This is a genomic window from Kineosporia mesophila (assembly GCF_021129235.1).
GTDB classification, from domain to species: domain Bacteria; phylum Actinomycetota; class Actinomycetes; order Actinomycetales; family Kineosporiaceae; genus Kineosporia; species Kineosporia mesophila.
The window spans coordinates 1-57671 of record NZ_JAJOMA010000024.1 but is presented as its reverse complement, the minus strand read 5'-3'; the positions used below and the strand labels follow the sequence as shown (position 1 = coordinate 57671).

General features: G+C 68.8%; 58 protein-coding genes (1 of these 58 running past the window's edge). 12 read left to right on the top strand and 46 right to left on the bottom strand.

What is annotated here, in order from left to right; genetic code table 11:
- The 10 genes from LR393_RS27365 to LR393_RS27325 form a co-directional block, all read right to left on the bottom strand.
- A protein-coding gene (locus tag LR393_RS27365; protein WP_231487769.1) for a DUF2637 domain-containing protein crosses the window boundary here: on the bottom strand, positions 1-903 show its 5' portion. It extends 369 nt beyond the left edge of the window; 903 of the gene's 1272 nt are visible here — the first part of the coding sequence; its start codon is at positions 901-903; the stop codon falls past the left edge of the window.
- Positions 904-1080: 177 nt separating this feature from the next.
- Complete coding sequence (locus LR393_RS27360) at positions 1081-1257, bottom strand: hypothetical protein (RefSeq protein ID WP_231487768.1); 177 nt, start codon at positions 1255-1257, stop codon at positions 1081-1083.
- A gap of 43 nt (positions 1258-1300) precedes the next feature.
- The gene (locus LR393_RS35815) at positions 1301-1432 is read right to left on the bottom strand and encodes a hypothetical protein (protein ID WP_269327976.1); all 132 of its coding nucleotides are present in this window, start codon (positions 1430-1432) and stop codon (positions 1301-1303) included.
- A gap of 85 nt (positions 1433-1517) precedes the next feature.
- The gene (locus LR393_RS27355) at positions 1518-1712 is read right to left on the bottom strand and encodes a hypothetical protein (protein WP_231487767.1); all 195 of its coding nucleotides are present in this window, start codon (positions 1710-1712) and stop codon (positions 1518-1520) included.
- A gap of 75 nt (positions 1713-1787) precedes the next feature.
- The gene (locus LR393_RS27350; protein ID WP_231487766.1) at positions 1788-2057 is read right to left on the bottom strand and encodes a hypothetical protein; all 270 of its coding nucleotides are present in this window, start codon (positions 2055-2057) and stop codon (positions 1788-1790) included.
- Between the two features lie 91 nt (positions 2058-2148).
- The gene (locus LR393_RS27345; RefSeq protein WP_407937364.1) at positions 2149-2604 is read right to left on the bottom strand and encodes a transcriptional regulator; all 456 of its coding nucleotides are present in this window, start codon (positions 2602-2604) and stop codon (positions 2149-2151) included.
- Between the two features lie 86 nt (positions 2605-2690).
- Positions 2691-3731 carry an NUDIX domain-containing protein gene (locus LR393_RS27340; RefSeq protein WP_231487764.1) on the bottom strand — a complete coding sequence of 347 codons (1041 nt, stop codon included), beginning with the start codon at positions 3729-3731 and terminating at the stop codon, positions 2691-2693.
- A 2-nt stretch (positions 3732-3733) separates the two neighbouring features.
- A complete protein-coding gene (locus tag LR393_RS27335) occupies positions 3734-4216 on the bottom strand; it encodes an RRQRL motif-containing zinc-binding protein (protein WP_231487763.1) in 483 nt (160 codons plus the stop codon).
- Complete coding sequence (locus LR393_RS27330) at positions 4216-4449, bottom strand: hypothetical protein (protein WP_231487762.1); 234 nt, start codon at positions 4447-4449, stop codon at positions 4216-4218. Before LR393_RS27330 ends, LR393_RS27335 begins: the two co-directional genes overlap by 1 nt.
- A complete protein-coding gene (locus tag LR393_RS27325; RefSeq protein WP_231487761.1) occupies positions 4446-4688 on the bottom strand; it encodes a DUF6284 family protein in 243 nt (80 codons plus the stop codon). The genes LR393_RS27330 and LR393_RS27325 overlap by 4 nt, the downstream gene beginning before the upstream one ends.
- Positions 4689-4829: 141 nt before the next feature.
- Here LR393_RS27325 and LR393_RS27320 point away from each other — a divergent pair, with 141 nt between their 5' ends.
- The 3 genes from LR393_RS27320 (at position 4830) to LR393_RS27310 (ending at position 6582) form a co-directional block, all read left to right on the top strand.
- A complete protein-coding gene (locus tag LR393_RS27320) occupies positions 4830-5174 on the top strand; it encodes a GntR family transcriptional regulator (protein WP_231487760.1) in 345 nt (114 codons plus the stop codon).
- 180 nt (positions 5175-5354) lie between these two features.
- Positions 5355-6131 (top strand): hypothetical protein, encoded by a 777-nt coding sequence (locus LR393_RS27315; protein WP_231487759.1) that lies wholly within the window; start codon positions 5355-5357, stop codon positions 6129-6131.
- Positions 6132-6183: 52 nt separating this feature from the next.
- Entirely contained in the window at positions 6184-6582 is a 399-nt protein-coding gene (locus tag LR393_RS27310; protein WP_231487758.1) for a hypothetical protein, read from the top strand.
- 677 nt (positions 6583-7259) lie between these two features.
- On the opposite strand, the gene LR393_RS27305 is transcribed toward LR393_RS27310, so the two are convergent.
- The 5 genes from LR393_RS27305 to LR393_RS27285 all read right to left on the bottom strand — a co-directional run bounded on the left by LR393_RS27305 (position 7260) and on the right by LR393_RS27285 (position 13333).
- Entirely contained in the window at positions 7260-7781 is a 522-nt protein-coding gene (locus LR393_RS27305; protein ID WP_231487757.1) for a hypothetical protein, read from the bottom strand.
- Between the two features lie 26 nt (positions 7782-7807).
- On the bottom strand, positions 7808-8326 hold the full coding sequence (locus LR393_RS27300) for a HEPN domain-containing protein (protein ID WP_231487756.1): 519 nt from the start codon (positions 8324-8326) through the stop codon (positions 7808-7810).
- The gene (locus tag LR393_RS27295; protein ID WP_231487755.1) at positions 8323-9591 is read right to left on the bottom strand and encodes a DUF262 domain-containing protein; all 1269 of its coding nucleotides are present in this window, start codon (positions 9589-9591) and stop codon (positions 8323-8325) included. The genes LR393_RS27300 and LR393_RS27295 overlap by 4 nt, the downstream gene beginning before the upstream one ends.
- 352 nt (positions 9592-9943) lie before the next feature.
- A complete protein-coding gene (locus tag LR393_RS27290; protein ID WP_231487754.1) occupies positions 9944-10699 on the bottom strand; it encodes an isocitrate lyase/PEP mutase family protein in 756 nt (251 codons plus the stop codon).
- Positions 10700-10759: 60 nt separating this feature from the next.
- Complete coding sequence (locus tag LR393_RS27285; protein WP_231487753.1) at positions 10760-13333, bottom strand: sensor domain-containing diguanylate cyclase; 2574 nt, start codon at positions 13331-13333, stop codon at positions 10760-10762.
- Positions 13334-13484: 151 nt separating this feature from the next.
- Here LR393_RS27285 and LR393_RS27280 point away from each other — a divergent pair, with 151 nt between their 5' ends.
- The 5 genes from LR393_RS27280 (at position 13485) to LR393_RS27260 (ending at position 20681) form a co-directional block, all read left to right on the top strand.
- A complete protein-coding gene (locus tag LR393_RS27280; protein WP_231487752.1) occupies positions 13485-14666 on the top strand; it encodes an NAD(P)/FAD-dependent oxidoreductase in 1182 nt (393 codons plus the stop codon).
- A gap of 79 nt (positions 14667-14745) precedes the next feature.
- Positions 14746-16278, top strand: a complete 1533-nt coding sequence (gene amaB / locus LR393_RS27275; protein WP_231487751.1) for an L-piperidine-6-carboxylate dehydrogenase — start codon at positions 14746-14748, stop codon at positions 16276-16278.
- A gap of 36 nt (positions 16279-16314) precedes the next feature.
- Entirely contained in the window at positions 16315-17784 is a 1470-nt protein-coding gene (hglS, locus tag LR393_RS27270) for a 2-oxoadipate dioxygenase/decarboxylase (protein WP_231487750.1), read from the top strand.
- An 84-nt stretch (positions 17785-17868) separates the two neighbouring features.
- Positions 17869-18669: a hypothetical protein gene (locus tag LR393_RS27265; protein ID WP_231487749.1), complete on the top strand. Its 801-nt coding sequence runs from the start codon at positions 17869-17871 to the stop codon at positions 18667-18669.
- A complete protein-coding gene (locus tag LR393_RS27260; RefSeq protein ID WP_231487748.1) occupies positions 18666-20681 on the top strand; it encodes a hypothetical protein in 2016 nt (671 codons plus the stop codon). The genes LR393_RS27265 and LR393_RS27260 overlap by 4 nt, the downstream gene beginning before the upstream one ends.
- A 341-nt stretch (positions 20682-21022) precedes the next feature.
- Here LR393_RS27260 and LR393_RS27255 read toward each other — a convergent pair whose 3' ends face one another.
- From LR393_RS27255 to dusB, 8 genes are all read right to left on the bottom strand, one after another.
- Positions 21023-21331, bottom strand: coding sequence for a hypothetical protein (locus tag LR393_RS27255; protein WP_231487747.1), 309 nt, complete (start codon positions 21329-21331; stop codon positions 21023-21025).
- Positions 21328-23286 (bottom strand): glycosyltransferase family 2 protein, encoded by a 1959-nt coding sequence (locus LR393_RS27250; RefSeq protein WP_231487746.1) that lies wholly within the window; start codon positions 23284-23286, stop codon positions 21328-21330. Before LR393_RS27250 ends, LR393_RS27255 begins: the two co-directional genes overlap by 4 nt.
- 90 nt (positions 23287-23376) lie before the next feature.
- The gene (locus tag LR393_RS27245; RefSeq protein ID WP_231487745.1) at positions 23377-24021 is read right to left on the bottom strand and encodes a MarR family winged helix-turn-helix transcriptional regulator; all 645 of its coding nucleotides are present in this window, start codon (positions 24019-24021) and stop codon (positions 23377-23379) included.
- Positions 24022-24047: 26 nt separating this feature from the next.
- Complete coding sequence (locus LR393_RS27240; protein WP_231487744.1) at positions 24048-24602, bottom strand: hypothetical protein; 555 nt, start codon at positions 24600-24602, stop codon at positions 24048-24050.
- A 19-nt stretch (positions 24603-24621) separates the two neighbouring features.
- Complete coding sequence (dnaG, locus tag LR393_RS36705) at positions 24622-26928, bottom strand: DNA primase (protein ID WP_231487743.1); 2307 nt, start codon at positions 26926-26928, stop codon at positions 24622-24624.
- 9 nt (positions 26929-26937) lie between these two features.
- Positions 26938-27282: a hypothetical protein gene (locus LR393_RS27230; protein ID WP_231487742.1), complete on the bottom strand. Its 345-nt coding sequence runs from the start codon at positions 27280-27282 to the stop codon at positions 26938-26940.
- A gap of 105 nt (positions 27283-27387) precedes the next feature.
- On the bottom strand, positions 27388-28632 hold the full coding sequence (locus tag LR393_RS27225; protein WP_231487741.1) for a deoxyguanosinetriphosphate triphosphohydrolase: 1245 nt from the start codon (positions 28630-28632) through the stop codon (positions 27388-27390).
- Between the two features lies 1 nt (position 28633).
- On the bottom strand, positions 28634-29836 hold the full coding sequence (dusB, locus tag LR393_RS27220) for a tRNA dihydrouridine synthase DusB (RefSeq protein WP_231487740.1): 1203 nt from the start codon (positions 29834-29836) through the stop codon (positions 28634-28636).
- A gap of 130 nt (positions 29837-29966) precedes the next feature.
- On the opposite strand from dusB, the gene LR393_RS27215 reads away from it, so the two are divergent.
- On the top strand, positions 29967-30398 hold the full coding sequence (locus LR393_RS27215; RefSeq protein ID WP_231487739.1) for an SRPBCC family protein: 432 nt from the start codon (positions 29967-29969) through the stop codon (positions 30396-30398).
- A gap of 61 nt (positions 30399-30459) precedes the next feature.
- Here LR393_RS27215 and LR393_RS27210 read toward each other — a convergent pair whose 3' ends face one another.
- From LR393_RS27210 to LR393_RS27170, 9 genes are all read right to left on the bottom strand, one after another.
- Entirely contained in the window at positions 30460-31167 is a 708-nt protein-coding gene (locus tag LR393_RS27210; RefSeq protein WP_231487738.1) for an HAD family hydrolase, read from the bottom strand.
- A gap of 162 nt (positions 31168-31329) precedes the next feature.
- Positions 31330-31944 carry a response regulator transcription factor gene (locus tag LR393_RS27205; protein WP_231487737.1) on the bottom strand — a complete coding sequence of 205 codons (615 nt, stop codon included), beginning with the start codon at positions 31942-31944 and terminating at the stop codon, positions 31330-31332.
- Positions 31941-33131, bottom strand: a complete 1191-nt coding sequence (locus tag LR393_RS27200; RefSeq protein ID WP_231487736.1) for a sensor histidine kinase — start codon at positions 33129-33131, stop codon at positions 31941-31943. Before LR393_RS27200 ends, LR393_RS27205 begins: the two co-directional genes overlap by 4 nt.
- Positions 33132-33196: 65 nt before the next feature.
- Positions 33197-33952: an ABC transporter permease gene (locus tag LR393_RS27195; RefSeq protein WP_231487735.1), complete on the bottom strand. Its 756-nt coding sequence runs from the start codon at positions 33950-33952 to the stop codon at positions 33197-33199.
- A 1-nt stretch (position 33953) separates the two neighbouring features.
- Complete coding sequence (locus LR393_RS27190) at positions 33954-34880, bottom strand: ABC transporter ATP-binding protein (RefSeq protein ID WP_231487734.1); 927 nt, start codon at positions 34878-34880, stop codon at positions 33954-33956.
- Positions 34881-34966: 86 nt separating this feature from the next.
- Complete coding sequence (locus LR393_RS27185; protein WP_231487733.1) at positions 34967-37162, bottom strand: hypothetical protein; 2196 nt, start codon at positions 37160-37162, stop codon at positions 34967-34969.
- A 77-nt stretch (positions 37163-37239) separates the two neighbouring features.
- A complete protein-coding gene (locus tag LR393_RS27180; RefSeq protein WP_231487732.1) occupies positions 37240-39375 on the bottom strand; it encodes a hypothetical protein in 2136 nt (711 codons plus the stop codon).
- An 85-nt stretch (positions 39376-39460) separates the two neighbouring features.
- Entirely contained in the window at positions 39461-40849 is a 1389-nt protein-coding gene (locus LR393_RS27175) for a glycine--tRNA ligase (protein ID WP_231487731.1), read from the bottom strand.
- Between the two features lie 103 nt (positions 40850-40952).
- The gene (locus LR393_RS27170) at positions 40953-41285 is read right to left on the bottom strand and encodes an antibiotic biosynthesis monooxygenase family protein (protein WP_231487730.1); all 333 of its coding nucleotides are present in this window, start codon (positions 41283-41285) and stop codon (positions 40953-40955) included.
- 117 nt (positions 41286-41402) lie between these two features.
- Between LR393_RS27170 and LR393_RS27165 the strand changes: the two genes are divergently transcribed.
- Positions 41403-41795 carry a Fur family transcriptional regulator gene (locus LR393_RS27165; protein ID WP_231487729.1) on the top strand — a complete coding sequence of 131 codons (393 nt, stop codon included), beginning with the start codon at positions 41403-41405 and terminating at the stop codon, positions 41793-41795.
- Between the two features lie 57 nt (positions 41796-41852).
- On the opposite strand, the gene rpmG is transcribed toward LR393_RS27165, so the two are convergent.
- From rpmG to leuA, 4 genes are all read right to left on the bottom strand, one after another.
- Positions 41853-42020, bottom strand: coding sequence for a 50S ribosomal protein L33 (rpmG, locus tag LR393_RS27160; protein WP_231487728.1), 168 nt, complete (start codon positions 42018-42020; stop codon positions 41853-41855).
- A gap of 68 nt (positions 42021-42088) precedes the next feature.
- Complete coding sequence (locus tag LR393_RS27155; protein ID WP_231487727.1) at positions 42089-42913, bottom strand: isoprenyl transferase; 825 nt, start codon at positions 42911-42913, stop codon at positions 42089-42091.
- Positions 42914-43342: 429 nt separating this feature from the next.
- Complete coding sequence (gene recO, locus LR393_RS27150; RefSeq protein WP_231487726.1) at positions 43343-44212, bottom strand: DNA repair protein RecO; 870 nt, start codon at positions 44210-44212, stop codon at positions 43343-43345.
- Positions 44213-44215: 3 nt separating this feature from the next.
- Positions 44216-45949, bottom strand: a complete 1734-nt coding sequence (gene leuA, locus LR393_RS27145; protein ID WP_231487725.1) for a 2-isopropylmalate synthase — start codon at positions 45947-45949, stop codon at positions 44216-44218.
- A gap of 239 nt (positions 45950-46188) precedes the next feature.
- Here leuA and LR393_RS27140 point away from each other — a divergent pair, with 239 nt between their 5' ends.
- Positions 46189-46773 (top strand): VanZ family protein, encoded by a 585-nt coding sequence (locus LR393_RS27140; protein ID WP_231487724.1) that lies wholly within the window; start codon positions 46189-46191, stop codon positions 46771-46773.
- Here the strand turns inward: LR393_RS27140 and LR393_RS27135 are convergent.
- The 10 genes from LR393_RS27135 to hrcA form a co-directional block, all read right to left on the bottom strand.
- Entirely contained in the window at positions 46724-47998 is a 1275-nt protein-coding gene (locus tag LR393_RS27135; protein ID WP_231487723.1) for an MFS transporter, read from the bottom strand. The two genes, LR393_RS27140 and LR393_RS27135, sit on opposite strands and share 50 nt — an antisense overlap.
- Entirely contained in the window at positions 47999-48910 is a 912-nt protein-coding gene (gene era / locus LR393_RS27130; RefSeq protein WP_231487722.1) for a GTPase Era, read from the bottom strand.
- The gene (locus LR393_RS27125) at positions 48907-49317 is read right to left on the bottom strand and encodes a ribosomal protein bL12 (RefSeq protein WP_231487721.1); all 411 of its coding nucleotides are present in this window, start codon (positions 49315-49317) and stop codon (positions 48907-48909) included. The genes era and LR393_RS27125 overlap by 4 nt, the downstream gene beginning before the upstream one ends.
- A complete protein-coding gene (locus LR393_RS27120) occupies positions 49314-50594 on the bottom strand; it encodes a hemolysin family protein (protein WP_231487720.1) in 1281 nt (426 codons plus the stop codon). Before LR393_RS27120 ends, LR393_RS27125 begins: the two co-directional genes overlap by 4 nt.
- A gap of 9 nt (positions 50595-50603) precedes the next feature.
- Positions 50604-51065, bottom strand: a complete 462-nt coding sequence (gene ybeY / locus LR393_RS27115; protein WP_231487719.1) for an rRNA maturation RNase YbeY — start codon at positions 51063-51065, stop codon at positions 50604-50606.
- 80 nt (positions 51066-51145) lie between these two features.
- Entirely contained in the window at positions 51146-52240 is a 1095-nt protein-coding gene (locus tag LR393_RS27110) for a PhoH family protein (RefSeq protein WP_231487717.1), read from the bottom strand.
- Between the two features lie 116 nt (positions 52241-52356).
- Positions 52357-52692 (bottom strand): histidine triad nucleotide-binding protein, encoded by a 336-nt coding sequence (locus tag LR393_RS27105; RefSeq protein WP_231487715.1) that lies wholly within the window; start codon positions 52690-52692, stop codon positions 52357-52359.
- Between the two features lie 17 nt (positions 52693-52709).
- Positions 52710-53456 carry a 16S rRNA (uracil(1498)-N(3))-methyltransferase gene (locus LR393_RS27100; RefSeq protein WP_231487713.1) on the bottom strand — a complete coding sequence of 249 codons (747 nt, stop codon included), beginning with the start codon at positions 53454-53456 and terminating at the stop codon, positions 52710-52712.
- A 55-nt stretch (positions 53457-53511) separates the two neighbouring features.
- Positions 53512-54633 (bottom strand): molecular chaperone DnaJ, encoded by a 1122-nt coding sequence (gene dnaJ, locus LR393_RS27095; protein ID WP_231487710.1) that lies wholly within the window; start codon positions 54631-54633, stop codon positions 53512-53514.
- Positions 54634-54747: 114 nt separating this feature from the next.
- Positions 54748-55767, bottom strand: coding sequence for a heat-inducible transcriptional repressor HrcA (gene hrcA, locus LR393_RS27090; RefSeq protein WP_231487709.1), 1020 nt, complete (start codon positions 55765-55767; stop codon positions 54748-54750).
- A gap of 277 nt (positions 55768-56044) precedes the next feature.
- Between hrcA and LR393_RS27085 the strand changes: the two genes are divergently transcribed.
- Positions 56045-56854 carry a DUF3097 family protein gene (locus tag LR393_RS27085; protein WP_231487708.1) on the top strand — a complete coding sequence of 270 codons (810 nt, stop codon included), beginning with the start codon at positions 56045-56047 and terminating at the stop codon, positions 56852-56854.
- Positions 56855-57671: the final 817 nt, after the last annotated feature.

The window sequence follows — 57671 nt, the reverse complement described above, 5'->3', positions numbered from 1 at the left end:
GGGGTGACGCTCGCGCAGCTCGTTCAGGATCACCGCGTGCTCGGTGCGGGACTCGGCCTCGTCCGGACCGTCTGGCTCCTGCACGCTGGTGCCCGGCTCGCCACCGACCAGCAGGGTCGGGGCCGGGTGAAGGATGTTCTGGACCACGGCGCGCAGGATGGTGTCCGGGGTCAGGTCACCGTTCTGGTCAGCCTCGTTCCAGCCGACGGCGACCAGCACCGCGGCAGGAGCAAGACTGCCGGCGCGTAGCTGCCGGTTCACGACGCGCCGCACCCGGCGGGCGTCCTTGCGGGCGTTCGCCTTACGCGGCAGAGACAGGGACAACGCCTCCCGAGCCGCCGCAGCCGTTCCCACGCCGATGCGGGCCTGCGTCGCATCGGCCACGCCGGTACGGGCCATCAGCAGCCGGGTCCGGGCCGACTCGATCGGCGCCGACAGCCACAGCGCCGACGCAATGCCCGTGCCCTGGCCGTGGGCGGCCTTCCACTGCCCGAGAACCTGCTTACCGGTCAGCTCGACCAGTACCGCCCACACCGCCGGCGCCGTGATGTGCCAGGGCACCTCACCCAGCTCGGCCGCGGCCAGGGCGTTCAAGACCAGCGTCCCGGCCACGCCGCAGTGCGCGGTCAGGCGCCAGCCGTTCATCGGCCGGCCGATCTTCGCGCCGGCCACGTATTGCAGCGAGGCACCCAGGATCAGCAGGTCGACCAGCAGCGGGAACCCCGCCGCCAGGAACGACCCGAACGTCGGCTCCGCCGCCGTGTACAGGCTCTGGTACGACAGGACCGCGCCGATGACCGCGACCGGCACCAGCACGATCCGCGCCCACACCCCCAGCCGCTGAGCCTGCCGGGCCAGCGTCGCCGCGGCCTCGGAACCCGCGTCCTGCGTGGCGTTCTCCATGATCAGTCCTTCCCTTACATCGTGCGGTTGAGGGGACGGTGCGGACCGGGGTCTGTGCCGTAGGCTGAGCGGGCCCTGTTGCTGTGAGAGTGGCGGAGCACCCGGCCGGTCAGGTGGTTGCACACCTGACCGGCCACCCTGCTGTTCAGCCGACCGAGGCCGGTGACGCGGGCGGAGCTACGTCCACTTGGCGCCCCAGGTCTTGCCCTGGCGCTTCAGGTGCTCGGTGACGTTCCCGCGAACCTCGGCCAGCTCGGCCGGGCTGAAGGTGGCAAGGATTTTGTCCAGGTTGCCTGACCGCTCGGCGGACTTGAGGATGGCGTAGCTCGCGGCCTGAGCATCGGGATTGTCCATAACGGGGCTCGCTTTCAGTTGAAATGGGCTGGCTGCGTGCTGGTTACCTGCCCTGAGCCGGGCCGTTACTGGAGTTGTGCTGCACCTGGTTGTGGACATTCGCGAGGTGCGTGGCCTCGGCGCCGGAGTGGTTGTTGAACTGCACGTCCGGGCAAGCGGAGCAGTTGATACCCATGCTGGTCTCCATTTCGGTTGTGAGAGTGGCTATTTCTGTGGTTCTCCGGTCCGGGGTGGTTGCACACCCGCGGGCGGAGCTGGCGTCAGGAGCGGCGGCGCTTCTTGCCGCTGGTGCGGACAGTGGTGGAGAACTTGTCGGACGTGCCGTTGATGGTCACCGTGCCGCTGACACCCCGCAGAACGGTGGTGAAACCGGTTCCTTTCACGGTGATGTCGGCGTTCTCGTCCTCGTCGCCGGTGTCATCGACGCGCTTTCCGTTGATCCAGATGTCGGCCATGTGCTTCCTCCGTGATGCGTTGGGGGCGGGCAGTGCTGATCGGGTGCTGATCGGGGGGCGGTTGGGGGGTGAGGTCTAGCGGCCAAATCGGCGCGGGAGGCGGTGGATCGGGTGATCGCTCTTGACCTGACTGTTGATCAGGACATCGCGCGTCTGCTTGCAGGTCGGGCACCAGAACTGCATCGGGAGGTCGGTGTCGACGATGATCACGTGGCGGCACTCCAGCAGGGCGCGGAACGTTTCCTTGGCCATCAGCGCCGGCCCCCGAGCTTGCGGTCGTCCGCGCCGCAGCACGGGCACACCGCCGGGTTGCTCGGGCGGCACGCGCAGTTGCAGCTGAGGCACAGTCCGCCCTGATGGGTGCACCGGCAGCGGCCACATCCGCGCGGCGTGGTCTTGGTCTTCTTCCCGAAAGCCATGACGGGTCTCCTTCTGCTCAGAGGGACATGAGGAGTGCGGCGATGAAAAGCCAGCCGATGTGCCAGGACTGGTCCAGGGCGTAGGCGCCGGTGCCAATCGTCGGGTTGTCGTCGTGGCCGGGGCGGGGTGCTCCCAAGCGGTAGAACTTGCTCTTGCCCGGGATCAGGTCGGCCAGGGCGGCCAGGGTGTGTCGGCGGTCGGCCCAGTAGTGCGATGCCGCGTCCACGGCCATGCCCAGGGCGACGGCCGGCAGGGTGAGGCTCAGGCCCGTCACCTGCACGACGGCCAGAACGGCCATGGCCTTGGTGAGGGTGAGCCAGAAGACGTGGTTGGCGCAGGCGGTGTGTCCGGCGCGGCCGGGCTTGCCCTTGGTGGCGGCGTCGTGGTCGCTCTGGACCCAGTGGTCACCGACCTGATGGGCGGCGTACAGGGCGCAGAACAGCGCGGCGAAGGTGGCGGGATCGGTCATGATGGGGGTGCCCTTCCTCTGGATTGCTGGTGGGTGGGGTGCCCTGCCGGGCTGGGAGCTGTAGGAGGCGGTCAGCCCGGCAGGTGCGGCTACTGCAGGAAGTCGCTCAGGAACTCGACGTGGGCGGGGAACACGGCCCCGGCGAACCGTGCGCGCAGGTCAGTGACCATGTCGGCGTAGGAGTTGGCGCGGATCCACTCCGCCCGGCGGGCGTCGTCCGAGCCCGTCACCTCCGGCAGCCCGTGGCCCAGACCGTTCAGGTTCAGGTGGGTCCGCGAGATCACGGTGACCGCCCAGGCCTCGTCACTGGCCCGCGGGTCCGGCACCAGCCGGGGCGCGAACGGAGTGAACGCATCGGCCGGCAGACCCAGCCCGGTCTCTTCGGCCAGTTCCCGGGATGCGGCCTGCACCGGCGTCTCGCCGGCCTCGATACCGCCACCGGGCACGGCCCACCCGTGACCGTCGCCGCGCCAGATCAGCAGCAGCCACCGTTGCCCGTCGCCCAGGTCGGCCGTGACCAGCGCATCGGCCATCGCGGACTCACCCCAGCGACCCATCTCGTTACGGCCCCGGTGAATACCGGTCGAGGCACCCGGGATGCACGGGCGGCCGGCGACCACGGTGAACGGGATCAGAGCGTTCGCTTGCCGGGTCGGCCAGTCGATGTCGGCCGGGTCGTTCTCCGGGTCGGCCCACCCTTCGGCCACGCCGACGGCCAGTTCATCGGCCGTGAGGTCACGCTCGACCAGCGGAGTGCGCCATGAAGAGGTCACGTTCAGGGCCTGACCGGCGTACATGCCGTACCAGTTGAGGACGGACACGATCTCGTCCGGGGCGGAGTGCTCCTGCTCGGTGTGGGTGCGCTGCGTGCGGCACAACGCGGTCGGCAGCAGCCGGGCGGCTAGCCGGTAGCCCAGGTCCTCGTCCCCGTTGAGGTGGATGTGGATCCCGCGGTAACCGCAGTCCGCGGTGATGACCTTGGCCGGGTCCCAGCCCGGCAGGCTCTGCGCCTCGTGCAGAGCCGACCACAGTGTGGCCAGGCGCGGGAGAATGTCGCCCTCGGCCTGCCACTCGGCGTCGCTGTACTGGCTCCGCCCCTCGCAGAATCCCTTGCCGTCGCCCTTGCACATGGTCAGGCCACCTTTCCGAATCGCTCGATCACGTTGGTGTTTTCGTTGGTGATGTCGTCGGCCGGGCCGAAGTGGCAGTCCACGCACTCACCCAGCCGGGACGGGATCCGGTACCCGGCGTCCCTCTCGCAGGTGGGGCAGATGCGCTGTGCCCGGTTCGCCGCGGCCAGGGCCCGACGCTTGGCCCGCGTCATCGGCCGCTTCGCCTTCGCCGTGGACACGTCGTACAGGTAGGCCACCCACCGACCCCGGGGCCGGGCCAACGCGGCCACCGGCTGATGACCGCCCGGCCGCAGGCCCATCGCCGAAAGCTGACGCATCGTGGCCAGACCGGCCGGCGCGAGACCGTAGCGGTAGGTCACCCACTCACCCGACCCGATCGGCATCGCCCGGTGATCGAGGGTCACCCCGACCGGGCCACCGATCCCGGCCACCGTGCGCGCCAGCGCCTCGGCAGCATCGGCGCCGATCTCCCGGGCCGACATCAGCACGCCACCCCGGTGTCATGCGCCAGCAGCAGGCCATCCGCGCGACCCCGATCCACCCCGTGCTGGATCCGCTCGTTCTCACAGTGCACCTGAACCACCCGCCACTGATCCGCCGGCGGAACCGACTCATCAGCCCCGCCACGATGGACAGCAGCACCCGTGATCGAGCCAACACTCACCAGCAGCAGCACAGCAACGGCAGCACGCTCACCCGACGTCCGGGCGCTCACGCCGCATCTCCCAGAAAGGCAGGAGCAGACGAGTTCGTGAGTGCACGCACCTCACGAAGGGCTTCCGCCTTCTCCGCTTCCGCACGACGCAGCAGGCAGCGGCCGAATTCCGTTGCCATGTCGTCAATTCGGGCGATAGCGATCTCAGCGTCGACTACGCGCAGCTCAGCAGCGGTCAGGGGCGCTTGAGCCTCGATCCGTTGCAGCTCCTGTGCGGTTGGACCGTCCTTAATATGCATCGGTTCCTCCGTCGTTGGTGGTGATGGCGGAAGCGGCGGACTTCGCACGCCCCGTGACCGGCTGATGTGAACTAGCATGCACTAGTACGCTCTAGGTTGCAAGAGGTCGTATTAGCTTGCGCTGACATGTAGACTTGGTGTATGAGCCTGGCTGCCAATGACCCGCGCCCGCCCTACGTTCAGGTCGCCGATGAGCTACGTAAGGACGTGGCCAGCAACGTCCTGCCGGCGGGAGAGCGACTGCCGTCTATCCGGGCGCTTGCCAATCGGTTCGCTGTGGCGCAGATGACGGTGCAGAACGCTTTGCGCTTGCTTCGCGAGGAGGGCGTGATCGAAACAACGCCTAACCGAGGAAGTTTCGTCACACGGAAACGGCCAGAAGCTGGGGGGGACGCGCTTACGGCCCTTGCGGAAGAAGTTCGATCGTTGCGAGAGGACTACCAACACCTTTCTTCGCGACTTCAGGCCCTCGAAGGCCGGGACTAGCTCGCTTACGTTGTGCCGGGAACATGATGAGAACAGTGCACTGAAAGCACACGTTCCGGGCAGTGACACTTTCTGGACACGTAGGTGACAAGTGGTGACAGGCAGGTTGTCACTGTCGCTAGTCACCCATGCTCGACACGATGGATACCTCGCTCGCATTGCCAAAGAAGGGGACGATACGTGAGTGACAATCGACCGCACTGGGCACAGCGAATTACCGTCGAGCGCAACATTCGCGGGTGGTCTCAGCAGGCCGCTATAAATGCAATGCGACTTCATTCGGATCGGGAACTACCGGATGATGCCAGTCTGCTTAGGCAATGGAAGAGGTGGGAGGCGGGAGAGACAATTCCTGGTGAGCGCTATCAGGCTCTTATTGCGTCGACCTTCGGAACCGTCACGCGTGCACTTTTTCCTCTCGCGGGTCATCGCAACGGAAATGCGGAAGTTGCCTCGGTTAGTGGCATGGAGACTCTGGAAATTGTCAATCGGATGCAGCGTTCCGATGTCGACAATGCCACCCTCGATGCCCTCCGGATAACGGTTGACCGGCTGTGTTCCGAGTACGCCTACCTGCCAGCGGAACAACTTCTAATGGAGGGGCGGAACTGGCTGAATCGTGTCGCCGCTCTCCAAACCCAGCGTCTTACCTTGACGCAGCATCGCGAGGTTTTGACCTTGGCCGGCTGGCTAGCCTTGCTTATCGGATGCGTTGAATACGATCTGGGGGACCGGCGAGTCTCGGAGGCAACCCGTAAATCGGCGCTTTCCCTTGGAGCCGAATCGGGCAACGCTCATATCTCTGGGTGGGCCTACGAAATGCGTGCCTGGGCGGCCCTAACCAGTGGGGACTATCGAGGTGTGGTTGCGGCGGCCAAGGCTGGCGGTGAAATTGCGGCTGACCAAAGCGTGGCTGTCCAGCTCTTCGGGCAGGAAGCCAAGGGCTCGTATCGGTGATCGCCGGCAAACGGAGGTTGCCCTAGACAAGGGTCGTAAGTTGTTAGAGAGAATGGATCATCCCGAAAACCTCGATAACCACTTTGTGGTCGATCCGGCAAAGTTTGATTTTTATGCCATGGATTGCTATCGAACACTCGGTGAAGACGCGCTAGCGGAATCGCTTGCCCATGAAGTGATTCGGGCGGGAACCGATTTTGATGGGACAGAACGCTCGCCAATGCGAATTTCCGAAGCCCGCATCACTCTTGGCGTGGCTGCGGCTCGACAGGGCGACTTGGATTCAGCTGTCGCGTACGGACAGCATGCTCTGATTGGCGAGAGGAAGTCGCTCCCCTCCTTGCTCATGGTGAGCCGTGACTTGGCCACGGTTGTCAATGAACGATACTCAGCGGAAACGGCGGGTCAGGAGTATTTGGACAACCTGCGATCGCTGGCAGCGCAGCGATAGCTACCGTACGAGGGTCCGCGACTCGGTTCGGGGCCCAGGGAGAATCTGGAAGATGATCTAGGTATGCATTCTCCGGCAGCCTCACACAGACCAACGCACGCCGACGGCTTGAACTGCCGCTTTTCGCTACCCCTGTTGCCCCTTGTATTGCTACCAGACTGGAGCGCAGGGTGCCTTAGGCCCAAGTCGTGTCCGCCCGGCCACGAGAATCGACCTCTTAGTCGGCGAGTGCGTCGGGGCGCCGCACATCATGAGCGTGAACTCGCGCCCGGCACGCCAAGCATTGGTGACAAGCGACACCGAAATGACGTTCAGCTGCGAAAACGGCTAGTTCATCGTCCTGGGGGTCTCGGGCCATTACTCCCAGGATATAGACAAAGTCGGAGCCTCCGAAACGAATATCTCTCGACTCATACAGCGCTGAGCGTGGCACCTATAACATCATCTAGCGATGATGTTATAGGTGCCAGCAGCTACCGTGCTCCCGGCCAGCAAGTACGGTGGCGGCCTCTGATCCGGAGGGGGCTGTTAGTGGGGCCACACATCATAAGCGCTGCCTCGCGTCCAGTGGCCACGCACGACATCCGCACCCCATTGATCTTGCAGCAATAGCTGACCCAAGGTCCTGGAAGCTTGAGCATGATTGCTGTATAGAATCTGGCGCTAACCTGTACCCCTCACTCGCCGAACCAATCTGGGTCAATTCTTTTCGTGGCTTCGATTAGTGCATCAAGGTGGCCACAGCGATCAAGGAATTCTTCCCAAAGCTTTCCACCCCGCAAGTCAACTTTTTCTGCGATTGCGACATAGCCGCGGATCTTTTCTATTGAAATATCTTCAGTTTCGCCGCCACGGCGCAGTATTAACGCCTGCGATGAGATAGGGTAAAACATCCACGTGGCATGAAGAAGTTGATTACGCCACTGCATGACCTTCCTGGCGTCAGTTATCCATTTCGAAATAGGATCCAGCAAGTCGAAATATCGCGAGTCTGGATTCTTCAGACGATTGATTAAAACCTGATTAGCAAGTTGGGCCAGACCTGAAAACTGCTGACGTTTCACTACGGTATAGCCGACCTCGCTAGAATCGGGAGAGACTAGAAGAGCCGTCAAATCCGCCATGTGTCGTTCGATGGAACCGGCAAGAATCGCCAGGCGGCCTATTTCCGATAGATGGATGTTTTCACTATCAGACATTTCCTATCTCATCCACAGACGGATTGTTAATCTACGAAACGTGCGTACATCCAGTCTTTTATGTCACTCACAAGCTCCATATAACTGGTGAGCTGCCCTCGACCTCCTGTGTAACTCTGCCCATGCGCCACCTTATTGCGTATCTCTAGTAGGTTTTTGAGCGTCGAGGTCCGTAGGCCATCAGACAAAAAGTTTTGAAACTCCGTCTTCCAGGGATCATCAAATCTTTTTATTAATCCCTTGAATTGCTCGGGGGTAAGATTAGGTGCTTTCCAGAACCAGGAACCGTAAAAATTTCGCGCGTGTCCTCCGAGTAGTTCGCGCATATATCCCGAAATAGTCAGAAATACAAGCTGTTCCAGAAACCCTGCCATGCGGATACAGAGGTAGAGATGCATGTCGGCCTGGATAGAGGGCGGTGTGATTGACAAATTCTGCTGAAAATCGGCAAAACTATCAGTCAAGTTTTCGTAAAGTAGATCCACCCGCTCTCGTGCATCCTGCCGCGTATTCGGCGGAGCCGTGGCGCTGGTATCAGCGGTCATTGCGCATCGCTAAAAGCCAGGTAGGCAACTTTGAGTCGCTGTAGGACCATATCCTTATGGGAAGTACTATCCGAGATTGCCTTCTTATAATCGTCGTCTTCCAGAAGGCTGCTATACGCTGCGCCAATGTCATCAATGGCTATAAGCGTCCCCCGCTCCATATTGAGCGATATAGCCGTGAGTAACGCATCTGTATGCGCTGCATTTACCTGCGAGCCGCCGCGAATCTTGAGTGCTCGCGGGCCAATCTGTTGAACAATTAAATTACAAGTGAGACCGAAGTAGTTCGCCGCCGAACGCACTTCCTCATCCAGTTCCACATGCTGAGCTAGATAAGAATTTAAGAACGTCGCCATTGGTGGCCGATAGAAATTGGGAGGAATGGCAGTATCCTTGCCGTTCTCCAGGAGGAACTCGCTTTTAGCGGCTTCTTCGTCCCACCCAAACTTTGATAGCCGTTCAGCAATTGGCCGTAGCGCAAAGTGTCGGAGAATTAGCTCATTATCTTTCAATCGACTATGCGGTTTAGGCGAGAACAGCTCACGCCAATCCGGCGAGTGGTTAAGCTCTCTAATCTCATTGATAACAACACCACTGTACAGGGCCACTCGGATTTCATGGCTTTGGAGATTGGTACCGCCACTGTTAATCCTCTCAAACAATGCATAGACGCCTGCCATATTGTGGTTTTTCGGCACGACGACAGTTGCTTGAATGAACGTGTTGCTGAAAAGATTTTTTTCTGTGGCGCCTAGGCCATCGTAGGTTAGCCTTTTGAACTTTTCACCGACCGCGGCGAGGCGAAAAACTCGCTCCTGTTCTCCTTGCCAATAGCGACCAGAATAGAATAGCTGAAGCGTGCGCAATCGCTGTTGGCCATCAAGCACGAGATAAGTTCTATCGGGACGTTCGACCAGGAAAATGCCTGGCACTGGATACCCTAAAAGAATGGATTCAATAAATCGATCCATTTGCTTTTTCGTCCATACAAATTTACGCTGGAAACCGGCCACTCCTTCCGAGGTCTCCACGGCAGGATCAAAGTTTGGTATAACAAAATTGCCATTATTGAGGCGCCTAATTAACCCGTCAACATCGAAGTCTGCACCAAAATATCTCAGCGCCTCTTGAGCAGAAATGGGGTCTTCATCTACTTCTCCCGCTTCGGGATCGTAAACCTTCTCGTCGTCAGATCCCTGCGCTGCCTCCGCCTCTAAAACACCTGGTTCTGTATCAGAGTCTGTGTCGTCGCTGTAGTCGCTCACACGGCAACTGTAGCCAGGTGATCGGCCTTACGGCGACACTATGGGAGTTGGGGTGCGTGTCTACGCCAGCACGCACGATTAATGCACGCGATTCAACGACGATCGACCGCAAACGACCACGGGCCGATCTACTAGACGGAGCCAAGGCGCTGAGGTCAGGGCTCATACGATAAGCCTCCACAGCCATCCACCAACATCGACGGTGTCTCGCAGGGTTACTGGTTCAAGTCCAGTGGGGGGAGCTTCACTGACAAGAGGGATCCCGCGAGGGTCCCTTTCGTCGTTTGGGGCCCCAAACCCAGACCGGGGAAGATCCGTGCGGATACGACGCACGGATCCTCCCCGATGACGGTCAGCCTCGCCAGGGGCCGATCATGGCCTTCATCGAGTCGGTCAGGGCCGACTGCAGCAGCGGGCCGTAGGTGATGCGCCCGACGCCGAGGCGGGCGAAGCGGGCCAGGTCGTGCTTGACCGGGTGGGCCGTGGAGTTGACCGGCACCGAAATGGCTTGCACAACAGCGGTGAGCAGCTCGTCGTTGTCCTGGATCTTCACCGGGTAGACGCTGTCGGCGCCGGCCTCGACGAGTGCCTTCAGACGCACGATCGCCTCGTCGGCCACCGCGGCGTGGTCGGCGGCGTGGGCGAACAGGTCGGTGCGGCCGTTGATCCACACGTTGACGCCGGCCTTGTCGGCGGCCGCGCGCAGGCCGGCGATGTAGTCGGCGTGCTCCTGGGTGGTGCGCACGCGCCCACCCTCGGAGTGCACGGTGTCCTCGATGTTCAGGCCCACGCCACCGGCGTCGAGCAGGCCCTCGATGAGGGCTTCGGGGCTCTGGCCGTAGCCGGACTCCAGATCGACCGAGACCGGGACGCCGACGGCGGCGATGATCGGGCGGACCGCGTCGATGACCTCGGCGAAGGTCTGCCCCTCCTGGTCGGACGCGCCGCGGGAGTCGGCGAGGGGGTGACTGCCGATGGTGAGCGCCTCGAACCCGGCGGCCACCGCGGTTCGGGCCGACCAGGCGTCCCACACGGTGGGGAGTACCAGGGGGCGACGGGCGTGCAGGGTGCCCAGCGTCTCGGCGCGGGCGGCAAGTGAGTCCTTCATGCGCACACCGTGCCCCCTCCATCCCGGCGTCGCGCGTCGAACACGCCGAACCGGCAAGGATCACCGGGCCCGCTCGTTGAACAGCACCGTGCCCTTACCCGCCCGTTTGGCCTCGTACATCGCCTGGTCGGCCGCGTGCAGCAGTTCGGGGCCGGTGTCCCCGTCGGTGGCGACGGCCACGCCGATGCTCGCGCCGACGCGGGCCCGGGTCCGGCTGAGGTCGAACTCCCGGGAGATGGAGGCGAGCACGCTGCGGCCGATGCGCATGGCGGTCTCGATGTCGGGCACGCCCGCGCAGAGCACGGCGAACTCGTCACCACCCAGCCGGGCGACCACGTCACTCGAGCGCACCGAGGCCGCGATCCGGTCGGCCACCTGCACCAGCAGCTCGTCGCCGGCCCCGTGGCCCTGGGAGTCGTTCACCGCCTTGAACCCGTCCAGGTCCAGATAGAGCATCGCCACGTAACCCTTTCGGCGTTCCCGGAGCTCCCGGTCCAGCTGACGATGCAGATGCAGACGGTTCGGCAGGCCGGTCAGGGAGTCGTGGGCGGCCTCGTGCTGGAGCTGCTCGGTGAGTTCCTTGCGGGCGGTGATGTCTTCGACCAGCACGATCAGGTACGCGTCACGGTCACCGTCGGGGCGCACGGCCGACATCGACAGACGGCCCCATTGATGGCCCCCGGCGGGGCGGCGCAGGCGGCGCTCGACGACCAGGGCGTCGCGGCGGCCGGTCATCATGTCGGCCAGGTTCGTCATCGACTCCTCCCAGTGCTCGTCGTCGCCCAGGAAGTCACCGATGCCGGCCGCGAGCATGTACTCCGCGCTCACCCCCGCGAATTCGCACAGGGCCTCGTTGACCCGCAGGAAGCGACCAGGATCGGCGGTCGACAGCGAGACGATCGCCATGCCCATCGGTGAGGTGTCGAAGGCCAGCCGGAACCGGTTCTCGCTCTCGGCCAGGTTCTCCCGGGCGCTCAGGACCGAGGTCAGGTCGGTGATCGCCCCGATGAAACCCCTGGGCGTGCCGTCGGACAGGAGCTGGATGGTGATCGTGAGATGCCCGGGGAAAGTGGATCCGTCCTGACGCAGGAAGGTGTGCTGCCCGCTGTAGGTGCCGTCCCGCGCGAGCGTTTCAGCGATCAGTTCCCGCTGATCGGAACCGCTCTCGTCCCGGCGCTCCAGATCGTCGGGGGCGTGCACGTCCCAGGCGTTCATCGTGCCGATCACCTCGTCGGCGCGGTAGCCGAACAGGTTCTCCGCGCCGACGTTGAAGAACGAGATGATGCCGTGCGGCCCGCTCGTCCCCATGATCGCCGTGCCGGTGACTGCGTCCAGCACGGCGGTCAGTTCGTCGTGCACCCGTTTCAGCTCGGCGGCGGCCGCCCGGGCCTGGGTGACGTCCTGAACGATGGTGAACACGTCACTCACCGTCCCGCCGGGCCGGCGTTCGGCCAGCGAGCGCAGCACCACGTCGCGCACCTCGTCGTCGGTCCGCACGATCCGGTACTCCAGGGTCGAGGCCTCGCCCCGTTCCGCCAGGGCCCCGACGTCGGCGGTGACTCGTTCCAGGTCGTCGGGATGGATGTGGGTCAGGTACTCCTCGGGGCTCGGCCGCGCCTTGTGCGGATCGGTGCCGAGCAGCAGGTGCAGCCCTTCGCTCCAGACGGTGCGGCCGGTCGTGGGGTTCCAGCGGGCCGATCCGATCCCCGCGATCCGCTCGGCCTTGTTCAGGTCCCCTGTGCGCTCGTGCACCAGCTGCATCGTCCGTTCCCGCAGGCGCCCGGCCATGGAGGTCACCATCGCGGTCAGGCACAGCACTCCCAGGGACAGCTGGAGAGCCATGAACCCTTCCGTCCCCGATTCCCGCGCCGCGATCTGCTCCGGGCCGTGGCCCGCACCGATCCCGGCCGCCGAGACGACCAGCACCAGGGCGGCCATCGTCCGCAGCGGACCGAGACGCAGCGCGCACCAGAGCAGCGGGAGCACCAGGATCGTCGCGCCGACCAGGTGCTGATGGGTGAGGAACACCAGCGACGCGGCGATCATCGTCACCACAATCTGAGCCAGCCATTCCAGGTTCGCCCGCCGGTTGCGCAGCAGCACGAGCAGTTCGTCGCGACTGACGCTCACCGCCAGGCAGGGTGAGACGACCATCAGGCCGAGCAGGTGATTACGGGCGAACTCGGACCACAGGCTCATGATCGTCCGGTCTCCGCTCGACCCGATCACGGCGAACACCACCGACGCGACGGCGCTTCCGGCGAGAACGCAGGCGAGCACGCGCACCGTGTCCATCAGCGACTCGTCCAGGGCGCTGCGAGGGCGTGTGCGCCGCAGCAGCAGGGCGATCATCAGGGTCTCGCACAGTCCCGCGATCAGCCCGGCGACGTTGACCGTGTTCAGCTCGTAGAGCAGCACGATCGGCGTCGACCCGGCCGCGAGGCCACCCACCATCCAGGGCCACAGCGGTCGGGAGCCGAAGACCAGGATCACCGCGCCGAACCCGGCCAGGGGCCACCAGACCGGTGCCCCCGCCGCCGGGTCGTAGAGCAGGTTGAGCCCGGCCCAGCCCAGGACGGCGGACGTCACGGCGGTCGCCATCAGGGTCAGGGAGCGAACGGCCAGCGTCGGCACCGCATCCCCCTGGATTCCCTGTCGTCGTCGTTCCGTGAGGAATCGGGGGCGGGCGGGGCGGGCCTGAGCGCTCGCGGGCGACTCACCCGGTCGGATCAGGCCCGGGCCACGCAGAGTGAAGCACCCATTGACGCTTTTCGTACCATTGCGCATGGCCACCACGACGTCCCGCGCGCCGCGTCCCGTTCCCCCCGCCCAGGCCGATGTGGTCGTGATCGGGGGCGGGGTGATGGGGCTGAGCACGGCCTATCACCTCGCCGCGGCCGGGGTGGAGAACGTGGTTCTGCTCGAGAGCGGTCAGCTGGGCAGCGGTTCCACCGGCAAGGCGGCCGGCGGGGTGCGGGCCCTGTTCTCCGACGAGGTCAACATCCGGCTCGGGCTACGGGGGCTGGAGACCCTGCGGCGGTTCGGGCAGGACTTCGGCCGGGACATCGACCTCGACATCAGCGGCTACCTCTTCCTTCTCGACAACGAGGCCGACCTGGCCGCGTTCGAGGCCGGGCTGGAACTGCAGAACGCGCTCGGCGTGCCCAGCCGGATGATCGACGTCGAGGAGGCCCGGCGCCTCTCCCCTCCGATCAGCACCGAAGGCCTGCGGGGTGCGCTCTTCTCCCCCGACGCCGGGCACTGCACGCCGGAGTCGGTTGTGGCCGGATACACCGGCGCGGCCCGGAAACTCGGCGTCACGATCCTCACCGGCACACCGGCGACGGGGATCTTCACCGAGGACGGCGAGATCCAGGCCGTGCTCAGCCCGGCCGGGCGGATCCGCACGAACACCGTGATCTGTGCCGCCGGAGCCTGGTCGGGCCGCATCGCCGACTGGGCCGGCGTGGACCTGCCGGTGCGTCCGCTGCGCCGCCAGATCGCCGTCACCACCGCGATTGCCGGCCTTCCGCCGGATCTTCCCTTCACCATCGACTTCGGCACCTCGTTCTACTTCCACCGGGAGGGGCCCGGGCTGCTGCTCGGCGGCACGGAGAAGGAGGACACCTGGGGCTTCGACCAGAGCCCGACGCAGGACTGGCTCGACGACCTGGCCTCGGCGATGGCCGCGCGGGTGCCCGGCCTGGGATCGGTGGGCATCCGGCGGGGCTGGGCCGGGCTCTACGAGATGACGCCCGACCACAACGCCCTGATCGGTGAGGCTCCCGGCCTGTCCCGCTTTCTCTACTGCACCGGTTTCTCCGGGCACGGCTTCCTGATGGGCCCGGCGGCGGGTGAGGTGATGCGCGACCTCTACCTCGGCGTGACCCCGTCCATTGACGTGAGTGGCCTTTCGGCAGAGCGTTTCACGAATGAGCGACTACGCCCCGAGCACAACGTGATCTGAGGAGTTCTAGAACTCCGGGGACATTTTGCCTGACCACGAACGAAGTAGGTAGGTACGTAGACGACCGAGGGAGAGCGACATGGCTACCAGCGCAAGCATTCCCGGAGCCGAGGTTCTGACCCTGCGGGCCCGCACCGCGGCCGAGCGCTGCGGGGTGCAGCCTGGCGCGCTCAGTGGGTCGCGGCCGGTGTTCTCGCCGGTCAACGGGTTGCCGATGGGTGGGGTGGAATGGAGCCCCGAAATTGAGGACGCCGTTGCCCGTTCGCGGGCGGCTTTCCTTGAGTGGCGGCGGGTTCCGGCGCCGGCGCGGGGTGCCGTGGTCAAGCGGCTCGGCGCGTTGCTGACCGGGCACAAGAGCGATCTGGCCACGCTGGTGAGCCTGGAGGCAGGCAAGATCACTTCGGAGGCGCTCGGCGAGGTGCAGGAGATGATTGATGTCTGCGACTTCGCGGTGGGCCTGTCGCGGCAGCTGTACGGGCACACCATGACCTCGGAGCGACCCGGGCACCGGCTGAGCGAGACCTGGCACCCGCTGGGCGTGGTCGGGGTGATCAGCGCGTTCAACTTCCCGGTGGCGGTCTGGTCGTGGAACACCGCGCTGGCCCTGGTCTGTGGTGACACGGTGATCTGGAAGCCCTCCGAGAAGACGCCGTTCACCGCGCTGGCCGCGAATGCGTTGCTGCGCCAGGCCCTGGTGGAGCACGGCCATCCGGAATACGTCGCCCAGCTGGTGCTCGGCGACGGTGAGCTCGGTGAGCAGCTGGCCGGGCATCCCGACGTCGCCCTGGTCAGCGCCACCGGCTCGACCCGGATGGGCCGCGAGGTGGGGCCGCGGGTGGCCCAGCGGTTCGGGCGCAGCCTGCTGGAACTGGGCGGCAACAACGCCGCGGTGATCACTCCCTCGGCCGATCTCGACCTGGCCGTGCGCGGAATCGTCTTCTCCGCCGCCGGTACCGCCGGGCAGCGCTGCACCACGATGCGCCGGGTGATCGCTCACCACAGCATCATCGACGAGCTCACGGACCGGCTGGCGGCGGTCTACGAACGGCTTCGGGTCGGCGACCCGACGACCGACGGGACCCTGGTCGGCCCGCTGATCGACGCGTCCTCAAGCTCCGCCATGTCGAAAGCCCTTCAGGAAGCCCAGGAACAGGGTGGAACAGTGATTGCCGGCGGCACCCGGGAACTCGAGAACCAGGCCCCGGAAGCCCATTACCGGCGTCCGGCGCTGGTGCGCCTGCCGGAGCAGACCCCGATCGTGTACGCCGAGACCTTCGCGCCCATCCTCTACCTGCTGCCCTACGACGACTTCGCCGACGCGATCGCGATGAACAACGCCGTGCCGCAGGGTCTCTCGTCGTCAGTATTCACCCGCGAGGTGGCCGAGGCCGAGCTGTTCACCTCGGCCGAGGGCTCGGACTGCGGCATCGTCAACGTGAACATCGGCACGTCGGGGGCGGAGATCGGTGGGGCGTTCGGCGGCGAGAAGGAGACCGGCGGTGGGCGGGAGTCGGGCTCGGACGCCTGGCGGGCCTACATGCGGCGAGCCACCAACACCGTCAACTACTCGGGCGAACTGCCGCTGGCGCAGGGGGTGGACTTCAGCGTCTAATGATTTCGTTGAAGGTTGAACTATGAGAGGACCGGCATGCGCACGATGACCTCGGCCCAGGTACGAGCCGCCTTCGCGATCCGGCTGGCCCGGATCTACGGCGAGGAGGTGCCGCTCTACGCCACGCTGGTCGAGGTGTCGCAGCAGGTCAACCGCGACGTGATTGCCGCGCGGGGGGCGGGTGCGCTGAAGCTGGGCGGTGTGGAACGGGTCACGGCCGAACGGCACGGGGCGATCCGGGTCGGCACGCCGGACGAGCTCCATCAGGTGGGGCGCATCTTCGCAGCGATGGGCATGTATCCCGTCGGTTTCTACGACCTGCGCGAGGCCGCGCCCGACCCGGTGCCGGTGGTCTCCACGGCCTTCCGCCCGATCGATCCGGACGAGCTGGAGTTCAACCCGTTCCGGGTGTTCACATCGGTGCTGGTGCCCGACGACCCGCGGTTCTTCGACCCCGGGCTCCAGCAGGAGCTGACGGCGTTCCTGGCCCGGCGGCAGCTGTTCCCGCCGGAGCTGATGCCGCTGGCCGACGCCCTGGCCACCGAGGGCGAGTTGCCCACCGAGCAGGCCGAGCGGTTCCTGAAGCTGGCGGCCTCGGCCTTCGAGCTCTCCCCCGAGCCGGTCGAGGTCGCCTGGTACCGCCGCCTGGAGCGGGTCTCGAGCGTGGCCGCGGACATCGGCGGCGTCACCACCACCCATGTCAATCACCTCACACCGCGGGTGCTCGACATCGACGAGCTCTACCGCCGGATGACCACCCTGGGCGTCACCATGATCCCGTCGATCCAGGGCCCGCCGCGCTGGGGCGGCCCGGACGTCCTCCTGCGCCAGACCTCGTTCCGGGCGCTCGACGAGGCCCGGCCGATGCGTTTCGAAGACGGTTCGGTGCGAGCCGGCACTCTGCGGGTGCGTTTCGGCGAGGTGGAGCAGCGGGCGATCGCCCTGACCCCCGCCGGACGGGATCTGATCGAGAGTTTCGACACGCAGATCCACCAGAAAATGAGGGACGAACATCACGGTGAACGCGCTCAGGTCACCGAGAGCGTCTGGCGGGCAGGGATGCCCGCGACCGAGGAGAGCCTGCTCGCCCAGGATCTGGGGTACTTCCGCTTCGCTCCCGGCAACCCCGTGGACGCAAGCGTTCAGGCTGGGGGCACCCCCCGGGCCCGGAGGGTTGAGGGGACCGCAATTTCGGCTCTTGACCTGGTGCGATCGGGGGCACTGATCGCGACGCCGATCGTCTACGAGGACTTCCTGCCCCGCTCTGCCGCAGGCATCTTCAGCTCGAACCTGACGGGCGCGGGAACGATCGACGCGGAGCAGGCCGGTACCGTACGCGACGCCGCCTGGATCTCGCGAGCCCTGGACCGGCCGGTGCATTCCGGGGAGGCGCTGTACGAACGGCAGTCCCGTGAGAGTCTGGTGAAAGCCGTCAAGACCCTGGGGCTGAACCCTTCGAGCATCCGCGAGCTGACACTCCCACAACTCCCGGCACACCTGGCCTGACAATACGTAACCAGGTTGCTCCGGGCGGTCATAAGCAGAAGAAACACCCACCACACCAAGGGCATGTCCCTAGAATCCGTCCCGATGTCACTACCATCCGTTCCCCCCGAGGAACCGTCGGCCGAACGCAGTGGGGTCGCCGAGCGCCTGCTCGAGCAGCCCCTGCGGAACTTCGGCGTCGGTGTCACTGCTGTGATCCTCGGCGTGACCGCGGCGTTCGGCGGACTGGAAGAGGCGGACGGCAGTGACCGAGCGACCGCGATCAAGGTCGGCACCACGATGACGGCGGACCCTCTCGACATCACGATCAAGCGTCTGGTGTGGGCGGACGAACTTCCCGGGGTCCCGACCATGGAGAATGTGAGTTGCCGGCCGGCGATCGTCGAGAACACGAGCGACAAGAGCCTGGCTCCCCTCTACACCCAGGAGGCTGTCACCGTGAACGGCGTCGACGGTCTGGTCAGTGGCCCGGAGTTCGACCTGACCACGGCGGACGACGACGACCGCACCGATCGGCACGGCGCCGATCAGCTGCTTCACCACGCCGACAGCAGCACCCTGAACCCGCTGCAGCCGGGTCTGACCTACGAGGCGGCCTTCCTGTACGAGCAGCGCGGTTCCGCCCGGGCCGCCGACGAGGTGACGGTCCAGCTCGTCCGGCACACCCTGCGCGTGAACTCCCTTGACCAGACCGAGATGTGGCTCGACCCGGCAGTGATCGCCGAGTCGGCACTCACGGTGCAGCCCGCGAAAGTCGCGGGCAACGATTCGGCGGGCACGACCGACCCACCGACTGATACGGAAACAGAAACCTTGACTGACGCGGGGACCGACACCACGAACGCCGGAAGCTTCACGGTGACCGATACGAGGGCCGCCGGATGAGCACCCAGAACAACTGGTCCAGGCAGGGCCTGACCACCAGGACCGGACCGCAGTCCTCCGCGGAGGCCTCCGCCGAGCCGGAGGAGTCGCGCGCGCCCGCGCAGGACCAGTCCTCGGCGGTGTACCGCGATGTCACCGGCCGGCCGATCCCGCTCGCGGACGGGTGGGAGCCCCCGGAGGGCGAGCGCCCGCGGGACAACGCCCACCAGCGGTGGGCGGGTGCCGCGGCCTCGTTCGGCGAGGACTCCTCGAGCCTCTTCGCCGCGGACACCCGGCAGACCGCCACGGAGTACCAGCCGCCGGTGTCGTACCCGGCGACCGCCGGTGGCAGCGCGTTCTTCAGCGGTGCCCGGCAGGCCGCGAGCGAGCAGCAGGCCGCGCGGTGGGACTCGCCCCGGCCCCAGGCGCCCTCGGCCCCATCGGCTCCGGTGCAGTCGGCTCCGGAGCAGCAGTCTCCCGTTCCGTCGGCGCCGCAGTTCGAGCCGACGGTGCGCGCACCCGAGCGTCCCCGGCAGTTCGAGCAGCTTCAGCCGGTCGAACCGCGCAGGGTGGTGGAGCAGCCGCGCGAGTTCGACCAGCCGACGGTTCGCCATCCCGAGCCGCAGCAGCCCGCCGCGTGGTCGTCGCCGCAGCCGGGGCAATCGGGACCCCAGCCCCAGTTCCAGCAGCCTGCGGCCTGGCAGTCGGGGCAGTCAGGGCAGTCGGAGCAGTCGGGATCACAGCCGGAGGTCCAGCAGCCCGCCGCCTGGCAGTCCGGCCAGCCCGAGTCCCAGCCCGAGTTCCAGCGGGCCGCCTCGTGGCAGTCCGGGTCCCAGGCCGAGGTTCCGCAGCCCGCCGCCTGGCAGTCCGGCCAGCCCGAGTCCCAGGCCGAGGTCCAGCGGGCCGCCTCGTGGCAGTCCGGGTCCCAGACCGAGGTTCCACAGCCCGCCGCCTGGCAGTCCGGCCAGCCCGAGTCCCAGGCCGAGGTCCAGCAGCCCGCCTCCTGGCAGTCCGGGTCCCAGGCCGAGGTTTCGCAGCCTGCCGCCTGGCAGTCCGGCCGGTCCGGGTCCCAGCCCGAGTTCCAGCAGCCAGAGGCCTGGCGGTCGGAGTCCCAGCCGACCCAGCAGCCCGCGGCGCACCCGGAGCAGTACCCGGGTCAGTACGGCCAGAACGAGTACGGCCAGAATCAGTACCCGCAGGCGGAGTACCAGCGTCCCGCGACCGACGGGATGGACCGGATCGAGTACGCGACGCCGTACCAGGACCCGGAGTACCCGCAGACGGCGCCGGCCGGGTTCCAGCAGCCCGAGTGGGCGTCCTTCGAGGACTACCAGACCGGCTCGCAGCCTCCCGTCACCGACGACGCCCCGGGCTGGCAGCAGGTGCAGCCGTCGCCGCCCCTCAACGGGTACGCGACCCCCGGGGTGGACGAGTACCAGCCGCCCTCGGGCGAGATCCGGCAGAGCCCGCCCGCCTCCGGCGAGATGGGCTGGGGCGCGCCGGTTCAGCGGGCCCGGCCGGAAGAGGCCGACGAGTCGCGGGGCCGGGGGTCGTTCGAGACGCAGAACAAGGCGGTGCGGCCCTGGGACGACCCGGAGACGGGTAGCCCGGACAGCCAGAACAGAGCTCCGAAGAGCCGCGACCCGAAGGAGTGGGACGAGCGCTTCTGGGACGAGGGCGGCCCCCGGCTGCTCGGCGGTCCCGGCCCGGCCTTCCCCGGCAACCGCGACAAGGCCTGGCAGCCCGGCGGTCCCCAGCGTGGTGGTTCGGGTTCCCGCACCCCGATGCGGCGGGTCGTGCTGCTCGTGGTGCTGATCATCGCGGCGCTCGCGGTGGGGCGTTTCGTCATGGAGGCCGGCAAGGACAACCCCGACTACGTGCCGCTGTTCCAGCGCGGGGGTTCGGTGGACAGGCCGGTCGAGCTGCGGCACGCCGAGGTCACAGCCATGTCGGTAGGTGGTTTGTCTGATCTGACAGCCGGTTACGACCAGGCGAACTACCGCTCCCCCGGCGTGTTCGTCACCGTGCGGTGAAGATCGTGGTCCAGGGCGAGACGGCGTCGCTGCCGTACGCGGCGATCGAGGACAACCAGGGCCGGGTCTGCCCGCCGGCCACCGACGGCCGCGGCATCTAGCAGCCCGGCACGGCCCCGGTCGGCCTGGCCCGGTACGCGACCGGGGCGATCGAGATGCCGAAGGACGCCGCGCCCGGCGCCCGCCTGCAGATCGCGTCAACAGCACGTATCTCGACCAGGACGGCATGACCGACATCGATCTGGGCGTGACGCCGGCCAGTGCCGCAGCCACAGCCGGGCTCCGGCCCCCACCAACGCATCACGGATCGCTCTCAGCACGGCGGGACCATAGGTTTCCGGTCATCCCAGACGCCAGATCAGGAACGCCGAGGAGGCAGTCGCCGCGGCCGCCGGGAACATCAGCAGGCTGGCGGCAGCCACGGCGGCACCGGGTTCTCCGGGACGGTGCCGGGCGGTGATCACCGCGCTGATCGCGACGAGCGCGGCCACCGGGATCAGCAGCAGCGGCTTCACCAGCACCAGCACGCCGAACGCCAGTCCGGCGAGCAGCCCCTCGGCGGTCGAGCCGTGCACGGCGAACCGGCGCAGGGCCCGCAGCACCAGGAAGAGCAGGGTGCCCGCGCCGAACAGGGCCAGGAACGTGATCACGCCGGGTTCCCGGGGTGTTCGGGATCCGGATGATGGACGCTCGACAGCCCGTGGGTGGTCTTCTCCCAGTAGTGCGGGTTGGTGATCAACTGCCACAACGCCTTGTAGGCCGAGATCGAATGCATCATCCAGTAGAGGGGATTCAGCAGCGCCCAGGGCACGAGGCGGTAGCGGCGGCGCTTGAAGGCCCCCATCATCGTCACGTAGATCATCATCGAGTTGCCCAGCAGCAGGTTGCCCAGGCTGATCTGGAGGATCGGTGAGGGGAAGAGCGCGTTCAGCGACTCGATCGGGACCAGCAGGCTGGTGATGAACAGGGCGTAGAGCGGCGGGGACAGCAGGAACGACAGGGGTGTGCCGCCGACCAGCAGGGCGAACGCCAGGGCCTGCACCGCCCCGGCCTCCCGCACCAGGCGCACCGGGCGGCGGGTGTGCACGAGCGTGGTCTGCAGGTAGCCCTTGATCCAGCGGGAGCGCTGCCGGATCCAGTTGCCGTAGGCCCGGTTCGCCTCCTCGTAGGTGGTCGAGTTGATCACGCCGACCGTGTAACCCAGCGAGGCCGCGCGGATGCCCAGGTCGGCGTCCTCGGTGACGTTGTACGGGTCCCAGCCACCCAGGTCGCGCAGGGGCTGGGTGCGGAAGTGATTACTGGTGCCGCCCAGCGGGATCGGGAGTCGCAGGGCCTCCAGCCCGGGCAGCATGTAGTCGAACCAGAAGCTGTATTCCAGGGTGAACATCCTGGTCAGCGCATTTTCCTCGGCATTCCAGTAATTCAGCGCCGCCTGGACGCAGACCAGCTTCTCGTTGCCCTGCTCCTGCGCCCGGCGAAAGGCGATCACGGCCTTCTTCAGCTGGTCGGGCTCGGGCCGGTCCTCGGCGTCGTAGATCACCAGGAACTCGCCGTGCGCGAAGAACAGTCCGATGTTGCAGGCCTTGGGCTTGGTCTGCGGGCCACCCTGGGGCACCACCACGAACGTGATCGTGCTCGGGCAGTCGGCGGCGGCCGCGGCCAGCCGGGTCTCGTCGTCCGCCTCCTCCAGGAGCAGCAGGATCTCGAGCTTCTCGACCGGGTAGTCGAGACTGCCGAGGTTGCCGATCAGATCGGCCACGATGTTCGCCTCGCGGTAGACCGGCACCAGCACGGTGTAGACGGGCAGCTCCTCGTCGGTCAGCGCGGCCACGTCGTCGTCGGTGATCGGCACCGCGGCCTCGCGGCGGGCCCCGACCAGGCAGACCACGAACTTGAACAGCACCCCGACCAGGAAGAAGACCGCCACCAGCATCGACACCACGAGCAGCGTGAGCAGGGGCTGGAACAGCATCGCGAAGATCCCGGCGCTGGCCACCGACAGGCCCACCACCTTCTGGCCGGTGGAGAGCACCTCCCGGGCCGAGGCCGCCGGGTGCCGCTGCCACAGCCCGTTCGCGGCCTCGTCGATCAGCTGCTCGCGGAACACTCTGCGCATGGCCAGGGCGATGTCCCAGTCGGACGTCACGCTGAGGCGGACCGGCACCCCGACGAGCTGCTCGATGTGCCGGCGGCGAGCCCAGCTCGGCTCCTCCGCCGTAGCGACCACCAGCACCCCGTCGGCGTCGTGACGCACCGGGATCCAGCCCTCGTCCACGAGCACCCGGGGTTCCAGCCCGTCCACCAGCTCCGGGTCGATCTCGGTGTTGGCCACGTCGACGAACTCGCTGTCCCAGACCGTGGCCAGCGTGCGGTACAGATCGAGGCGCCGCACCAGGCCCGAGGCGATGAGGATCGCGCCCAGCCGGGAGCCGGTGCGCTTCTGCACGTCGAGGGCCCAGGCCAGATCGCCCGCGGAGAGCAGGTCCCGTTCGACCAGTACGTCACCGATGAGGGTGGGCGGCAGATCCTCACCGGCGTGACGGCCCCTCGGCCGGGGAATGACGATGGGCGGCGCGGCGGAACGCACACCTCCCGGAATCGTCACACCTGTCGAACTCGGCGGTTCAGCGGTCCGAGTTGAGGAGACAGCAGTTCAAAGGAAGTTTCTGGGTCGTGATCATGCCAACCTTCCCCGTCACCAGAGGGGGCGCAGGGGTGGGACGTCGTCTCCCACCTGGGCTCGAACCAGCTGGGCCAGACGGGTGCGCAGAACCGTCAGGCTCTGGTCGCCGATCTTGTCCACGAGCCGGTTCTCGATGCGGCCCAGCACGTAACCGGCGGCGCGCAGATGTTGCTGAGCCTTCTCGGTGAGCACGTAGAGCACCCGCCGGCCGCCCTCCGGGTGCGGGGCCTGGCGCAGGTAGCCGCGCTTCTCCAGGTCTTTCACCGTCTGCAGGGTGGCCTGCCGGGTCAGGCCCAGGTCATCGGCGAGATCGCCGCTGGTGCACCCGCCGCGGGTCTGGAGCACCTGGAACACCAGGCTGTGCAACGGACGCACGTCGGCGTAGCCCGCGCTGTCGAGCTCGGTGCGGAACTCGGTCTGGATCGACTGGTAGGCGGCGCCGAGCAGGAAGGTGAGGTCCTGGGCAGCGAGCGGATCGGGTTCCGGCTCCGGCTCCGGTCCGGGTTCCGGCGCGGGCGGCGGCTTCGGCTCGGCCAGTTGCGCGGCCATCTGACGGGCCAGGCGCTGCTGCCGTTCTTCCCGCTGCTCTTCCTGTCGCTGCTGGTAGGCCAGGTCCCACCACTGCTCACCGGTCTGGCCGTCCATGCTCTCCATCATCGCCGCACCCCGGCGCCGACGCCCATTCAGATCGCGGGCGGGGCACCGGCGTTCAGCCCCTGTTCGCCTGCCTCCGCCCACAGGTCGGCGAGCGCCTGGTCGATGACCGGCTTCAAGTCGGGGGCGTCGGCCCGCAGACCGGGCGGCAGCAGCGACTGGGCCAGCAGCCGGCCGTCCGGGTCGCGGCGCAGGGCCACCTTGGCCGGTTTCCCGCGCCGCATGGGCACACTCGCGCTCAGCACGACCGACGACTGCACGCGCTCGCGCACCACCTCGGGCAGCCGGCCCACGTCGTCCTGGATCTCCAGGGGTGTGGTCTTGCGGGAGTGCACCCACCAGATCACCAGCATGCGGGAGTCCTGGTCCCAGACCGCGCGGTCGACAGCGTCCCAGGTGTGCACCATCCGTTCCCCGCGGGGGGTGACGATGCGCAGGTCGCGGACGGTGGCGGCGGCCGCGCCCCCACCCACCAGCACCGACCAGGCCAGCAGCCGGGCGGTGCCGGGCTCGTCCAGCCCGAGAGCCTGTTCCATGCCGTCGGGCATGACCGCCCGTTTCGGCCGGCGCGGGATCAATCGCATCGAAAACCCTTCAGCTGTGTCACTCCAGGCTGCTGCCGTTGATACGGTCGCGCAGGGCCCGGCGCTCGTTCTCGGCCGCGACCAGCTCGGCGAACGCGGCAGCCATGTCGTCGTCCGGGGCCATCATCTGCACCCGGCTGCGCAGGTTCCCGATGCGGTGCAGCAGAGCGGTTTCCGCGACCTTGAGCACCATCGAGGCGGCGTACTTGGCCATCTCCTCCTCGCGGTCGGCGGGCATCGGCGCCACCGCGAGCTCGGTGATCATCGGCACCACCACGTCGGGCGCGTAGTCCTGCACCATCGTCACCCAGGCCGGGCCGGCCATGCCGGTGGCCTCGGCCATGCCGCCCGCCGCCCGGATCGCGTCGTGCACCGCGCGGTAGGCCGGGGTCTGGAACGCCTCACCACTCAGGGTGTCCGCGTCGTGCGGGGGCACCAGCCGGGGTACCTGCAACATGCACTCCAGTGCCTGCCGCTCGATCGCCGCCACCGGGTCGGTGCGGTTGGGGCGGTTCATATTGGGACGCATCGAGGTACGAGGGGCCGCGGACCGGCCCGGCTGCCCGAACCCGGAGTCGAAGGCATCGTGCGCGGGCTCGTCCTCGGGCGGCGGGGGCACGTCGTCCGGCGGCGGCTCGTGATCGTTCCAGCCGCCCTGATGGCCGAAACCGTTGTTGCCGTAGCTGTTGTTGTTGGCGTAGCCGGTCTTGCCCTCGCCGTTGTTCCAGCGCTGGCGATCGCCCTCGCCCCAGCCACCCCCCTTGCCGCCCTTGCCCTTCCATTCCCGCTTGGGCTCGGGCGGGGGAAGGATGTACGTGCCGTCGGGCATGAGCCACGAGCCGTCGGCCTGCCGCACACCCCCGGGAGGACCGTCACCGCGACGCGGCGGCCGTCCCCCGTCTCCCCGACGTCCACCGGCACCGGACTCGCGACCCTGACCGGGACGTCCACCATTGACCGCACCCGCGGCGCCGCCCGCCCTCTGGTCGCGCTGAGCCCGGTCGATCGCCTGCCGGACCGGTTCGTCTTCCATGCCCAGCATGTTGGCGAGCTTCACGGCGTACCCGAGGCGGATCACCTCGTCGCGGATACCCGCGACGACCGGCGCGGCCAGGCGCAGCCCGCGCACGCTGCCCTCGACCGTGGTGAGGTCGACCTCGTTCATGATCGACTGGATCTTGAACTCGAACATCGGGCGACGCGAGCCGATGAGCTCCTTCACCGCCTCGTTGCCCTGCTGGAGCCGAAGGTCGCACGGGTCCATCCCGCTCGGGGCCACCGCGACGTAGGTCTGCGAGACGAACCGCTGGTCGTCTTCGAACGCCTTCAGCGCGGCCTTCTGCCCGGCCGCGTCACCGTCGAACGTGAAGATCACCCGGCCGCCGGAGTTGCGCTCGTCACCGATCAGGCGCCGCACGATGCGGATGTGGTCGGCGGCGAACGCGGTGCCGCAGGTGGCCACGGCGGTGGGCTCACCGGCCAGGTGGCAGGCCATCACGTCGGTGTAGCCCTCGACCACGATCACCTGGTGACTCTTGGCGATCTCGCGCTTGGCCAGGTCGACGCCGTAGAGCACGTGGGACTTCTTGTAGAGCGCGGTCTCCGGGGTGTTGAGGTACTTGGCCTCGATCGTGTCGTCGTCGAACAGCCGCCGCGCCCCGAAACCGATGTTGTCACCGGTGACGTCGCGGATCGGCCAGATCAGCCGGCCGCGGAACCGGTCGTACAGCCCGCGCCGCCCCTGCCCCGACAGACCGGCGGCCACCAGTTCGTCGCCGGTGAACCCGCGGCCCTGGAGGTGGCGGGTGAGCACCTCACCGCCGCGCGGCGCGAAACCGACCCCGAACAGCTCGGCCGCCGCCTGGTCGAAGCCCCGGTCGACCAGGAACTGCCGGCCGATGGACGCGTCGGGCGAGGTGCCCAGCTGCTCGGCGAAGAACTGCGCGGCCATGCGGTTGGCCTCCAGCAGACGCCGCCTCTGGTTGACGCCCTCCTGGCCGGGCCGCTTGCCCTCGTTGCCGTTGTCGTCCTCGTAGCGCAGCTCCAGGCCCAGGCGCTGGGCCAGGCGCTCGACCGCCTCGGCGAACGAAAGGCTGTCGATCTCCTGCACGAAGGAGATGACGTCGCCGCCCTTCTGGCAGCCGAAACAGTGGAAGAAACCTACGGTCGGCCGCACGTTGAAGGACGGCGTCTTCTCGTCGTGGAAGGGGCACAGGCCCTTCAGGGCCCCGACCCCGGCAGGCCGCAGCGAGACGTGCTCGCCGATGATCTCTTCGATCCGGGACCGCTCCCGGACGGTCTCGACGTCCTCGCGGCGGATCCTCACCCGGTGATTCTACGGCGTGGCGGTGGATTCCTCCGCCGAGGTGGTCTGCCAATTGATCTTCAGCTCTTCGAGCTGGTCACCGGCCACGCCGATCGCCAGGCGCAGCACCAGGAAACTCACGAGCGCCAGCGTCACCAGCACCATCATGATCCCGAAGTAGATGGCCAGCGTGATCTTGATCGTCGTGCCCCAGGTGATGCTGTGCGCGGCCGCCGTCGGCGGGCGCACCACCCGCCGCGAGCCCGTCTCCAGCGGAAGGCTGCCGGTTCGGCCCCGCTCACGATCCCGCGGTGCCTCCAGACCACGCCGCGTACCCTCGTAGCTCGAACGGTTCTGGAAGTAGTCAGTGCTCACGCGCGCCCTGTCCGTCGGCCCTGGTGTGGAGGACGGCATGATGGCAGTGCCATATGACACCGAGTGCTTCGCCCACCACAAGAACGGATCAAATCACCCAGCGTGTCAGTTGGGGAGCAGTTCGTGATGCCAGGTCACGGCGCGGGCGTCGGTGAGGCTCGCGACCTGGTCGATGACGGCCCGCAGCCGCCCGGCGTCGTCCGGGGCCGCATTCCAGTCCACCGCGAACTGAAGGTCGAGGGCTTTCGGAGCGCGGTCTTCCAGCACCTGCACGAGTTCCATCAGGAGTTCGCGCTGGCGGCTGTAGAGCGGCTGACGGTCTTCGACGGTCATCACGTAGACGGCGGCGAGACCCTTGAGCACGGCGATCTCCACCTCCGTCTCCACCGGGACCACCAGATCGGCGTGGTAACGGGTGAGCGGCTTGCCGCCGGCCTGTGCCCGCGTGGCCTCTTCCACCGAGCGCACGAACCGGCCGATGAGTTGTGAGGTCATGTCTTTCAGCGCGGCGAGTGAGGCGTAGTCACCGGCGAACGAGGTCACCCAGGCCGGCAGCCGACGCAGCCGCTCCAGGCCCTCGGCGATGACGTCGTCGGCCACGTCGGGCAGGTACCAGCTGCGCACGACCTCGATGATGTGCCCGGTCTCGTCGCCGTGCTCCAGCCGCGCGGGGTCGAAACGCAGCGAGACGATGGCATCCTCGACGTCGTGCACGCTGTAGGCCACGTCGTCGGAGAGGTCCATGACCTGGGCCTCGATGCAGCGGTGCCGGTCGGGAGCCCCCTCGCGCAGCCACTCGAACACGGCCAGGTCGTCGTCGTAGGCGCCGAACTTCCGTGAGCCCTCCGTCGGCGATTCACCGCTGCGCCAGGGGTATTTCGCGACGGCGTCGAGCGAGGCGCGGGTCAGGTTCAGCCCGTGGGCCCGCCGCGGCCCCATCACCTTGGGCTCGAGCCGGGTCAGCAGCCGCAGGGTCTGCGCGTTGCCCTCGAATCCACCGATGCCGGCGCTGATCTCGTCGAGCGCCGTCTCCCCGTTGTGCCCGAAGGGCGGGTGCCCCAGGTCGTGCGCCAGGCAGGCGGTGTCCACCACGTCCGGGTCGCAACCCAGGGCCAGGGCGAGCTCCCGCCCCACCTGGGCCACCTCGAGGCTGTGGGTGAGCCGGTTGCGCACGAACTCGTCCGAGCCGGGCCCCACGACCTGGGTCTTGGCCGAGAGCCGGCGCAGCGCCGAGGAGTGCACCACCCGGGCCCGGTCGCGGGAGAACTCGCCGCGGCGCGGGTCTTTCGGCGGTTCGGGATGCCAGCGGGCCTGGTCGGCGGGTTCGTACCCCGGAGCGTAGGGAGCCATCTCAGCCGCCGGAGACCGAGAGCTCGGCCTCCCGCAGGATGCCGGCGAGCTCTCCGTCGATCTCGCGACTGTCCAGCCAGCCGTGGGGCAGCGACACCGATCGTGGCGATCCGGCCCGGCCCCGCGGCCCCTCGGCGTGCTCGCCCGGGTAGGGCTGGCTGCCGTCGAGCTGGCCCGCCAGGTCGTCGAACTCGGCCAGCGAGCTGATCATTGCCAGCGCCGCCCGGGTCTCTCGGCCCACCACGTACCCCTTGAAGTACCAGGCGATGTGCTTACGGAAGTCGCGGCAGGCCCGGTTCTCGGCGTTGCTCTCGGCGTCGCGGCCGGTCTTCTTGACCGGCTTCTCGTAGCCGTCGTAGTGCTCGGTCAGTAGCTGAATGTGGCGGCGCATCGTGGCCAGCACGTAGTCCAGCCCGGGCTGCCGGCGGGTCGCGCGACCGTCGAGCGCCGCGGCCAGGTCGGCGAACAGCCACGGGCGGCCCAGGCAGCCCCGGCCCACCACCACGCCGTCGGCGCCGGTCTCGGCCATCATGCGCACCGCGTCGTCGGCCGACCAGATGTCACCGTTGCCGAGCACCGGGATGCTCGTGACGTGCTGCTTCAGGTTCGCGATCGCCGACCAGTCGGCCTGGCCCGAGTAGTACTCGGCCGCCGTGCGCCCGTGCAGCGCCACCGTGGCCACGCCCTCGGCCTCGGCGATGCGCCCGGCGTCGAGGTAGGACAGGTGATCCGCGTCGATGCCCTTGCGCATCTTCACCGTCACCGGCACGCCGTATGGAGTGGCCGCCTTGACCGCGGCCGAGACGATCGCCGCGAACAGCCCCGCCTTCCAGGGCAGCGCTGCTCCCCCGCCCTTGCGCGTCACCTTCTGCACCGGGCAGCCGAAGTTCAGGTCGATGTGGTCGGCGCGGTTCTCGTCGAGCAGCATCGACACACAGGCCCCGACCGTGGCCGGGTCGACGCCGTACAGCTGCACACTGCGCGGGTTCTCGTCCGGGTCGTGCTGGATCAGGCGCATCGACTCGTCGTTCCGCTCGATCAGCGCGCGGGACGTGACCATCTCGCTGACGAAGAGCCCTTCACCACCCTCGGACGCCATCTGCTCGCGACACAGCCGCCGGAAGGCCGTGTTCGTGATCCCGGCCATCGGGGCGAGAACGACGGGTGTGGCGATCCGGTGGGGTCCGACCTGCAGAGCTGTCACGTGTCCCATTGTCTCCCACCTTCGGACGTGAACCTGACCGGCCTCTGGAGATGCACCTTTCCGGCGCTGTATCAGGCTGAGGACGCACCGTGACCAGGCACGCCCGTAGTTTCCACCGGGAGGTACCGAAATGCCCGAGTACCAGCGCACCCTCACCATCGCCGCCAGCCCGGACGAGCTGTTCGACTATCTGTCCCGGGTGGAGAACCTGCCCAACTACTTCGCCGGTCTCACCGACGCCCATTCCGCCACCGGCGACGAGGTGCACGTGACGGCCCGGATCCCCGCCGAGGCCACGCACAGCGGCCACGCGGAGCGGGTCGAGTCCAATGCCTCGTTCGCGGTGGACGCCGACCATCGCGCCATCACCTGGGGCACCCCGGCTCTGAACGATCACAACTACGGCGGAAAGCTGCAGGTCACGCCCGAGGGAGACGGGGCCCGGCTGGCCGTCACGCTGCACACCGAGCACGACGATCCCGAGACCATCAACGCCGGTCTCGACCAGACCCTGCACAACGTCGAGCGCCTGGTCACTCAGAAGCCCCGTCTCCAGAACTGAGCGCCCACCTTCCGAGCGCCTGTCTTCTGAGAGTCGGGTTCTGAGCATCGGGTTCTGAGAGTCAGACCAGGTCGAGCAGGTCGCCGAGCCGGGATAGCACGCGGTGCGGGCCGCTGGGGTGGGGGTCGGCCTCGTGCATCCCGTACGGGTCGTGCAGGAGGGGCGTGAGGCCGGCCGCGGTGGCGGACCGCACGTCGAAGAAGACGGTGTCACCCACATAGGCGATGCGTGGGGACGCCGGCACGCCCAGGGCATCAAAAGCGTGCAGGAAAATGGCGGGGTCGGGTTTCCGGACCCCGACGACGTGCGAGTCCACCACGCAGGCCACCCGCGCGACCCCAGGGGTGTCGACGCCACAGATGCCGAACCGGGCCAGGTCACCCTCTACCTGGCCCTCGGCGTTGGAGACGATCCCGATCGGCACGCCCCGGTCGGCCAGTGACTGCAACGTCGGCGCCGCCGACGGCATCGGGTGCTGCCACAAGGTGTGGTTGAACCCGTCGATGAAGGCGTCGGCCGCCGACTTCTCCTGCCCCTCGATCTGTGCCCCGGTGGCCCGCAGGAAGGCCCGGGCGTAGGCCTGCCAGTCGGAATCCTCCCCCTCGGCCCGGGCGTGATCCATGGCGTGCGCCCCGGCGAAGTGGGCCCGCTCGAGATCCGCCGTACGGGTCGAGCCACCGAACGGAGCCACCAGAGGACCGGTCGTCTCCGGATTCGGCAGCAGCAGAACCCCACCGGCGTCGAACAGCACTGCGTCGAACTCGGTCATCCGCGCATCATCCCTCGCATCACGAAACCAGTGCCATCCTCGGCTGCCCCCACATCACGAACCTGTGCCGGCCCAGCCCTGCTCAGCCCGACCCAGCTCAGCCTTGTCCCGGCCCTGTCTCAGCCCTGTCCCGGCCCTGCCCTGTCTCAGTCCTGTCCCGGCTCACCTCAGCAACCACCCGTTGTCCTCGGCCAGCCGCACCGCCTCGGCCCGGGTGCGGGCGCCGGTCTTGCCGATCGCCGAGGAGAGGTGGTTGCGCACCGTGCCCTGGCTCAGGCTCAGTTTCCGGGCCAGGTCGGCCACCGTGCCCCCACCCCGCGCGGCGGCGAGCACCTCGGTCTCGCGGGCGGTCAGCGGACTGGCCCCGGCGGTGAGCGTCTCTGCGGCCAGGGTCGGATCGACGACCCGCAGCCCCTGATGCACCCGGCGCACGGCATCGGCCAGCTGCCGCGCCGGCGTATCTTTCACGACGAACCCCGCAGCCCCCGCCTCCATGGCCCGCCGCAGATAACCGGGCCGCCCGAACGTCGTCACGATCAGCACCCGGCAGCCCGGCACGGCCCGGCGCAGCTCGGCCGTGGCCGCCAGCCCGTCCATCCCCGGCATCTCGACGTCAACCAGTGCCACCTCGGCCTTGCTCTCCAGTGCCGCGGCCACCACCTCGTCGCCCCGCCCCACCTCGGCCACGACCTCCAGGTCCGGCTCCAGCCCCAGCAGGGCCGCGAGCGCCCCACGCACCATGGCCTGGTCGTCGGCGAGCAGCAGCCGGATCGTCACGAGCCCACCCTCAACCGAAAACCCCGGCCCTCGTCGCCGCGCCCCACCGACACGCTCGCGCCCACCGCCTCGGCCCGCTCCCGCAATCCCCGCAACCCGTTCCCCATCCCGTTCCCCGGACCGTGCCCCGAGGCGTCCACCGACTCGTCCCCCGACCCGACCACCACCGCGTCCACTGACCCCGGACCGTGACCGTCGTCCACAATTTCGACGCACGTCCGCGACAGCGTGACCCGGCAGTGCCCCGCCCCGGAGTGCCGCACCACGTTGGTCACCCCCTCACGCACCGCCCAGCCGAACAGTTCGCGCCGGTCGCCGGGCACCTCGTCCACCGCGCTCGGCAGTTCGGCCACGATGCCCGCGGCGTCGAGAGCGATGCGCGCCGACACCAGCTCCGAGGGCAGGGTGACCTCGCGGTACCCGGACACGGCCGCGCGCACATCGGCGAGAGCGTCGCGGGCCAGCCGCTCGACGTCGGCGATCTCCTGCTCGGCCCGGCCCGCGTCGAGACTCACCAGGCGACCGGCCAGTTCGCTCTTCATGGTGATCACGGTGAGCGAGTGGCCGAGCAGATCGTGCAGGTCGCGGGCGAAGCGGTCGCGCTCCCGGGCCACCGCCAGCCGGGCGATCTGCTGCTGCGCCTGGGCGAGCTGGATATTGCGAGCCACCATCTGCGAGATGCCCCAGACCGCGACCGAGGACAGCAGGATGGAGAAGGCCAGACCGTCTTGCTGCACCCAGCCCGGAACCGTACGGGTGGCGGTCTCCACGCCCACCACCAGGCCGACCACACTGGCCAGCGCCCACCCAGGACGCATCAGCATGATCGCCATCACCGCGTCGTAGACGGCGAGCGTCAGACCGTACTCACCGACGAGCAGGCAGAGCGACAGAGTCAGGGCGACCGCCAGGACGAGCACGGTGAGGAAGCGGACCGGGCCGACCTCTTCACCGACCCAGCGGCGGCTGCGGGCCATCTGGAACGCGTAGATGTAGAGCGCGCAGAAAACCAGCAGCACGGCGATCGCGACCACCCGCTGGACCAAGGACTCCAGATCGAGCGCGGCGCCGAAGGTCTCGCTGAGGAAGAACAGCCAGACCCCGGACAGCAACCAGCTCGGCGAGAAGACCCACCGGCCGACGCGCAGGCGGCCGAACATCACGGGTGCAGTGGTTTCCGTGCTCATGCCGACCTCCTCACGCGACCCGACGAGCTGATGGAAAAGACCGTATCCGACCCCACCGACAGTCTTCAGACCCGCTGGGTGTCGCGGCGGAAGAGCAGTGCGGTGCCGGCCACGAAGACACCGGTCCAGAGCAGCAGGTCGGCGACATGACCGAGGGTCAGGCCGGAGTCGGTGATCGGGCTGCGGGCCACCAGACCCACGGCGTAGGTGGGCATCCACGGGGCGATGTCCTGGAGGGCCTGCGGCATCTGGTCGAGCGGCTGGAACAGGCCGCCGAAGAAGCTCATCAGGGCCAGCAGCGGCCCCATGAACTGCATCGCGTTCTCGGCCGGGATCAGGTATCCGAGGAACAGGCCGAGGGCGGCGAAGACCAGCGAGCAGAACCAGCTCAGCACCCCCGCAGCGATCCATTCACCGAAGCTCAGCTGAGCCCCCAGAGCGGCGCCCACCCCGAGCACGATCACGACCGGCACGACACCCAGAATCAGCGCCGCACCGACCTTGGTGAGCACGTAACCGGTTGGCCGCAGCGGGGTCAGGCGCAGCTGCCGGGTCCAGCCCTGTGACCGCTCGACCGAGACCTGGGCGCCGATCGAGGTGGTCGCGATCATCGCGCCGTAGACGGCCATGCTGATCATCACGTAGGCGAAGGCTTCCGGGTCGCTGTCCCGGTAGCCGTGCCCGAAGAGCAGGAAGAACACCGGAGGCATGATCACCAGGAAGATCAGGGTGCGCCGGTTGCGCAACGAGCGGCGCAGTTCGAGCAGGAGGTAGGTGGGGCTGAAGGTGACCGGTCCGCGTTCGATACTCGTCGTGCTCATCTCAGAACCCCTGTCCCGTCGTGGCTTCGTCGGTGGTGAGCGCGATGAACGCGTCCTCCAGGTTGCGCGAGGTGACCTCGAAGTCGTGCGCGGTGGTGCTGGTGATCAGGTACCGCAGCACCGAGTCCGAGTCACCGCACGCGATGGTGACCGAGTCACCGCGCTGCTGAACGGATGTCACGCCCGGCAGAGCGGCCAGCGCGACCTGGTCGGCCCCCGGCAGCACCACGCGCACCTGCCGGCCGGCGGCCATGCCCCGCACCTGCGAGGCGGTGCCGTCCGCGACCACCGCGCCCTTGCGGATCATCACGATCCGGTCGGCGTAGGAGTCGGCCTCGTCCAGGTAGTGGGTGGCGAAGAGAATGCTGCGGCCCTGGGCGGCATCCTGCCGGATCGCGTTCCAGAAGGCGCGCCGCGCCTCGACATCCATACCCGTCGTCGGCTCGTCCAGCACCAGTAAGTCGGGTTCGGGCAGCAACGCCAGCGCGAACCGCAGACGCTGCTGCTCCCCTCCCGAGCACTTCCCCACCCGGCGCCCGGCGATCTGCGTGATCCCGGCCCGTTCCAGCACCTCACCGACCGGACGCGGCTGCCGGTACAGCGAGGCGTTCAGCTGCACCGTCTCCCGCACGGTCAGGTCTTTCAGCAGGCCGCCGGTCTGCATCACGGCGGCGATCCGGCCCTGCGCGACGGCCTGCGCCGGGTCCAACCCGAACACCTTCACCGAGCCCCGCGTCGCCCGGCTGAGCCCGAGCAGAATATCGATGGTGGACGTCTTTCCGGCCCCGTTGGGCCCGAGGAACGCCACGACCTCACCCGGCGTGACGGTGAGGTCCAGCCCGTTCACGGCGGTCACCGCCCCGAAGCTCTTGACCAGACCGGAGAGCTGCACAGCGGGAAGCGTCTCCTGAATCGCTGTCGTGTTCATGTCGTCCAGGCTCCCGCCGGACGACGCCCCGTACCGATGCCGCTCGTCATGATCCGCCCATGACAAGTGTCATGGGCGGAGAGGCATCACCCGTTCAGAGCGGCCCGGAGCGTACGGACGAGGTGGGCGTCGGCCTCCGGCGCGCCGGCCGAGGGGATGCGGTCGTCGCCGTCCAGGAGCGGGGCCAGCTCGGCCGCCGCCCGGTCCCGCAGGTCGGGGCGCTGCGTGAGGGCTCGGGCCAGGACGCGGGCCACCGAGTCCACCACCTGCGCGGTGCCGGTGGCCCCGAACTCGCCGATCCGGATCGCCAGGACCCGGTCCACGGCCTGTTCGGGGGTCAGGTCGCCGAGTTCGGCCAGGGCGTCGAGGGCCAGGGCGCGCGAGGTCTGGTCACGGCCGGCCCACGACTCGCGGCCGTGCTCGGCGATGTCGCGCAGCAGCGACAGCCACTCCTCCCGCAGTTCGGGGCGGGCCCCCACGAGCCGGTTGCCCAGCGGCACGGCCGTCTCCAGCGGTGGGCCGGCGGCGTCGACCTGGGCCAGCAGCGCACGCCACACCGGGGCGAGGCCGCCGTCCGGTTCTGCCCCGGAAAAGACCGGGCGCAGCAGGATCTCGATGGCCGCGACCTGCACCGCGCGGCCGGGGTAGGAGCGGCGCACCCTCTCCGCGACCAGGCGCAGGCACACCTGGGTCAGGGCAGGTGAGGGGTGCTCGGCCCAGAGGGTGAGCATCCGGTCGGCGTCGAACCCGGCCGCGCCCAGCTGCCAGGCCGGCTCGAAAGCCTCGGCATCAGCAGAGATCGCGGCGTGGGCGGCCATCAACCAGGCCCGGTCCTCGTCACGCTCGACGGTACGCGGCATCGCCGCGGTGATGGCCTGCAGCGCCTGGTCTCTCAGTTCCGGGCCGAACCCGTCCGGGCTCCGGACCGCGAGGTGGGCCAGCACCTCGGCCCCCGGACGGGGTTCCTGCTCGAGCGAAGCGATCAGCTGGGCCACCACCTCCGGTGAGGGCGGCAGCTGGGCCAGGACGGATACCCACTGGCCGGCCCGCGCCGGCCAGGCCACGACGGCCCGGCGGATCAGGTCGAGCAGTTCGGCGCGGGCCCAGGCGACCGGACGCGGCCGCGCACGGAAACCGATCAGGGCCGCGGGCAGGGCCAGCGTGGTGTCGCCGAAGTGCACGCCGGGCGGTTCGGGGGCCTGCGTCAGCCGGCCGGCCGCCTGCGTCCAGCGTTCGTCCTGCACCCCGAAAAGCATCACCATGCAGGCGGCCTCGAGCTCGGGAACGCCTGTGCTCTCCAGTTCGGCCACCACGTCGCAGACCTCGGCGGAGCGTTCCGGGCCGCCGGGAAGCACGTACCCGAGCGCGGCCACCACGGCCGCCGCCGCGGAGGGTTCCAGCGGCGTGCGGGCCAGCGCCAGCAGCCCGTCGACCGCGGCCCGGCCGGCGGGCCGGGACAGGTCGGCCACCTGGCACCAGCAGTAGGCCAGATCCTCGGCGCCCAGGCCGGATTCGTCGACGTCGGCGAGCCGCAGCAGCACCGGCACCGCCCGCGCGCCGGCCGCCTGCACCATGAGTTCCAGGGAGCCCGCCGCGTCCGAGGCCGGGTACTCCTGCGCCTGCGCGGGCCACAACCGGGCGAGATGGTCGAGTGCGCCGGGCAGATCGAGCCCCAGGCCCACCGCCGACCAGACCGCCGCGAAGACCACGTCGTCCTGACCCGCGTCCACCAGCATCTGAAGGTCGTCGGCGGTCAGGGCCCCGTGCCGGGCGAGAGGCTCCATCAGCGCCACCCGGGCCTGCGGATCCTTCTCTGCCGCAAGACGTTCCCGCAGCGCAACGGCCACATCGAGATCGTCCCGAACGATCGTCCAGTGCGACGAACACTCGTAGGCCGCGATCCGCACCTCGGGATCGAGGTCACCGGTCAGGGGCAGCAGCTCCTGCGCCACCTCCTCCAGCCCGTCCCGCGCCGCGGCAGCCAGGTCGGCGGACGCCAGAGCCATGCTTCCGGTGACCGACTCCCCGTAGACACTCAGCAGTTGCAGCGCCCCCAGCCGCCCCGGAGCTTCCCGGTCCACCGCGACCTCGACGAGGAACGGCAACGCCGCCACCGTGGCCGGGTAGACGGTGCCCTGGTGCAGGATCGACGCGTACAGCGCCTCGACCGCCTCCGGCCAGTCCACCGTGCGCAGTTGCCCGAGCAGGTCCGGCGTGTCCGTCGCCCCACCGTAGGCGTGCGTGAGGGACGGCCAGTCGACCGCTTCCAGGCTTCGGATCATGGCCCGAACAGTAGCGAACCGGCCAATACCACCTGCACAGACTCACAGTTCTAGAACACCGGGGAGGTTTTGCATGATCACGGACGAAGGAGGGATGTGGTCAGGGCTTGCTGCAGATGGGTGTCCGCGCGGATGTCGCCGGGGACGAGGGTTCTCTCGTCCGCGGCCACCAGGGAGGCCAGGTCGGCCGTGACGCCCAGGCGCAGGTCGGGGCGGTCGGCGAGGGCGTTGCGGATCACCCGGGTCGCGGGAAGGACGGTCCCGGTGATCCGGCGGGTGCCCGCGGCCTCGCGCAGACCGGCGACCGCCCGTTCCAGTGCCTGTTCCGGGACAATGTCGCCCAGGGCCTGCAGGGCCTCCACCGCGACCGGGTCCGGCAGGCGGTGCAGGGCCGCCAGCCACTGCGCCCGCAGCTCGGGACGGACCGTCACCAGCTGGTTCCCCAGCCGGACAGCCCCGGGCAGCGCACCGCCGGCCACCTCCAGCAGGCCGAGCAGGGCGGGCCAGACCGGCTCCGGCAGGTCCGGCGCTCCCGTGAGCACCGGCGACAGCAGAATCTCCAGGGCCGCGACCTGCACCGTTCGGCTGCGGTACATGCCCCAGGAGGTGCGGGTGATCAGGTCGAGGCAGACGGCGTCGACCCCCGGCGAGGCGTGGGTGGCCCAGATACGCAGCAGCTCGTCCTCGCCCGGGCCCGACTCGCTGATCCGCCAGGCCCGGCTGAACGCCGCGGGGTCGCCGGAGTCGAGCAGGGCCTGCGTGATGAGCAGCCACGCCCCGGCGTCGCCACCGGGCACGGGCAGGGCGTGGATCGCGCTGTGGGTGGCCACGTCGAACACCGCGGGCCGCGAAAAGGCCAGCCGGGCGAGCAGCCGCACGGCGGCCTTCGAGGGGGCTGCGAGGAGAAGAACTTCGACCAGAGCAGGGGACGCCGGTACCTGGCTCAGCAGTTCGGTCCACGTGTCGGCAGTGGTGGGCCAGGCGGCGATCGCGGCCCGGGCGAGCGCGACCAGCTCCGGGCCGTCCCGGTCATCGTCGGCGAAATCAGCCAGAGCGGAGGCAAAATCGACCGACGCTCCACCGATGCCGAGGTACGGCGGCTCCGGGGCGGCCAGCGCGGCCCGGGCGTGGGAGACCCAGCGCCCGTCACCCGTCACGAGCAGCGCCACGGCGAGCGCGGCCTCGTCCTCCGGCGAGCCGGGAACCAGCCGCGCCAGGCAATCAGCAGCCCGGGAGTCGCCGACCGGAGAGTCGCCGGCCACGACATCAGCAGCCCGGGAGGAACCGGCGATGGCGTCCGCCGGGCGGGAATCATCAGCCGGGGAATCAACAGCCAGGGGCAGCAGTGGAATCAGGGCGCCGAGCAGGTCTTCGAGGTCGGCGGGAACGGCCCGTTCGACCAGGGCCAGCAGCGCATCCCGCGCCGGCTCCCCGGCCGAACGCGAGATCAGCGCGAGATCGTGCCAGGCCCAGGCCAGTTCACCGACCGTGGACCCGGCGACGCCACCGAGCCCCGACAACACCGGAACCGCCCGGACCCCGGCCGCCCGCACCAGGCGTCCCAAAGTGTCGTCCCGGTCGCAAGAAGGCCATAGGCGTACCAGATGCTCTGCCGCGCCGTGGATCTCGTGACCGGAGGTCAGTGACGCCCAGGCGGCGGCGAACACCGCGTCGTCCCGCCCGATCACCCGCAGGCGATCGAGGTCGCCCGCGTCGAAGTCCCGCAGGCGGGTCAGCGCCTCGACCAGCGGTACCAGCGAATCCCGCTCACCCTCCAGCCTTTCCCGCAGGAACCAGGCGGCCTCCGGCAACCACACCCCGGCCTGGTAGATCGCGGCCCGCACCTCCGGGTCGGGATCGGCGGCCAGCGGCAGCACCGCCTGCGACGACTCCCGCAGCGCGGCAGCCGCTTCCCCCCTCAGAAAGTCGGGACCGGCGCCCCGGGAAACCGATTCCCCGTACGCCCCGAGCAGTTGCAGGGCCCCGGACCGCCCGGCCGCGTCCGGGTCGAGGGCGACCTCGACGAGGAAGGGCAGGGCCACCACGGTCGCGGGAAACACCTCGTCGCCGGGTACGAGCATCGAGGTGAGCTCGTCGGCGGCGTCCTGCCACTCGTCCTCCAGCAACTGCCCGACCAGCCCGGGCACGTCGTCCGCCTCGCCGAAGGCATGCGTCAGCGACGACCAGTCGACGGCGTCCAGCGGATTGAGCACGGGCGAACGTTACACAAGCCGCACAGAAACAGAATCGGCCGTCACGCAACGACTTTGCGTGACGGCCGATCGACGGTACGAAGTATCAGCAGCCCGGGAGGCGTGCGCCGAGCCACGCGGTGACGGCGTTCAGCGGCACCCGCTCCTGCTCCATGGTGTCCCGAGACCGGATTGTGACCGCGTCGTCTTCCAGCGTGTCGAAGTCGACCGTGATGCAGTACGGCGTACCGATCTCGTCCTGGCGGCGGTAACGGCGGCCGATGGCCTGGGCGTCGTCGAAGTCCACGTTCCAGGAGCGGCGCAGCTCGGCGGCCAGGTCGCGGGCCTTCGGCGACAGGTCGGCGTTGCGCGACAGCGGCAGCACCGCGGCCTTGACCGGGGCCAGACGGTGGTCGAGCTTGAGCACCGTGCGCTTGTCCACGCCGCCCTTGGTGTTCGGCGCCTCGTCCTCGGTGTAGGACTCGATCAGGAAGGCCATCAGCGAACGGGTCAGGCCGGCGGCCGGCTCGATCACGTAGGGCAGGTAACGGGTGTTACTGGCCTGGTCGAAGAAGCTCAGGTCGTTGCCGGACTTCTCGCTGTGGGTCTTCAGGTCGTAGTCGGTACGGTTCGCGACGCCCTCGAGCTCGCCCCACTCCGAGCCCTGGAAACCGAAGCGGTACTCGATGTCCACGGTGCGCTTGGAGTAGTGGGAGAGCTTCTCCTTGGCGTGCTCGTACAGGCGCAGGTTGTCCGGGCTCAGGCCGAGGTCGGTGTACCAGGCCATCCGGGTGTCGATCCAGTACTGGTGCCATTCCTCGTCCGTGCCCGGCTCGACGAAGAACTCCATCTCCATCTGCTCGAACTCACGGGTGCGGAAGATGAAGTTGCCCGGCGTGATCTCGTTGCGGAACGACTTGCCGATCTGGCCGATGCCGAACGGCGGCTTGCGGCGCGCGGCCTGGTAGACGTTCTTGAAGTTCACGAAGATGCCCTGCGCGGTCTCCGGGCGCAGGTAGTGCATGCCGGCCTCTTCCTCGACCGGGCCGAGGTGGGTCTTCAGCATGCCGCTGAACTGCCTGGGCTCGGTCCACGCGCCGCGGGTGCCGCAGTTGACGCAGACGATCTCCTCGAGCGAGGTGGCCGGGCGGCCCTTCTTCGCCTCGAACTCCTCCTCGAGGTGGTCGGCCCGGTAACGCCGGTGGCACGACTGGCATTCGACCAGCGGGTCGGTGAACACCTCGACGTGGCCGGATGCCTCCCAGACCGCGCGCGGCAGGATGACCGAGGAGTCCAGGCCGACGATGTCGTCGCGGCTGGTGACCATGGTGCGCCACCACTGGCGCTTGATGTTCTCCTTCAGCTCGACACCGAGCGGGCCGTAGTCCCAGGCCGAGCGGGTACCGCCGTAGATCTCACCGCTGGGGAATACGAATCCCCGGCGCTTGCTGAGACTGACGACGGCATCGAGGCGGGATTCCTGCTTGGCGGCCACGAACGGCTCACTCCATCCGGCGGGGCGTCGACGGGGCGACTCCTGGAAATCTGACCCGGCTTAGGGTAGTCCGGTTCGGACCGTGGTTCCGACGCGGTGGGATCTACTCGACGATCAGGTCGCTCTCGTGCTCCTGCCGGCCCTGCGCGGGCGTCCAGGTGGCGAGGTCCTCGAAGGCGGTCGGCTCGTCGATGCAGCGGTACATCAGCGGCACGGCGCGCACCTTCACCTCGGGGTTCGACAGCGCCCGGCGGTAGGCGCCGACGTTCTCCCAGCGGGTGGAGAGCACCCACAGGGCGGGCTCGTCGATCGAGCGGCCCACCCGTCCGTCCAGGCAGCCCGGCCTCGCCGTGAGCGCGGTCAGGGCCTCCCGCGCGAGGCCGGCGAACTCGTCGGCCTCCTCGGGGGGAACGCGGTATCGGGTGACGACGAACACGTACCCAACCTACCGGTGCGCCCAGGGCGAAAGGTTTTGACGAGGCCAGGGCCAATATTTGAGAATGAGTCCCATGTATGACGCCTTAGGCACGCCTAACGTGAAAAGCTGCCGGGCATGAGCACCAACCGGCGCGAGACCAAGCAGCGGGTGGCCGTCTCGGCGGCGCTCGACCAGGTGAACGAGTTCGTCAGCGCCCAGCAGCTGCACTCCATCCTGCGCGACACCAGCGACGGCGTCGGGCTCGCCACCGTCTACCGCACCCTTCAGCAGCTCGCCGAGGACGGCGAGGTCGACGTGGTGAAGACCGCCGACAACGAGTCCATGTACCGCCGTTGCAGCCGCGGGCACCATCACCACCTGCTGTGCCGCTCGTGCCGGCGCACCGTCGAGGTGGAAAGCCCCTCGATCGAGAAGTGGGCGCAGAAGGTGGCCTCCGCCAACGGCTTCGCCGAGGTCGACCACGTCGTGGAGATCACCGGCATCTGCGCGGACTGCCAGGCCAGGTAAACGCAAAAGTAAGGACGCCCACCACGACTGTGGTGGGCGTCCTCACTTTTCGAGGGGTCAGCGCTCCTCGCGGAACTCCACGTGGGCCCGCACGACCGGGTCGAACTTGCGCAGCACCATCCGGTCGGGGTCGTTGCGGCGGCTCTTGCGGGTCACGTACGTGTACCCGGTGCCGGCCGTCGAACGCAGCTTCACGATCGGTCGCAGTTCGGTGCGGCTCGCCATCTCGATCACTCCTTGAATAGTTCGGACTGATCGAGACAACTAGAGAACGATTCTCATTATTCCAGGGATCAGGCGGTGGGTTTGTCGACCGCCCCGCCGTACCGCCGGTCGCGCTCGGCATAGATCTGAACGGCCTCCCACAGGGTGCGCCGGTCCACGTCGGGCCACAGCACGTCCATGAACACCATCTCGGCGTAGGCCGACTGCCAGAGCATGAAGTTGGACGTGCGCTGCTCCCCCGACGAGCGCAGGAACATGTCCACGTCGGGCAGGTCGGGCTCGTCCAGGTACTTCTGGATCGTGCGCTCGTCGATCCGGTCCGGATCGAGCTTGCCCTGGGCCACCAGCTGGGCGATCGTGCGGGCGGCGTCGGCGATCTCGGCCCGGCCGCCGTAGTTCACGCACATCGTCAGGGTGATCGTGTCGTTGCCGCGGGTGAGTTCCTCGGCGATCTCGAGCTCCTTGATCACGCTGGCCCAGAGCTTCGGCCGGCGCCCCGCCCAGCGCACCCGCACACCCCACTCGTGCATCTCGTCGCGCCGGCGCCGGATCACGTCGCGGTTGAAGCCCATCAGCCAGCGCACCTCGTCCGGCGAGCGCTTCCAGTTCTCGGTGGAGAAGGCGTACGCGGAGATGTGTTTGACGCCGATCTCGATGCCCCCGGCGACCACGTCGAGCAGCGAGGCCTCGCCCATCTCGTGGCCCTTGGTGCGGCTCAGCCCGCGCTGGTTGGCCCAGCGGCCGTTGCCGTCCATGACGATGGCGACGTGGCCCGGTACCAGCTCGGCCGGGATCGCGGGCGGCTTCGCACCGGAGGGGTGCGCGGGCGGCGCGATCGGCGGTGCGGTGCGGACGGGCTGTGACTGACCGGGCTGGCGACGGCGGAGCGCCAAGGAAAACCCCTTAAGCGAGGACGATTCGGGAGCGGGAAGATCGTAGTACCCGCTGGGCCGGCCCTCGCGCGGTAACCGCGAACGCACGCCGGCGCCATCGGGCCGGCCCCTGACCCGATCACGATCTCAGGCCCACGATTCGTGGCGCGGCCTCGGACGCGTTGTGTACACCTGGTACATCCGGTACCGGATGTACCAGGTGTACACAACGCAGACTTGCCGGCTTCGCCCTCGTACCCGGCCGGGCTTCCCGCGCATGCTCCAGGGCCGGTCCTGCGGGATCACGCCGTGAGCTACGGAGGTGCCCGGTGGGTCGGCTGGGCGTGGCCGGTGGGGCCCCTCGTAGTGGTTCCTCCGTGGGGCCACGCCGGACGCGTCCAGACGGCCCACCGGGTGCCCCGCAGTAGGCGATGATCCGCAGGACAGGCCCTAGAACGGCTCGGGGTCGTCCAGCGTGGGCGCCACCGCCGCCTGGGCGCGCTCGATCGCGGCCACGTCGATCTTCGCCACCTTCACCGGGACGTTCACCGGTACATTCGCCGGCACGTTGATCGACGGCCGGTCACCGTCGCGTTCCACCCAGCGCAGGGACCGCACCCGGCGTTCGACGTGCCACTGCAGGTAGGCGGCGACCAGGCCGCTGGCCTCGCGGCGGCGCCGGGCCTCGCTGGCGTCGGCGCTCGGCCAGTCGCCGGTGAGCAGGGCCGACAGCAGGCGAAGGGTCTCCGGGTGCGGGGCGGCCGCGCCGGGCGGACGGCACGACGGGCACACCGAACCGCCCATCGCCAGCGAGAACGCGCGGTGCGGGCCGGCCTGGCCGCAGCGCGCGCAGTCGGTGAAACTCGGTGCCCAGCCCGCGACCGACAGCGAGCGGATCAGGTAGGCGTCCAGCACCAGGCCGGGTTCGTGCGCCTTCTGCGAGAGCGTGCGGAGCCCGCCCGCGAGCAGGAGGAACTGCTGCAGGGCGGGCTCACGCTCGGTCTCGGTGAGTCGTTCGGCGGTCTCCAGCATGGCGGTGGCCGCGGTGTACCGGGCGTAGTCGGCGGCGATGGTCAGGCCGTACGCCCCGATGGTCTCCACCTGGTTCACGGTGTCGAGCGACCGGCCCTCGTAGAGCTGGACGTCGATCAGCATGAACGGCTCCAGGCGGGCGCCGAACCGGGACATGGTCTTGCGCACGCCCTTGGCCACGGCGCGTACCCGCCCGTGCTCACGGGTGAGCAGGGTGACGATGCGATCGGCCTCGCCCAGTTTCTGGGCGCGCAGGACGATCGCATCGTCCCGGTACACCGCCGGCATGAACTACCGCCCGGCTGACCGGTTGGCCGCCGACAGTACGGCCTTCATCGAGGCCCGCACGATGTTCTCGTCGACGCCCACGCCCCACAGCACGTTCTCGCCGATCTGGCACTCGACGTAGGCCGCGGCCTTGGCGTCGCCACCGGCGCTCATCGCGTGCTCGCTGTAGTCCAGCACCCGTACCGACACCCCGTGGCTGGCCAGCGCGTCGCCGAAGGCCGCGATCGGGCCGTTGCCCGCACCGTGCAGCGTGAACGGCGCACCGCCGTCGATGATCTCGACGCGCAGCCGGTCAGAACCGTTGTCGTCGCTGGTGTGCTCGATCGACTTCAGCGAGAACCGGCCCCAGGCCGGGCGGCTGGACTCGGTGGTGGGCAGGTACTCGTCCGAGAAGATCGTCAGCAGCTGGGCCGGGGTGACCTCGCCGCCCTCGTTGTCGGTGTGCTTCTGCACCACGGCGCTGAACTCGATCTGCAACCGGCGCGGCAGGTCCAGCTGGTACTCGTTCTTCATCAGGTAGGCCACGCCGCCCTTGCCCGACTGGCTGTTGACGCGCACCACGGCCTCGTACGAGCGGCCCACGTCGTGCGGGTCGATCGGCAGGTAGGGCACCGCCCAGACGACGTCCTCGACGGTCTTGCCCTGCGCGGCGGCCGAGGTCTGCAGCGCCTCCATGCCCTTCTTGATCGCGTCCTGGTGGGAGCCGGAGAACGCGGTGTAGACCAGGTCGCCGCCGTAGGGGTGACGCTCGGCCACCTTCAGCTGGTTGCAGTGCTCGACCGTGCGCCGGATCTCGTCGATGTCGGAGAAGTCGATCTGCGGGTCGATGCCCTGGCCGAACAGGTTCATGCCCAGCGTGACCAGGCAGACGTTACCGGTGCGCTCACCGTTGCCGAACAGGCAGCCCTCGATGCGGTCGGCGCCGGCCTGGTAGCCCAGCTCGGCGGCGGCCACCGCGGTGCCGCGGTCGTTGTGCGGGTGCAGCGACAGGATGACGTTCTCCCGGAACGCCAGGTTGCGGTTCATCCACTCGATCGAGTCGGCGTACACGTTGGGCGTGGCCATCTCGACGGTCGCGGGCAGGTTGATGATGACCTTGCGCTCGGGCGTGGGCTCGAACACGGCCAGCACCTCGTTGCAGATGCGCTTGGCGAACTCCAGCTCGGTGCCGGTGTACGACTCCGGCGAGTACTCGAAGTAGACCTCGGTGCCGATCATCGCGTCGGCCAGCTTCTTGCACAGCCGCGCGCCGTTCAGCGCGATGTCGACGATGCCGTCCTCGTCGGTGTTGAACACCACCTGGCGCTGCAACGTGGAGGTGGAGTTGTACAGGTGCACGATCGCCTGCTTGGCACCCTTGATCGACTCGAAGGTGCGCTCGATCAGCGCGTCGCGGGCCTGCGTCAGCACCTGGACGGTGACGTCGTCGGGGATGTGGCCACCCTCGATCAGCTCACGCACGAAGTCGAAGTCGGTCTGGCTGGCGGCCGGGAACCCGACCTCGATCTCCTTGTAACCCATCCGGACCAGCAGATCGAACATCCGGCGCTTGCGCTCGGAGTTCATCGGGTCGATCAGCGCCTGGTTGCCGTCGCGCAGGTCCACCGCGCACCAGCGCGGGGCGGTCTCGATGCGCTTGTCCGGCCAGGTGCGGTTCTCCACAGCGACACTGATCAGCTCGTGGAACGGAACGTACTTGTGAACCGGCATGCCGGAAGGCTTCTGGGTGTTCTTCATGGCCTCTTGCCTCTACGTGGTCTGGTTCTTCTGGGCGTTCAGGACGGTCGGCCGGCAGGCAGAAGAAACACCGCGACGAGAGGACCGGCCTAGCAGGTCCCGCCGCGGCGACCAAGGAGAAGAAGCTCCGAACGCACGAGCGACAGGGTACATCCCCACTCCGTGGGGGCAACAATCCGGTGCCGGACCGGGGAGTTCGCCTCAGCGACTTCTCAGTGCCACCTGTTCATCATGCTCAGGTGGACGGGTACTGGATATCGAACGCCCTGCGGTTCGGCGGCAGCTTCGGCGCGCAGCTGGCGCTCGACATCGTGGTGGCCGGCATCGCCCTGGCCGCGGCCGTGCTGATACGGCACCGACGGCCCTGGCACGGCCTCACGCCCTGGGCGTTGTGCCTGGTGATCGGCTCGCTCGGGGTGATCGCGATCAGCACCCTGACCCGCCGCGCGGGCGCCACCAGCCCGGGCCACCTCCAGCTGCATCCCCTCGGCACGCTGCGGCAGTACCTCCACGACCCCGCCGACTTCCTGATCTACCTGGGCGGCAACGTGGCCATGTTCGTCCCCCTGGGCCTCTTCCTGTACCTGGCCGTGCGCCGCGGGATGCTGCTGTGCGCCGCCCTGGCCACGCTGGTCTCGGTGGGCGTGGAGATCCTGCAACTGCCCATCTACAGCCGCGCCACCGACATCGACGACGTCATCACCAACGGCTTCGGCGGGCTGGTGGGTGCGGCGCTCGGGGTGGTGGTGCTGTGGGCCGTGAACCAGGACCGGGTCACGGTTCCGGATGACGAGCGTCGTACCGAGCGAATCGCGGCTGGCTGAGCCCCAGCAGAACCACCATCACGATGCAGGCCAGGCCACCGGCGATCGCGGCGACGCTCTCGGTGGTGAGGTCGGCCGTCGAGCCGACCACCAGGTCCCCCAGGCGCGGGCCACCCGCGACCACCACCACGAACACCCCTTGCAGGCGTCCCCTCATGTGATCCGGGGTGGCTGTCTGCAGGATCGTGCTGCGGAACACCGCACTCACCGAGTCGGCCATGCCCGCCAGCACCAGCGCCCCGAAGGCGGGCCACAGCAGCCAGTGCGCACCCCCGTCCGGCGGAGGACTCGCGAACCCGACCACCACGCCGAACAGCACGATGCTCGAGCCCCACCCGATGATCGCGGCCAGCACCGCCAGCCCCTGACGCCGGATCCGGCTGACCGGGCCGGAGAACACCCCGGCCAGCACCGCACCGCAAGCGATCCCGGCGGCCAGGATGCCCGCCGTCTGCGCGCCCCCGCCGATCACGACCGCGCCCAGCGCCGGGAAGAGCACGCGGGGCATCGCGAAGATCATCGCGATCAGGTCGACGATGAAGGTCATCCGCACGTTCGGCCGGGTGCGCAGGTAGTTCAGGCCCTCCAGCACCGAGGCCAGGCCGGAGCGGCGCACCTCGCCCAGCGGGGGCATCGACGGCAGCGCGATCAGCGTGGTCAGGGCGATGCCGAGCAGCAGCACCTCGCTGAAGTAGGTGCCGCCGAATCCGAACCAGTGCACCCAGAACCCGGCCAGCAGCGGCCCCACCGTCATGCCGACGCTGTTCGCCAGGCTGGACAGGGCGTTCGCGGCGGGCAGCATCCCGGACGGCAGCAACCGCGGCAGGATCGCCATCCGGGCCGGTGAGTTCACCGCCCAGAAGCCGCTCTGCACCGCCACCAGGGCGTACAGGAGCCACACGTTGTCCAGCCCGGCCCAGGCCTGGAGCGCGAAGCACAGGGCCACGGAGAACAGGCCGCTGGAACTGGTGATGATGACGCGGCGCCGGTCGTGGGCGTCCACGATCGAACCGCCGTAGAGACCGAACGCGATCAGCGGGACCAGGGCCGCCAGACCGACCAGCCCCACCTTGAAGGTGGAACCGGTCAGGTCGAAGACCTGGAGACCGACCGCGACGGTGGTGAGCTGTGAGCCGATGGAGCTGAGGAACGTGCCGAGCCACATCCGCCGGTAGGGGCGGCTGTGGTGCAGCGGGGTCAGATCAGCCAGAAGTCCCGCTGCCACCTAGAACCCGAGTCGCTGCATCTGCTTCGGGTCGCGCTGCCAGTCCTTGGCAACCTTGACCCGCAGGTCCAGGTGGATGCGCGTGCCCAGCAGAGCCTCGATCTCCCGGCGGGCGTTCGTGCCGACCTCCCGCAGGCGGCTGCCGCCCCGGCCGATCACGATGGCCTTCTGGCTGTCGCGCTCCACGTAGAGCAGTACGTGCACGTCGAGCAGCGGCGCGCTCTCGGGACGGCCCTCGCGCTCGCTCACCTCGTCCACGACCACCGCGAGGCTGTGCGGGAGCTCGTCGCGCACACCCTCCAGCGCGGCCTCGCGCACCAGCTCGGCGATCATCACGTTCTCGGGCTCGTCGGTGAGCTCGTCGTCCGGGTACATCCGCGGGCCCTCGGGCAGGTGACTCATCAGCAGATCGGACACGGCGTCGACCTGGAACCCGTTGACGGCGGAGACCGGGATGATGTCGTCGGCCTCGTTCATCAGGTTCTGCACGTCGAGGAGGTGCGCGGCCAGCGTCTCCGGCTTCACCCGGTCGGACTTGGTCACGATCGCCACCACCGGGGTGCGGCGCAGTTCTTTGAGCTCGGCCGCGATGAACTTGTCGCCGGGGCCGATCTTCTCGTCGGCGGGCAGGCAGAACCCGACCACGTCGACCTCGAGCAGCGTCTCGCGCACCAGGTGGTTCAGCCGCTCACCGAGCAGCGTGCGGGGCTTGTGCAGCCCCGGGGTGTCGACGAGGACGAGCTGGGAGTCGGGCCGGTGCACGATGCCGCGAATGGTGTGCCGGGTGGTCTGCGGCCGGCTCGACGTGATCGCGATCTTCTCGCCGACCAGGGCGTTCGTCAGGGTCGACTTACCGGCGTTCGGCCGGCCGACCAGGCAGGCGAAGCCGGAACGGTGCTTGGTGTCAGTCACTTCTCTCCGATGGGTGCGGCCAGGGCACGTGCCCCGGCCTTCGTCAGGTGGTCGGCGACCAGTCCTGCGCTCGTCTCGCTGAGGTTCTCCTTCACGATCACCGGCGACGCCTCGACCAGCTCCTTGGCGGCGATCAGGCTCAGGCCGGTGGTGCGGCGCACCTCGCGGATCACCCGGACCGGGTTCGGGCCGGGCACCTGGAGCACCACGCGGTACTCTCCGGGCTCGCCGAACTTCGGGGCGACGGGTGCGGTGGCCGCCGGGTTGAGCACGCCGTAGATGCCGAACAGCAGCGGCGGCACCAGGAGCAGCGCGAGCAGCCACCACCCGCCCTGCACGGCCATCAGCACGACGGCGATCAGGAGCAGCAGGTTCGGGAGCAGGACGAGGAACTTGGTCCTGTTCATCGGGCGTCGTTCCCCTCTCCGTCGAATTCTTCGTCGCGGCTGACCAGAACGGTGGCCAGGCTGTGCCGCCGGCCCTCGAAGGTGTCGGCCGTGAGCAGCAGTCCCTGGACCGAGGTGGTGGAACCGGCGATCGGCACCCGGCCGAGGCCCTTGGACAGCAGGCCGCCCACGGTGTCGACCTCCTCGTCCTCGATCTCGGTGCCGAACAGGTCACCGAGCTCGTCCAGGTGCATGCGGGAACTGACCCGGCGGCGGCCGTCGGGCAGGCTCTCCACCTCGGCCTCGATCTGGTCGTACTCGTCGGCGATCTCCCCGACGATCTCCTCGAGGATGTCCTCGATCGTCACCAGACCCGCGGTGCCGCCGTACTCGTCCACCACGATCACCGCGTGACCGGCGTGCTGCATCTCGCGCAGCAACGCGTCCACCGGCTTGCTGTCGGGCACGAACACCGGGCGCCGCATGATCGACTCGACCCGCTGCACCGCCCCGGCCTCCGGCTGCTCGTGCATGCGCCGGGCCACGTCTTTCAGGTAGAGCACGCCCACCGGGTCGTCCAGGCCGCCGCCGACCACCGGCACCCGGGAGAAACCGGAGCGCAGGAACAGCGACATCGCGTCGTGCAGGTTGCGGTCGCGCTCGACGCTCACCACGTCGGTGCGCGGCACCATCACCTCGCGGGCCAGGGTGTCGCCCAGGTCGATGACCGAGTGGATCATCTTCTGCTCGCGCAGCTCGATCAGCTGGCTCTCCTGGGCGATGTCGACGAACTGCCGCAGCTCCGCCTCGGAGGCGAACGGCCCGTCGCGCAGACCGCTTCCGGGGGTCACGGCGTTGCCGATCAGCACCAGCAGACGGGTCAGCGGGGCCAGCACGGTGGTGAGGGCCAGCAGCGGCCGGGCCGCGATCAGCGCGACGTTGTCGGCGTACTGCCGGCCCAGGGTGCGCGGGCCCACGCCGACCGTGACGAACGACGCCACCGCCATGATCAGGCCCGCGACCAGACCCGAGGTCCAGTGCAGGCCCAGGGTCTTCACGGTGGCGAAGGTAACGGCGACGACCGCGCCCACCTCCGCGCTGACGCGCAGCAGGGTGGCGACGCTGAGCACCGGGGCGGGCTGGTCGGCGACCCGCACCACGGCATCGGCGCCGCGCCGGCCCTGGTGCTTGAGGTCTGCCGCCCGGGACCGGCCGATGCGTGACAGCGCCGACTCGGACGCCGCCGCCAGACCGGCGACGACGGTGAGCAGGAGTGCCAGGACGATCAGGCCGACCATGGGGTTACCTCAGACCTTGCCTCGGGTCGAGAGGAAGGTGAGCAGCAGCTTGCGCTGGAGCCCGAACATCTCCTTCTCCTCCTCGGGCTCGGCGTGGTCGTAGCCGAGCAGGTGCAGGATGCCGTGTGTGGTGAGGAGCAGCAGCTCCTCCTCGAACGAGTGGCCGGCCGCGCGGGCCTGCTTCTGCGCGACCTGCGGGCACAGCACGATGTCGCCGAGCAGACCGGGTTCCGGCTCCTCGTCGTCCTTGCCCGGGCGCAGCTCGTCCATCGGGAAGGAGAGCACGTCGGTCGGGCCCGGCTCGTCCATCCACTGGATGTGCAGCTGCTCGATCGAAGCCTCGTCGACCATCACGACGGACAGTTCGGCCTGCTGGTGCACGCGCATGGCGTCGAGCACGCTGCGGGCCAGGGCCGCCACTTCCGCCTCGTCGACGGCGACGCCGCTCTCGTTGTTGACCTCGATGCTCACCGGGTCATTGTCTCGCATCGGCGGGCATGGTCAGGCCAGGGGTGCCGCGCACCGAAAGTACGCGGCCCCCTCGGGCCAGTTCAGCGACCGGTTCGGTGGCTGCGTCGTTCCATGCGGTTCTGCGGGGCCATCCGGTCTTGTGGCTGCCGGGCGGGTCGCGGGTCGGCCGTGCCGACAGACTGGCCAACCGCCGTCTGCCGGTCGTTGTCCCACCGGCCGTAGGCCTCGACGATCTCGCCCACCAGCCGGTGCCGGACCACGTCGGTGCTGGTCAGCCGGGCGAAGTGGATGTCGTCCACACCGTCCAGGATGTCTTGCACCACGCGCAGGCCGGACTGTGTGCCGCTGGGCAGGTCGACCTGCGTGACGTCACCGGTGATCACGATCTTCGACTGGAAGCCGAGCCGGGTCAGAAACATCTTCATCTGTTCCGGCGAGGTGTTCTGCGCCTCGTCGAGAATGATGAAGGCGTCGTTCAGCGTGCGACCACGCATGTAGGCCAGCGGGGCCACCTCGATCGTGCCCGCCGCCATCAGCCGCGGGATCGAGTCGGGGTCGAGCATGTCGTGCAGCGCGTCGTACAGCGGGCGCAGGTACGGGTCGATCTTCTCGGTCAGCGAACCGGGCAGGAAGCCGAGCCGCTCCCCCGCCTCGACCGCCGGCCGGGTCAGGATGATCCGGTTGACCTGTTTGGCCTGGAGCGCCTGCACGGCCTTGGCCATCGCCAGGTAGGTCTTGCCGGTACCGGCCGGGCCGATGCCGAACACCACCGTGTGCTGGTCGATCGCGTCGACGTAGCGCTTCTGGTTGAGGGTCTTCGGGCGGATCGTGCGACCGCGGTTACTGAGGATGTTGAGCGTCAGTACGTCGGCCGGCCGCTCGGCCGTCTGCTGCCGGAGCATGCCGATCGAGCGCTCCACCGCGTCGGGTGTGAGCGCCTGGCCCGCGGCCACGACCGCCAGCAACTCGTCGATCAGGCGCTCCACCAGGGCGACCTCACCGAACGGGCCGGTCACCGTGATCTCGTTGCCCCGCACGTGGATGTCGGCGCGACCGAACGCGCGCTCCACCGCTCGCAGAACCTCGTCCCGGGCTCCCAGCAGGGCCACCATGCTGACCTCGGCCGGCACGACGATCCGGTGCACAGCCTCCGCACCGCTCTTCGCTTCCGTCATGAGCTGGGGTTACGCCCGCCTCTCCGGGTTCGGCGCGCTGCCTCTGGACGATGGCAGCCTTGAGGCACCGATCGTAACCTCCGCCCCCGTTCCGTGGCTCCCCGATTTTGTCCCTCTTAGCCCGGGAATCCCATCGGGTGCCCGGCGAGCACGTGGGCGTGCACGTGGAAGACGGTCTGCCCGGCCTCGGCGCCGGTGTTGAACATGAGCCGGAACTGGCCCCCGGCCTCGGCCTTCGCGAGTTCCCCGGCGACCGTGACCAGCTCGGTGAGCAGCGGCTCGTCCTTCGCCGCGAGGTGCACCACGTCGGGGTGGTGGTCGACCGGCACCACCAGGATGTGGGTCGGCGCGACCGGGTTGATGTCGCGGAACGCGACCACGCGGTCACCGCGGTACACCATGTCGGACGGCAGGTCGCCGGCGATGATCTTGCAGAACAGGCAGTCAGTCACGGGCCTGAGGCTACCGCTCAGGCCCAGCGGCCCGAGGTCGCGGCGAGGATCCCCAGGGCGATCGGTCCGGCCGAGGACGTCCGCAGTACTTCGGGCCCCAGGCGCACCGGTCGCGCTCCCGCGGCGGTCAGGGTGGCGAGCTCGCTCTCCCCGATACCGCCCTCCGGGCCGACGACCAGCAGCACCTCTCCCGCGTCGGGCAGCTTCACCCCGACCAGCGGATCGACCGCGTCCTCGTGGAGAACCAGGGCCAGGTCGGCCTCCGCCAGCCGGTGCGCGAGGGCGGTGGTGGTGCGCAGCGCCTCCGTGTGAGGGATTCGCGCCCGCCGCGACTGCTTGGCGGCCTCCCGGGCGATGGTGGCCCAGCGCCGGGTGTTCTTCTCGACCTTCGGGCCCTCCCAGCGCGAGACGCTGCGCTGGGCCTGCCAGGGCAGCACCAGGTCGATGCCCACCTCGGTCGCGGTCTCCACGGCCATCTCGTCGCGCCCGCCCTTGGCCAGGGCCTGGACCAGGCCGAAGCGCAGGGCCGGTTCGGGAATCAGCTCGAGCTCGTCGACCAGCAGGTCGAGGTGGCCCTGGCCGGCGGCCGTGACCGTGCACCGCGCGACCGCACCCGAGCCGTCGGCGATCTCGACCTGTTCACCGGCCCGGATCCGGCGCACCCCGGCGGCGTGCCGCCCCTCGTCCCCGTCGAGGACGAGGTCGGTGGACGGCGCGGCGCCGATCAGGGTTCCGGGTTCGGCGAAGAATCGGGGCAGGGTCACGAGTGGTTCCCGATCCCGCGCACCGGATGCTGAGCCGCGTCTTCAGGCATGGACGTCAGCGTCCCGCGAAACGGTCGCGGAGCTTGGAGAACACGCTGGTGTGCACCGGGGTCATCCGGCCGGAGGGCCGGTCCTCCCCGCGCAGCTTGGCGAACTCGCGCAGCAGGGCCTCCTGCTGCTCGTCCAGCTTGATCGGGGTGAGCACCGCCAGGTGCACGACCAGGTCGCCCCGGCCGCCGCCCCGCAGGTGGGTGACCCCGAGCCCGCGCATGGTGGTGGCCTCGCCGGACTGGGAACCCGAACGGATCTCGAAGCTCTCCTGACCGTCCAGGGTGTCCAGCTCGATCGTGGTGCCGAGGGCCGCGGCGGTCATCGGGACCTCCACCGTGCAGTGGATGTCGTCGCCGCGCCGGGTGAACACGGCGTGCTGGCGCTCGACGATCTCGACGTAGAGGTCGCCGGCCGGACCACCGCCCGGGCCGATCTCGGCCTGGCCGGAGAGCTGGATGCGGGTACCGGTCTCGACACCGGCGGGCACCTTGATGGTGAGGGTACGGCGCGAGCGCACGCGTCCCTCGCCGGAGCACTCCAGGCACGGGCTGGGGATGACGGTGCCGAAGCCCTGGCAGTTGACGCAGGCCTGCGTGGTCATCACCTGGCCGAGGAAGGACCGGGCCACCCGCTGGGTCTGGCCGCGGCCCTTGCAGATGTCGCAGATCTCCGGCTGGGTGCCCGGCTGGCAGCAGCTGCCGTTGCAGACCTGGCAGACCACGGCGGTGTCCAGCTGGAGCTCGCGCTGCCCACCGAAGGCCGCCTCGGAGAGGTCGATCTCGATCCGGATCAGAGCATCCTGGCCCCGGCGCTGACGCGGCAGCGGACCCCGCGAGGCGCCACCCCCGGCGCCGCCGCCGAAGAAGGTCTCGAAGATGTCGGTGAAGCCGAAGCCCGCGCCGAAACCGGCCGCCCCGTTGGGGTCACCGCCGGTGTCGTAGGCCTGCCGCTTGTCCGGGCTGGAGAGAACCTCGTAGGCGCGGCCGACCTCCTTGAACCGCTCGGAGGCCTCCTCGCTCGGATTGACGTCCGGGTGCAGCTGACGGGCCAGCTTCCGGTACGCCTTCTTGATCTCCTCGGGGCTGGCCGTCCGGGAAACCCCGAGCACCTCGTAGTAATCGCTCACGGCGGTGATGTTCTCTCCAGATCGGTGCAATGAAAGAGGGAAAGGCGGTGCCGCATAGTACGTGGCCGGGCTGATAATCCCGGCCCCTGGTTCAGGGTCCGGGCCCGGTCCTGATCACGATGCCAGGATCCGGGACACGTACCGCGCCACGGCACGCACCGCGGCCATGGTGTTCGGGTAGTCCATGCGGGTCGGGCCGAGCACGCCCAGGCGCGCGACGACCTCTCCCTGCGAGGCGTAACCACTGGACACCACCGAAGCTTCCTGAAGACCGATGTGTGCGGTCTCGCGGCCGATCAGCACGCCGACGCCACCGGCACCGTCGCCCATCTCGGTGAGCAGCTTCAGCAGCACCACGTGCTCCTCGATGGCCTCGAGCACGGGGCCGATGTGCTGGACGAAGTCCGGCCCGGAACGGGCCAGGTTGGCCGTACCGGCCAGCACGATGCGTTCCTCGCGCTCGATGTCGAGCGAGTCCTCGAGCGCGACGATCACCGCGCGCACCAGTGTGCGGTCGTCCGGCCCGAACTGCTCGGGCAGATCGGCCACCACGGCACTGACGTCGGCGAGACGGCGCCCGGCGACGGCCAGGTTGAGGCGGGTGCGCAGACCGGCCAGCGTCTGCTCGGAGATCTCGCCCACCACCGGCACGATGCGCTGCTCGACGCGACCGGTGTTGGTGATCAGGATGACCAGCAGCCGGGTTCCCTCGAGCGCGACCAGTTCCACGTGCCGCACCGTGGAACGGCTCAGCGACGGGTACTGCACGACCGCGACCTGCCGGGTCAGCTGGGCGAGCAGGCGCACCGTCCGGCCGACCACGTCGTCCAGGTCGACCGCGCCGTCGAGCAGCGTCTGGATGGCCCGCTTCTCGGCCGTGGAGAGCGGCTTCACACCGCTCAGCCGGTCGACGAACATCCGGTAGCCCTTGTCCGTGGGCACCCGGCCGGCGCTGGTGTGGGGCTGCGCGATGTAGCCCTCGTCCTCGAGCGCGGCCATGTCGTTACGGATGGTCGCCGGGGAGACCCCCAGGGAATGGCGCTCGACCAGCGCGCGCGACCCCACCGGCTCCCGCGTCTCGACGTAGTCCTCGACGATGGCGCGCAGCACAGCGAGCTTGCGTTCCTCGCTCATGCCACCCACCTCTCAGTCATTCGGCTCACCCTGGCACTCACACCGCGGGAGTGCCAGTTTACGACCCTGACGGCACCCCTGTGTGTCCACGGCGGGTCGGCTAGGTCTCCCGGCGCCTCCTGGCTACGGTCCCGCCATGGTTCCCAGTCTGCCCAGGATGCCCGGTTCTGCGCGCGGTCCCCAGGCCACGAGTGCATCTCCCGGTGTTCGTCCAGCTGTTCGTCCCGGTGATCGTTACGGGGCGGACGCGATCTCCGCCTCCCGCAAGAAACCACAGTTGCGGGAGCAGACGGCCGACCTCGGGCTGGTCGTCGAGGACGTCGAGACCGGCTGGGTGGGCGCCGTCGTGCGCACCGAGAAGAGCGGCGGCATGTACGTGGTGGTGCTGGAGGACCGCAAGGGCCGCACCCGCTCGTTCCCCCTCGGCCCGGGCTTCTGGGTGGACGGGGTGGCCGTGAAACTCGTCCCGCCCGGGACCGCGGCGCCCGCGCCGAAGCCGGTGAACCTGCGCAGCGCGTCGGGGTCGGTCGCGGTCCGCGACCACCGGGCCCGGGTGGCGCGGGCCTCGCGCATCCTGGTCGAGGGTAAGCACGACGCCGAGCTGGTCGAGAAGATCTGGGGCCATGACCTGCGGGTCGAGGGGGTCGTGGTGGTGCCGTTGCACGGTGTCGACGACCTCGCCGACGCGGTCGCGGACTTCGGCCCGGGGCCCGGCCGGCGGCTCGGGATCCTGGTCGACCACCTGGTGGCGGGCAGCAAGGAGTGGCACGAGGCGGCCGCGGCGGCCCGGGTCTGGGGAGCCCGCGAGAACGTGCTCGTGGTCGGGCACCCGTACGTGGACGTCTGGCAGGCCGTGCGCCCGCACAAGCTCGGCATCGACGCCTGGCCGGTGATCCCCCGGGGTCTGCCGTGGAAGGAGGGCGTGCTGGAGGCGCTGGGCTGGCCGCACCACGAGCAGGCCGACGTCGCGGAGGGCTGGCAGCGCATCCTGGCCTCCGTGACCACCTACGCCGATCTGGAACCGGCCCTGCTCGGCCGGGTCGAGGAACTCATCGATTTCGTCACGGGTGACGGCGAGGATCGCTGAGCACGACTGGCGCGTTCTACCGTGTGAGGAGAGGGGGCCTGCCATGACCCAGCCAGAACGGACCCAGCCGGAACACCAGCCTGCGGAAATCGGCCGGAACCAGAACGTGAGCACGAACCAGGAGCCCGGCCAGGATCAGAGCCAGGACGACGGCCGGGCTCGTACGCAGACGGGTCCGGTCTACGGCACGCCGGGGCCGGACGGCGTCGTACCGGCACCGCCCCCTCCGCCGCCCGGGTACGGTGCGCCGGGTTACGGTCTGCCGACCGAGTACACGCCGATCATCCCGGGTCAGCCGCTCGACACCGGGCCGCAGAACCAGGGTGAACCGGCCCAGTTCAGCGGGTTCGGCCGGTTCGGGCAGGCAACGGCGAGCCCGGCCGGACAGGCGGGTCAGGCCGGGCGAACGGGTCAGGCCGGGCAAATGGGTCAGGCAGCCCGGACAGGCCCGGCAGCACAGGCGGGTCAGGCAGCACAGGCGGGTCAGGCGCGACACCAGGATCAGACCGAGGGCTCAGGATCGAGCCAGTCAGGACAGATGGGCCGGATGGGCCAGGACCACACGGGACAGCAGTCAGGCAACCCGGGCGATGAACAGCCCCCGGCACCTGAGTACGGGCAGCAGGAACAGCCGAACGGGCCGTCGTGGCGCCAGGGGCCGCAGTACGGGCAGGGAACCTACGGCCAGTCAGGCCAGTACGGGCAGCCCGGTCAATATGGCCAGCCCAGTCAGTACAGCCAACCCGGTCAGTACGGTCGGGCAGGCCAGGCCGACCAGACGGGCGCCTCCGAGCAGCCGCCGCAGTACGGCCAACCC

Bases quoted from the DNA above. Each gene is read 5' to 3' on its own strand.
- LR393_RS35815 (WP_269327976.1), bottom strand. From the start codon at position 1,432: ATGGGTATCAACTGCTCCGCTTGCCCGGACGTGCAGTTCAACAACCAC.
- LR393_RS27335 (WP_231487763.1), bottom strand. From the start codon at position 4,216: ATGTCGGCCCGGGAGATCGGCGCCGATGCTGCCGAGGCGCTGGCGCGC.
- LR393_RS27245 (WP_231487745.1), bottom strand. From the start codon at position 24,021: ATGATGGAGAGCATGGACGGCCAGACCGGTGAGCAGTGGTGGGACCTG.
- LR393_RS27310 (WP_231487758.1), top strand. From the start codon at position 6,184: ATGGATCATCCCGAAAACCTCGATAACCACTTTGTGGTCGATCCGGCA.
- LR393_RS27210 (WP_231487738.1), bottom strand. From the start codon at position 31,167: ATGACCGAGTTCGACGCAGTGCTGTTCGACGCCGGTGGGGTTCTGCTG.
- LR393_RS27225 (WP_231487741.1), bottom strand. From the start codon at position 28,632: ATGGCTCCCTACGCTCCGGGGTACGAACCCGCCGACCAGGCCCGCTGG.
- LR393_RS27260 (WP_231487748.1), top strand. From the start codon at position 18,666: ATGAGCACCCAGAACAACTGGTCCAGGCAGGGCCTGACCACCAGGACC.
- LR393_RS27185 (WP_231487733.1), bottom strand. From the start codon at position 37,162: ATGATCCGAAGCCTGGAAGCGGTCGACTGGCCGTCCCTCACGCACGCC.
- LR393_RS27120 (WP_231487720.1), bottom strand. From the start codon at position 50,594: ATGGTCGGCCTGATCGTCCTGGCACTCCTGCTCACCGTCGTCGCCGGT.
- LR393_RS27190 (WP_231487734.1), bottom strand. From the start codon at position 34,880: ATGAACACGACAGCGATTCAGGAGACGCTTCCCGCTGTGCAGCTCTCC.
- LR393_RS27195 (WP_231487735.1), bottom strand. From the start codon at position 33,952: ATGAGCACGACGAGTATCGAACGCGGACCGGTCACCTTCAGCCCCACC.
- LR393_RS27125 (WP_231487721.1), bottom strand. From the start codon at position 49,317: ATGAACAGGACCAAGTTCCTCGTCCTGCTCCCGAACCTGCTGCTCCTG.
- LR393_RS27265 (WP_231487749.1), top strand. From the start codon at position 17,869: ATGTCACTACCATCCGTTCCCCCCGAGGAACCGTCGGCCGAACGCAGT.
- LR393_RS27290 (WP_231487754.1), bottom strand. From the start codon at position 10,699: ATGAAGGACTCACTTGCCGCCCGCGCCGAGACGCTGGGCACCCTGCAC.
- LR393_RS27280 (WP_231487752.1), top strand. From the start codon at position 13,485: ATGGCCACCACGACGTCCCGCGCGCCGCGTCCCGTTCCCCCCGCCCAG.
- recO (WP_231487726.1), bottom strand. From the start codon at position 44,212: ATGCCGGCGGTGTACCGGGACGATGCGATCGTCCTGCGCGCCCAGAAA.
- LR393_RS27325 (WP_231487761.1), bottom strand. From the start codon at position 4,688: ATGCATATTAAGGACGGTCCAACCGCACAGGAGCTGCAACGGATCGAG.
- LR393_RS27110 (WP_231487717.1), bottom strand. From the start codon at position 52,240: ATGACGGAAGCGAAGAGCGGTGCGGAGGCTGTGCACCGGATCGTCGTG.
- LR393_RS27200 (WP_231487736.1), bottom strand. From the start codon at position 33,131: ATGAGCACGGAAACCACTGCACCCGTGATGTTCGGCCGCCTGCGCGTC.
- LR393_RS27305 (WP_231487757.1), bottom strand. From the start codon at position 7,781: ATGTCTGATAGTGAAAACATCCATCTATCGGAAATAGGCCGCCTGGCG.
- leuA (WP_231487725.1), bottom strand. From the start codon at position 45,949: ATGAAGAACACCCAGAAGCCTTCCGGCATGCCGGTTCACAAGTACGTT.
- LR393_RS27215 (WP_231487739.1), top strand. From the start codon at position 29,967: ATGCCCGAGTACCAGCGCACCCTCACCATCGCCGCCAGCCCGGACGAG.
- LR393_RS27355 (WP_231487767.1), bottom strand. From the start codon at position 1,712: ATGGCCGACATCTGGATCAACGGAAAGCGCGTCGATGACACCGGCGAC.
- hglS (WP_231487750.1), top strand. From the start codon at position 16,315: ATGCGCACGATGACCTCGGCCCAGGTACGAGCCGCCTTCGCGATCCGG.
- LR393_RS27320 (WP_231487760.1), top strand. From the start codon at position 4,830: ATGAGCCTGGCTGCCAATGACCCGCGCCCGCCCTACGTTCAGGTCGCC.
- LR393_RS27165 (WP_231487729.1), top strand. From the start codon at position 41,403: ATGAGCACCAACCGGCGCGAGACCAAGCAGCGGGTGGCCGTCTCGGCG.
- LR393_RS27300 (WP_231487756.1), bottom strand. From the start codon at position 8,326: ATGACCGCTGATACCAGCGCCACGGCTCCGCCGAATACGCGGCAGGAT.
- rpmG (WP_231487728.1), bottom strand. From the start codon at position 42,020: ATGGCGAGCCGCACCGAACTGCGACCGATCGTGAAGCTGCGTTCGACG.
- hrcA (WP_231487709.1), bottom strand. From the start codon at position 55,767: ATGAGCGAGGAACGCAAGCTCGCTGTGCTGCGCGCCATCGTCGAGGAC.
- LR393_RS27360 (WP_231487768.1), bottom strand. From the start codon at position 1,257: ATGGACAATCCCGATGCTCAGGCCGCGAGCTACGCCATCCTCAAGTCC.
- amaB (WP_231487751.1), top strand. From the start codon at position 14,746: ATGGCTACCAGCGCAAGCATTCCCGGAGCCGAGGTTCTGACCCTGCGG.
- LR393_RS27340 (WP_231487764.1), bottom strand. From the start codon at position 3,731: ATGTGCAAGGGCGACGGCAAGGGATTCTGCGAGGGGCGGAGCCAGTAC.
- LR393_RS27240 (WP_231487744.1), bottom strand. From the start codon at position 24,602: ATGCGATTGATCCCGCGCCGGCCGAAACGGGCGGTCATGCCCGACGGC.